This is a genomic window from [Clostridium] citroniae WAL-17108 (genome assembly GCF_000233455.1).
GTDB classification, from domain to species: Bacteria; Bacillota; Clostridia; order Lachnospirales; family Lachnospiraceae; genus Enterocloster; species Enterocloster citroniae.
The window spans coordinates 452,867-510,537 of record NZ_JH376421.1 but is presented as its reverse complement, the minus strand read 5'-3'; the positions used below and the strand labels follow the sequence as shown (position 1 = coordinate 510,537).

Annotated in this window: 50 protein-coding genes, 1 tRNA gene and 1 riboswitch (2 of these 52 running past the window's edge); of the genes, 30 read left to right on the top strand and 21 right to left on the bottom strand. The window is 51.5% G+C overall.

Annotated features, from left to right (window positions below):
* Positions 1 to 836: the 3' portion of a tyrosine-type recombinase/integrase gene (locus HMPREF9469_RS12290; protein WP_007862346.1), read on the top strand. Its footprint begins 556 nt before the window's first position; 836 of the gene's 1,392 nt are visible here — the last part of the coding sequence; its start codon lies off the left edge, out of view; the stop codon is at positions 834 to 836.
* A 348-nt stretch (positions 837 to 1,184) separates the two neighbouring features.
* Here the strand turns inward: HMPREF9469_RS12290 and HMPREF9469_RS12285 are convergent.
* A tRNA-Arg gene (locus tag HMPREF9469_RS12285) sits at positions 1,185 to 1,261 on the bottom strand.
* A 180-nt stretch (positions 1,262 to 1,441) separates the two neighbouring features.
* The gene (locus HMPREF9469_RS12280; protein WP_007862344.1) at positions 1,442 to 2,320 is read right to left on the bottom strand and encodes a DUF3881 family protein; all 879 of its coding nucleotides are present in this window, start codon (positions 2,318 to 2,320) and stop codon (positions 1,442 to 1,444) included.
* Positions 2,321 to 2,727: 407 nt separating this feature from the next.
* Positions 2,728 to 2,840, top strand: a riboswitch (glycine riboswitch).
* A gap of 170 nt (positions 2,841 to 3,010) precedes the next feature.
* Between HMPREF9469_RS12280 and gcvT the strand changes: the two genes are divergently transcribed.
* The 8 genes from gcvT to HMPREF9469_RS12240 all read left to right on the top strand — a co-directional run bounded on the left by gcvT (position 3,011) and on the right by HMPREF9469_RS12240 (position 11,941).
* Positions 3,011 to 4,117 (top strand): glycine cleavage system aminomethyltransferase GcvT, encoded by a 1,107-nt coding sequence (gcvT, locus tag HMPREF9469_RS12275; protein ID WP_007862341.1) that lies wholly within the window; start codon positions 3,011 to 3,013, stop codon positions 4,115 to 4,117.
* Positions 4,118 to 4,144: 27 nt separating this feature from the next.
* Entirely contained in the window at positions 4,145 to 4,525 is a 381-nt protein-coding gene (gene gcvH / locus HMPREF9469_RS12270; RefSeq protein WP_007862338.1) for a glycine cleavage system protein GcvH, read from the top strand.
* A gap of 37 nt (positions 4,526 to 4,562) precedes the next feature.
* A complete protein-coding gene (gcvPA, locus tag HMPREF9469_RS12265) occupies positions 4,563 to 5,924 on the top strand; it encodes an aminomethyl-transferring glycine dehydrogenase subunit GcvPA (RefSeq protein ID WP_040416055.1) in 1,362 nt (453 codons plus the stop codon).
* Positions 5,921 to 7,372: an aminomethyl-transferring glycine dehydrogenase subunit GcvPB gene (gcvPB, locus tag HMPREF9469_RS12260; RefSeq protein WP_007862336.1), complete on the top strand. Its 1,452-nt coding sequence runs from the start codon at positions 5,921 to 5,923 to the stop codon at positions 7,370 to 7,372. The genes gcvPA and gcvPB overlap by 4 nt, the downstream gene beginning before the upstream one ends.
* A gap of 111 nt (positions 7,373 to 7,483) precedes the next feature.
* Entirely contained in the window at positions 7,484 to 8,476 is a 993-nt protein-coding gene (locus HMPREF9469_RS12255) for a lipoate--protein ligase (RefSeq protein WP_050814459.1), read from the top strand.
* Between the two features lie 62 nt (positions 8,477 to 8,538).
* On the top strand, positions 8,539 to 9,939 hold the full coding sequence (gene lpdA, locus HMPREF9469_RS12250) for a dihydrolipoyl dehydrogenase (RefSeq protein WP_007862333.1): 1,401 nt from the start codon (positions 8,539 to 8,541) through the stop codon (positions 9,937 to 9,939).
* Between the two features lie 47 nt (positions 9,940 to 9,986).
* On the top strand, positions 9,987 to 10,643 hold the full coding sequence (locus tag HMPREF9469_RS12245) for an SOS response-associated peptidase (protein ID WP_007862332.1): 657 nt from the start codon (positions 9,987 to 9,989) through the stop codon (positions 10,641 to 10,643).
* 119 nt (positions 10,644 to 10,762) lie between these two features.
* Positions 10,763 to 11,941 (top strand): acyltransferase family protein, encoded by a 1,179-nt coding sequence (locus tag HMPREF9469_RS12240; protein ID WP_007862331.1) that lies wholly within the window; start codon positions 10,763 to 10,765, stop codon positions 11,939 to 11,941.
* On the opposite strand, the gene HMPREF9469_RS12235 is transcribed toward HMPREF9469_RS12240, so the two are convergent.
* Positions 11,886 to 12,284 carry a hypothetical protein gene (locus HMPREF9469_RS12235; protein WP_007862330.1) on the bottom strand — a complete coding sequence of 133 codons (399 nt, stop codon included), beginning with the start codon at positions 12,282 to 12,284 and terminating at the stop codon, positions 11,886 to 11,888. The genes HMPREF9469_RS12240 and HMPREF9469_RS12235 overlap by 56 nt on opposite strands.
* 223 nt (positions 12,285 to 12,507) lie before the next feature.
* On the opposite strand from HMPREF9469_RS12235, the gene HMPREF9469_RS30665 reads away from it, so the two are divergent.
* On the top strand, positions 12,508 to 13,212 hold the full coding sequence (locus tag HMPREF9469_RS30665; RefSeq protein WP_050814458.1) for an ATP-binding protein: 705 nt from the start codon (positions 12,508 to 12,510) through the stop codon (positions 13,210 to 13,212).
* On the opposite strand, the gene HMPREF9469_RS12225 is transcribed toward HMPREF9469_RS30665, so the two are convergent.
* Genes HMPREF9469_RS12225 through HMPREF9469_RS12210 form a run of 4 tightly spaced genes read right to left on the bottom strand, consistent with a single transcriptional unit; the run spans position 13,184 to position 15,367 of the window.
* Positions 13,184 to 13,375 (bottom strand): PspC domain-containing protein, encoded by a 192-nt coding sequence (locus tag HMPREF9469_RS12225; protein ID WP_007862327.1) that lies wholly within the window; start codon positions 13,373 to 13,375, stop codon positions 13,184 to 13,186. The genes HMPREF9469_RS30665 and HMPREF9469_RS12225 overlap by 29 nt on opposite strands.
* Positions 13,376 to 13,395: 20 nt before the next feature.
* Entirely contained in the window at positions 13,396 to 14,238 is an 843-nt protein-coding gene (locus HMPREF9469_RS12220; RefSeq protein WP_007862326.1) for a DUF4097 family beta strand repeat-containing protein, read from the bottom strand.
* A complete protein-coding gene (locus HMPREF9469_RS12215) occupies positions 14,235 to 15,050 on the bottom strand; it encodes a DUF1700 domain-containing protein (RefSeq protein ID WP_007862325.1) in 816 nt (271 codons plus the stop codon). The genes HMPREF9469_RS12220 and HMPREF9469_RS12215 overlap by 4 nt, the downstream gene beginning before the upstream one ends.
* On the bottom strand, positions 15,047 to 15,367 hold the full coding sequence (locus HMPREF9469_RS12210; protein ID WP_007862324.1) for a PadR family transcriptional regulator: 321 nt from the start codon (positions 15,365 to 15,367) through the stop codon (positions 15,047 to 15,049). The genes HMPREF9469_RS12215 and HMPREF9469_RS12210 overlap by 4 nt, the downstream gene beginning before the upstream one ends.
* A 370-nt stretch (positions 15,368 to 15,737) precedes the next feature.
* On the opposite strand from HMPREF9469_RS12210, the gene HMPREF9469_RS12205 reads away from it, so the two are divergent.
* Entirely contained in the window at positions 15,738 to 16,664 is a 927-nt protein-coding gene (locus HMPREF9469_RS12205) for an AEC family transporter (protein WP_007862323.1), read from the top strand.
* Between the two features lie 65 nt (positions 16,665 to 16,729).
* Here the strand turns inward: HMPREF9469_RS12205 and xrtK are convergent, their stop codons facing one another.
* A complete protein-coding gene (xrtK, locus tag HMPREF9469_RS12200; protein ID WP_157140290.1) occupies positions 16,730 to 17,569 on the bottom strand; it encodes an exosortase K in 840 nt (279 codons plus the stop codon).
* A gap of 7 nt (positions 17,570 to 17,576) precedes the next feature.
* Positions 17,577 to 19,610, bottom strand: a complete 2,034-nt coding sequence (locus HMPREF9469_RS12195) for a VIT and vWA domain-containing protein (protein WP_007862320.1) — start codon at positions 19,608 to 19,610, stop codon at positions 17,577 to 17,579.
* A 214-nt stretch (positions 19,611 to 19,824) separates the two neighbouring features.
* On the opposite strand from HMPREF9469_RS12195, the gene HMPREF9469_RS12190 reads away from it, so the two are divergent.
* Positions 19,825 to 21,177, top strand: coding sequence for a sodium-dependent transporter (locus HMPREF9469_RS12190; protein WP_007862319.1), 1,353 nt, complete (start codon positions 19,825 to 19,827; stop codon positions 21,175 to 21,177).
* A gap of 258 nt (positions 21,178 to 21,435) precedes the next feature.
* Here the strand turns inward: HMPREF9469_RS12190 and HMPREF9469_RS12185 are convergent, their stop codons facing one another.
* The 5 genes from HMPREF9469_RS12185 to modA all read right to left on the bottom strand — a co-directional run bounded on the left by HMPREF9469_RS12185 (position 21,436) and on the right by modA (position 27,816).
* Positions 21,436 to 24,414, bottom strand: a complete 2,979-nt coding sequence (locus HMPREF9469_RS12185) for an insulinase family protein (RefSeq protein WP_007862318.1) — start codon at positions 24,412 to 24,414, stop codon at positions 21,436 to 21,438.
* A 199-nt stretch (positions 24,415 to 24,613) separates the two neighbouring features.
* Positions 24,614 to 25,402, bottom strand: coding sequence for a Rossmann-like domain-containing protein (locus HMPREF9469_RS12180; RefSeq protein ID WP_007862316.1), 789 nt, complete (start codon positions 25,400 to 25,402; stop codon positions 24,614 to 24,616).
* A 2-nt stretch (positions 25,403 to 25,404) separates the two neighbouring features.
* On the bottom strand, positions 25,405 to 26,115 hold the full coding sequence (locus HMPREF9469_RS12175; RefSeq protein ID WP_007862315.1) for an ABC transporter ATP-binding protein: 711 nt from the start codon (positions 26,113 to 26,115) through the stop codon (positions 25,405 to 25,407).
* Entirely contained in the window at positions 26,112 to 26,984 is an 873-nt protein-coding gene (locus HMPREF9469_RS12170) for an ABC transporter permease (protein WP_007862314.1), read from the bottom strand. The genes HMPREF9469_RS12175 and HMPREF9469_RS12170 overlap by 4 nt, the downstream gene beginning before the upstream one ends.
* Positions 26,968 to 27,816, bottom strand: a complete 849-nt coding sequence (modA, locus tag HMPREF9469_RS12165; protein ID WP_007862313.1) for a molybdate ABC transporter substrate-binding protein — start codon at positions 27,814 to 27,816, stop codon at positions 26,968 to 26,970. The genes HMPREF9469_RS12170 and modA overlap by 17 nt, the downstream gene beginning before the upstream one ends.
* Before the next feature lie 295 nt (positions 27,817 to 28,111).
* On the opposite strand from modA, the gene HMPREF9469_RS12160 reads away from it, so the two are divergent.
* From HMPREF9469_RS12160 to HMPREF9469_RS12145, 4 genes are all read left to right on the top strand, one after another.
* A complete protein-coding gene (locus tag HMPREF9469_RS12160) occupies positions 28,112 to 29,092 on the top strand; it encodes an NAD(P)H-dependent flavin oxidoreductase (RefSeq protein ID WP_007862312.1) in 981 nt (326 codons plus the stop codon).
* A gap of 36 nt (positions 29,093 to 29,128) precedes the next feature.
* A complete protein-coding gene (locus HMPREF9469_RS12155; protein ID WP_007862311.1) occupies positions 29,129 to 30,364 on the top strand; it encodes a CaiB/BaiF CoA transferase family protein in 1,236 nt (411 codons plus the stop codon).
* A gap of 6 nt (positions 30,365 to 30,370) precedes the next feature.
* The gene (locus HMPREF9469_RS12150; RefSeq protein WP_007862310.1) at positions 30,371 to 31,510 is read left to right on the top strand and encodes an acyl-CoA dehydrogenase family protein; all 1,140 of its coding nucleotides are present in this window, start codon (positions 30,371 to 30,373) and stop codon (positions 31,508 to 31,510) included.
* 140 nt (positions 31,511 to 31,650) lie between these two features.
* A complete protein-coding gene (locus HMPREF9469_RS12145) occupies positions 31,651 to 32,967 on the top strand; it encodes a GntP family permease (RefSeq protein ID WP_007862308.1) in 1,317 nt (438 codons plus the stop codon).
* A 152-nt stretch (positions 32,968 to 33,119) separates the two neighbouring features.
* On the opposite strand, the gene HMPREF9469_RS12140 is transcribed toward HMPREF9469_RS12145, so the two are convergent.
* A complete protein-coding gene (locus tag HMPREF9469_RS12140; protein WP_007862307.1) occupies positions 33,120 to 33,923 on the bottom strand; it encodes an enoyl-CoA hydratase/isomerase family protein in 804 nt (267 codons plus the stop codon).
* 220 nt (positions 33,924 to 34,143) lie between these two features.
* Between HMPREF9469_RS12140 and HMPREF9469_RS12135 the strand changes: the two genes are divergently transcribed.
* The 3 genes from HMPREF9469_RS12135 to HMPREF9469_RS12125 are packed head-to-tail and all read left to right on the top strand — an operon-like array spanning position 34,144 to position 38,056.
* Positions 34,144 to 35,124, top strand: coding sequence for an NAD(P)H-dependent flavin oxidoreductase (locus HMPREF9469_RS12135; protein ID WP_007862306.1), 981 nt, complete (start codon positions 34,144 to 34,146; stop codon positions 35,122 to 35,124).
* A gap of 31 nt (positions 35,125 to 35,155) precedes the next feature.
* Positions 35,156 to 36,475 (top strand): CaiB/BaiF CoA transferase family protein, encoded by a 1,320-nt coding sequence (locus tag HMPREF9469_RS12130; protein WP_007862305.1) that lies wholly within the window; start codon positions 35,156 to 35,158, stop codon positions 36,473 to 36,475.
* A gap of 54 nt (positions 36,476 to 36,529) precedes the next feature.
* A complete protein-coding gene (locus HMPREF9469_RS12125) occupies positions 36,530 to 38,056 on the top strand; it encodes a class I adenylate-forming enzyme family protein (protein ID WP_007862304.1) in 1,527 nt (508 codons plus the stop codon).
* Between the two features lie 133 nt (positions 38,057 to 38,189).
* On the opposite strand, the gene HMPREF9469_RS12120 is transcribed toward HMPREF9469_RS12125, so the two are convergent.
* Complete coding sequence (locus HMPREF9469_RS12120; protein ID WP_007862303.1) at positions 38,190 to 38,975, bottom strand: enoyl-CoA hydratase/isomerase family protein; 786 nt, start codon at positions 38,973 to 38,975, stop codon at positions 38,190 to 38,192.
* A gap of 16 nt (positions 38,976 to 38,991) precedes the next feature.
* Positions 38,992 to 40,161: a CaiB/BaiF CoA transferase family protein gene (locus HMPREF9469_RS12115; protein ID WP_007862301.1), complete on the bottom strand. Its 1,170-nt coding sequence runs from the start codon at positions 40,159 to 40,161 to the stop codon at positions 38,992 to 38,994.
* Between the two features lie 304 nt (positions 40,162 to 40,465).
* On the opposite strand from HMPREF9469_RS12115, the gene HMPREF9469_RS12110 reads away from it, so the two are divergent.
* Genes HMPREF9469_RS12110 through HMPREF9469_RS12100 form a run of 3 tightly spaced genes read left to right on the top strand, consistent with a single transcriptional unit; the run spans position 40,466 to position 43,091 of the window.
* Positions 40,466 to 41,245: an enoyl-CoA hydratase/isomerase family protein gene (locus tag HMPREF9469_RS12110; protein ID WP_007862300.1), complete on the top strand. Its 780-nt coding sequence runs from the start codon at positions 40,466 to 40,468 to the stop codon at positions 41,243 to 41,245.
* Positions 41,246 to 41,265: 20 nt separating this feature from the next.
* The gene (locus tag HMPREF9469_RS12105) at positions 41,266 to 42,072 is read left to right on the top strand and encodes an electron transfer flavoprotein subunit beta/FixA family protein (RefSeq protein ID WP_007862299.1); all 807 of its coding nucleotides are present in this window, start codon (positions 41,266 to 41,268) and stop codon (positions 42,070 to 42,072) included.
* 14 nt (positions 42,073 to 42,086) lie between these two features.
* Positions 42,087 to 43,091 carry an electron transfer flavoprotein subunit alpha/FixB family protein gene (locus tag HMPREF9469_RS12100; protein WP_007862298.1) on the top strand — a complete coding sequence of 335 codons (1,005 nt, stop codon included), beginning with the start codon at positions 42,087 to 42,089 and terminating at the stop codon, positions 43,089 to 43,091.
* 3 nt (positions 43,092 to 43,094) lie between these two features.
* Here the strand turns inward: HMPREF9469_RS12100 and HMPREF9469_RS12095 are convergent, their stop codons facing one another.
* Positions 43,095 to 44,714, bottom strand: coding sequence for a PucR family transcriptional regulator (locus HMPREF9469_RS12095; RefSeq protein WP_007862297.1), 1,620 nt, complete (start codon positions 44,712 to 44,714; stop codon positions 43,095 to 43,097).
* A gap of 248 nt (positions 44,715 to 44,962) precedes the next feature.
* Between HMPREF9469_RS12095 and HMPREF9469_RS12090 the strand changes: the two genes are divergently transcribed.
* Positions 44,963 to 46,189, top strand: coding sequence for an acyl-CoA dehydrogenase family protein (locus HMPREF9469_RS12090; RefSeq protein WP_007862296.1), 1,227 nt, complete (start codon positions 44,963 to 44,965; stop codon positions 46,187 to 46,189).
* A gap of 54 nt (positions 46,190 to 46,243) precedes the next feature.
* Positions 46,244 to 47,104 carry a MaoC/PaaZ C-terminal domain-containing protein gene (locus HMPREF9469_RS12085; protein ID WP_007862295.1) on the top strand — a complete coding sequence of 287 codons (861 nt, stop codon included), beginning with the start codon at positions 46,244 to 46,246 and terminating at the stop codon, positions 47,102 to 47,104.
* Between the two features lie 90 nt (positions 47,105 to 47,194).
* Here HMPREF9469_RS12085 and HMPREF9469_RS12080 read toward each other — a convergent pair whose 3' ends face one another.
* Positions 47,195 to 48,430, bottom strand: a complete 1,236-nt coding sequence (locus HMPREF9469_RS12080; protein ID WP_007862294.1) for a CaiB/BaiF CoA transferase family protein — start codon at positions 48,428 to 48,430, stop codon at positions 47,195 to 47,197.
* Positions 48,431 to 48,605: 175 nt separating this feature from the next.
* Here HMPREF9469_RS12080 and HMPREF9469_RS12075 point away from each other — a divergent pair, with 175 nt between their 5' ends.
* The 3 genes from HMPREF9469_RS12075 (at position 48,606) to HMPREF9469_RS12065 (ending at position 51,600) form a co-directional block, all read left to right on the top strand.
* Positions 48,606 to 49,295: a flavin reductase family protein gene (locus HMPREF9469_RS12075; protein ID WP_007862293.1), complete on the top strand. Its 690-nt coding sequence runs from the start codon at positions 48,606 to 48,608 to the stop codon at positions 49,293 to 49,295.
* Between the two features lie 245 nt (positions 49,296 to 49,540).
* Complete coding sequence (locus HMPREF9469_RS12070; protein ID WP_007862287.1) at positions 49,541 to 50,920, top strand: PhoH family protein; 1,380 nt, start codon at positions 49,541 to 49,543, stop codon at positions 50,918 to 50,920.
* Between the two features lie 263 nt (positions 50,921 to 51,183).
* Positions 51,184 to 51,600, top strand: coding sequence for a hypothetical protein (locus tag HMPREF9469_RS12065; protein ID WP_007862286.1), 417 nt, complete (start codon positions 51,184 to 51,186; stop codon positions 51,598 to 51,600).
* A 15-nt stretch (positions 51,601 to 51,615) separates the two neighbouring features.
* Here HMPREF9469_RS12065 and HMPREF9469_RS12060 read toward each other — a convergent pair whose 3' ends face one another.
* Positions 51,616 to 52,518, bottom strand: a complete 903-nt coding sequence (locus HMPREF9469_RS12060) for a helix-turn-helix domain-containing protein (protein WP_007862285.1) — start codon at positions 52,516 to 52,518, stop codon at positions 51,616 to 51,618.
* A gap of 202 nt (positions 52,519 to 52,720) precedes the next feature.
* Here HMPREF9469_RS12060 and gnpA point away from each other — a divergent pair, with 202 nt between their 5' ends.
* Positions 52,721 to 54,967: a 1,3-beta-galactosyl-N-acetylhexosamine phosphorylase gene (gene gnpA, locus HMPREF9469_RS12055; RefSeq protein WP_007862284.1), complete on the top strand. Its 2,247-nt coding sequence runs from the start codon at positions 52,721 to 52,723 to the stop codon at positions 54,965 to 54,967.
* 179 nt (positions 54,968 to 55,146) lie between these two features.
* On the opposite strand, the gene HMPREF9469_RS12050 is transcribed toward gnpA, so the two are convergent.
* Positions 55,147 to 56,043 carry a LysR family transcriptional regulator gene (locus HMPREF9469_RS12050; RefSeq protein ID WP_007862283.1) on the bottom strand — a complete coding sequence of 299 codons (897 nt, stop codon included), beginning with the start codon at positions 56,041 to 56,043 and terminating at the stop codon, positions 55,147 to 55,149.
* A gap of 242 nt (positions 56,044 to 56,285) precedes the next feature.
* Between HMPREF9469_RS12050 and HMPREF9469_RS12045 the strand changes: the two genes are divergently transcribed.
* Both HMPREF9469_RS12045 and HMPREF9469_RS12040 read left to right on the top strand, forming a co-directional pair.
* Positions 56,286 to 57,233, top strand: coding sequence for an ABC transporter permease (locus tag HMPREF9469_RS12045; RefSeq protein WP_007862282.1), 948 nt, complete (start codon positions 56,286 to 56,288; stop codon positions 57,231 to 57,233).
* On the top strand, positions 57,233 to 57,671 hold the beginning of the coding sequence (locus tag HMPREF9469_RS12040) for an ABC transporter permease (protein ID WP_007862281.1). The gene runs 593 nt beyond the window's last position; the window shows 439 of its 1,032 coding nt (coding positions 1–439); the start codon lies at positions 57,233 to 57,235; its stop codon lies beyond the right edge, outside the window. Before HMPREF9469_RS12045 ends, HMPREF9469_RS12040 begins: the two co-directional genes overlap by 1 nt.

Below are 57,671 nucleotides of genomic sequence, written 5' to 3'. Positions count from 1 at the left end.
TGAGCAAGGCTATGGAAGTCTGTGATGATCCTATCCTCTCCCTTGCCTTAAATCTGGCGTTCTCCTGCTCTTTACGCATTGGTGAAATGCTGGGCCTTACCTGGGACTGCATTGATATTGCACCACAGAGCATAGAAAATGGTTCAGCTTATATATTCGTCAACAAAGAGCTGCAACGGGTTACACGAGGTGCATTGGACGATTTGAGCGACAAAGGTGTTATTAAGAAGTTTCCACCTTGCATAGCCAGTACCCATACTGCTCTGGTCCTGAAAGAGCCTAAAACCAAAACCAGTATTCGCCGCGTGTACCTGCCGAAAACAGTTGCCTATATGCTGGTAGAGAGAAAAAAAGAAATTGATGAGCTGATGGATCTGTTTGGAGATGAATACATCGACAATAACCTGGTCTTTTGCTCCAGCAATGGCCGTCCGATGGAAAGCCAGGTGATTAACCGTGCTTTCAATAAACTTATCAAAGAAAACGGACTGCCTCATGTTGTATTCCATTCTCTCCGTCACTCCAGTATCACCTACAAGCTGAAACTCAATGGTGGCGATATGAAATCCGTCCAGGGCGACTCTGGTCATGCTCAGGTAAAAATGGTTGCAGATGTCTACTCTCACATCATCGACGAGGATCGCTGCATAAACGCTCAGCGATTGGAGGAAGCATTTTACTCATCCAAGACTCCTGACCCTGTTGAAGATACAGAGCCTAAAACTGCGGATACTGCCGTCACTGAAAGTGATGAAAGTGATGCAGCGAAGATACTGGAACTGCTTAAAAATCCCGAAACTGCCGCACTGCTCAAGCAGCTGGCAAAAGCTTTATAAAGTCCCTCCCTCAGAAGAACGCCTCTCACTTTGTGAGAGGTTTTCTTCGTTTGAACCACTTTGCACAGTGACCAAACACTTTTTTTGTTAGCAAGGTTCTGAAAGCATTTTTGAGCGATGTTAGCAAATTCGCGATTTTGTTTGCAACTTCCTCTAATTTCTGCTAACAAATGTTTGCAAGTTCCTTTGGTAAAAATCGAACCTCTGACTTACCGCCTTTCTTAGCAAAAGGCCAAATCTCGTTAGCAAATGTTAGCAAACCAAGGTTTTTTGCAAAAAAGCCACAAAAGCCGCAGAAATAAGAAAAGCCGAAAACCCTGATAAATCAAAGGTTTTCGGCGTGTTTGCTGGCGTCCCTGGCGGGATTCGAACCCACGGCCTTTCGCTTAGGAGGCGAACGCTCTATCCTGCTGAGCTACAGAGACTTATATTAAATTGAGACTGGCAACGATCACTTTTCCCCGTAAGGCAGCTGGTAGAGCACAACCTTAGGAGGCGGACGCTCTATCCTGCTGAGCTACAGAAACACATCAATTTGTATCATTGATATCTGCGAACCGTATCACACGGTCCGCATTATATAATAACCTATCTTGGGAAAAAAATCAAGCCTCAAATTGCACAGTTCCCTGCATCCATACCTGACCTTTGAATCGGCGGCCTACTTTTGGCTCTCCCAGGAGGTCCTGGCGGTTGATGACAACATGGAAGATCATGTCATTGCAGTCCAGGGTCAGGTCATAAACCTCTTCCTTGGTAATCCGGTTGGCACTCAGCTCAATTCCGGTGATCTCCCCTATTACGGAGTATTGGTCGCATTCAATGCCGCAGGGCATAAAGCAGGTCTCAATAATGGAATACACATCCTCATGGGCGATCCGCCTGGAAACCATGGAGTAAAGGTCAATGTCCTCAATGGTCAGTGTTTCAATAGCATCCTCGTCCCCGCGTTTGGCTGCTTCCAGCAGATTGCTCCTCTTTCTGGCAGCCATTCTGGAATCCTCGGCCTGTTTTTCTGTCTTTTGTATGGGAAGGAGGATCCTGCCCTGCACGCACAGGCCCGAAAGGGCGGCGCCTAAGGGTTTTACAGGCTTATGGCCGGCTTTGCGGAGCCGGTATTCCATGGAGTTTTCTATATAAAAGATAAGAGAGATGCCCACTCTGTATTCATCCAGCAGTCCGGCAAATGTTTCCCGCTCCGTGTGACGCTGGATGGAGCATTCCGCATCCGAACTTATATCCGTGCTTTTCACATAGGGGAAATAATATTCGCGGTTAAATGTTCCCTTTGGACTCATCTCACCAGCCATGGCAACACCCATGCCGGGAGCGGTCTCTACCCGCAGTTCGCAGAACGTACTGCCTTCCCGTTCGGACAACTGTCCGTTCTCCCTGGCTTCTTTTGCAAGACGCCGCAGCAGTTTTTCCATATCCTGTTTCTTCTGGTACATGCTAAACCCAATGGTCCGCATAAACTTATGCATGTGGTCACCTTCTTTCCTAATCTATTATCATAAGCCGTATTTTTTATCAGACAACAATGAGGCAAAAGGAACACCTTCGCCTCATCATCTTTGCCCATTATATACTACTTTATATCAGATTACCAGTATTTTTTCTTTGGACAGGCTAATTTATTCGTTAATTGTATAGATTACTTCAGAGAACGTTCATATAAGACGATCCGGTTCCCGGCGCCGGAGCAGGAAAAGACCTGTTCCCTGTCCAGTATAGCTTCATACTTCCAAGTATTCCCAATCTTATCAGGCTGAATTATCGTTAAATTATAAACAACCTTTATCTATTGACTGAAAACATCACCTGTGTTAGTATGAACTTAGCAAGGGCGGGGCGGTGAGCCATACGTTTGCGGACAACTGCATATCATCGGATGATGGATTCGGGAGAGACTGTCCGGGGGCTGGAGTGATGATCCGGCAGTGACTTAGGGCAGCGCCGAAGGGGAAGCGGAGAACTCTCAGGCAAAAGGACCGGATACCGGACGATACTCTGGAAAGCGATGAGCACCGACGAAGCCAAATCTTTCAGGTCCAAAGACAGAGCGCATGAACATGTTTATTTGTTCATGCGCTTTTTTAACAGTCTTTCAGCGCGGATTTAAATGTCTGCGCATTTTGGGACACTGGACAGCATATGAAGGAGGGTAATGATTTATGGGCACAGAAGTAACTGGCGGCACTGAATTAAGGACACCGCTCTATGACACACATGTAAAGTACAAGGGGAAGATTGTGCCGTTTGCAGGCTATCTGCTGCCGGTGCAGTATGACACAGGTGTGATAGCGGAGCACATGGCAGTGCGCACCAAGTGCGGCCTGTTTGATGTTTCACACATGGGGGAGATCATCTGCAGAGGCAGTGATGCACAAAAGAACCTGAACATGATCCTGACCAATGACTATACGGTCATGGCCGATGGCCAGGCCCGCTACAGCCCCATGTGCAATGAAGATGGCGGTGTGGTGGATGACCTGATCGTGTACAAGGTAAGGGACAACTGCTATTTTATAGTGGTAAATGCAGCAAATAAGGATAAGGATTTCCAGTGGATGAAGGCCCACCAGTTTGGGGACGCGGAATTTGAGGACATTTCAGACAGAGTGGCGCAGCTGGCGCTGCAGGGACCGAAGGCCATGGAGATCCTCAGGAAACTGGCAAAGGAGGAGGATATACCGGAGAAATATTATACTTGTCTCTTTGACCGTATGATCGGGAATATCAAATGCATTATCTCCAAGACCGGTTACACGGGTGAGGACGGGGTGGAGATCTATCTGGCCCCGGAGGACGCGCCGGCCATGTGGGAGATGCTCATGGAGGCAGGACAGGAGGAGGGGCTGATCCCATGCGGGTTAGGGGCCAGGGACACCCTGCGACTGGAGGCATCCATGCCTTTGTACGGACACGAGATGGACGATACCATTTCACCCAAGGAGGCTGGGCTGGGAATATTTGTAAAAATGGATAAAGAGGATTTTATCGGAAAGCAGGCGCTGGTGGATAAAGGCCCCCTGACCAGGAGACGGATCGGCTTAAAGGTGACGGGACGGGGAATCATCAGGGAACATCAGGCGGTTTATGCGGACGGCAGGCGGATTGGGATCACCACCTCCGGCACTCATTGTCCTTATCTGGGATATCCGGTGGCAATGGCTTTAGTGGATGTTGGATATAAGGAACCGGGCACTGTGCTGGAGGTTGAGGTAAGAGGACGGCGGGTGGCCGCAGAAGTGGTGAAGCTGCCTTTCTATAAACGTTGAGAGAATCATATAACAGGAGGTATTGAGATGAATGTTCTGGAGGAATTAAAGTATTCAAAGTCACATGAGTGGGTCAAGATGGTGGATGAGAACACCGCTTTGGTAGGATTATCGGATTATGCCCAGGATGCCCTGGGAGACCTGGTGTTTGTAAACCTGCCGGAAGCAGGGGACGAGGTGACGGCAGGGGAGGCATTTGCAGATGTGGAATCCGTGAAGGCTGTTTCTGATGTGTATTCACCGGTGACAGGCACGGTGGAAGAGGTGAATGAGGCGCTTTTGGACGCGCCGGAGTCCATCAATGAGTCTCCCTATGATGCGTGGCTGGTGAAGATTGGAAGTGTCACGGATACGGAAGAGCTGATGAGCGCTGCTGAGTATGAAGCATATGTAAAGACTCTGGAATAAAAGCATCTTTATTCCATTAGAAATGGGGTGTAATATCATGGGTACTTATGTGCCGAATACGAAGCAGGAACAGCAGGAAATGCTTCATGAGATAGGATTTAACAGTTTTGAGGAAATGTTTTCCCATATACCCGGTGAGGTGATGTTAAAGGACGGCGTTCAGATCCCCTCCGGCCTCAATGAGCAGGCGGTAATGTCCAGGATGGAGGAGATGGCGGAAAAGAATGTGGTGTTCCGGCATATTTTCAGGGGAGCGGGGGCCTACAACCATTACATACCCGCCATTGTCTCCAGCGTGATCTCCAAGGAGGAGTTTGTAACAGCATACACGCCTTACCAGGCGGAGATCAGCCAGGGGATCCTGCAATCCATATTTGAATATCAGACCATGATCTGTGAGCTGACAGGAATGGATGCTTCCAATGCATCGGTGTATGATGGCGCCACCGCGGCGGGGGAGGCTGTGGCCATGTGCAGGGACAGGAAGAGGAGCACTGCGTATGTTTCCGCCGCAGCCAGTCCGGGAACGATCGAAGTGATCAAGACATATTGTTTTGGCAGCAATACCAGAGTGGTCATTGTACCGGAAAAGGACGGGGTCACGGACACACAGGCCCTGGAGGATATGATAAAGGCAGATCCCCAGGCAGCCTGCTTCTACGTGCAGCAGCCAAACTATTACGGCAACCTGGAGGACGGGGAAGGTCTGGGGCGTATTGCCCATGAAGCCGGAGCCAAATATATCATGTCCTGTAATCCCATGGCTTTGGCAGTGATGAAGACGCCGGCTGAATATGGCGCTGACATTGCAGTGGGGGACGGACAGCCCCTTGGAATGCCCCTTGCGTTCGGCGGTCCCTATCTTGGATTCATGGCGGCCACAGCCGCCATGACAAGGAAGCTGCCCGGACGCATTGTGGGGGAGACAACGGACAGCCGGGGTGAGAGGGCGTTTGTCCTTACGCTCCAGGCCAGGGAACAGCATATCCGCAGGGAAAAGGCCAGTTCCAATGTGTGCTCCAACCAGGCGTGGTGTGCCCTGACCGCATCGGTGTATATGACGGCCATGGGGGCAGACGGCATGGAAAAGGCTGCCATGCAGTGTATGTCCAAAGCGCATTATTTCAGGGATGTGCTGAAGCTTGCAGGATTAGAGCCCAGGTATGACCGTGAGTTTTTCCATGAGTTTGTAACAGTAAGCCCGGAGGGCGCATGCAGTGACAGCGCCCATATCCTGGGCGCCCTTGAGAAACAGGGAATCCTGGGCGGCCTGCCCCTGTCCGACAGGGAGATACTCTGGTGTGCCACGGAGATGAACACAAAAGAGGAGATGGATGAAGCTGCATCCATTGTCCGGAATGTGCTGGAATGCGGACATAAGGAGGTGTGCGGCTCATGAAACTTGTATTTGAAAAAGGATCCCAGGGACGAAGGCTGGACCTGATCGGTGAATGGGATGTGCCCATGGTATCATTTGACCGGGACCATTTAAGAAAGTCAAAACCGCGCCTGCCCCATATGTCGGAAAATGAGATCAGCCGCCATTACACGGAGCTGGCAAAGCGCTCCCACGGTGTCAATGACGGGTTCTACCCCCTTGGCTCCTGTACTATGAAGTACAATCCCAAGGTAAATGAACAGGCCGCTGCATTAAAAGGCTTTCAGCGCGTCCACCCCCTGCAGCCCCAGGATACGGTCCAGGGCTCCATGGAGGTGCTGTATCTGGCTGAGAAATACCTCTGTGAGATCACCGGCATGGATGCCATGACCTTCCAGCCCGCGGCCGGCGCTCACGGGGAGTTTACCGGACTGCTTCTGATCAAGGCTTACCATGTGCACAGGAATGATACAAAGCGGACAAAGATCATTGTGCCGGATTCCGCTCACGGAACTAATCCTGCCAGCGCTTCCATGTGCGGCTATGACGTGGTCAGCATTCCGTCCAGGGAGGATGGATGCGTGGACCTGGAGCAGCTGAGGGCAGCCGTAGGTGAAGATACGGCAGGCCTTATGCTTACCAATCCCAATACAGTGGGGCTGTTTGACAAGAATATACTGGATATAACAAGAATCGTCCATGAGGCGGGGGGACTCTGCTATTATGACGGAGCAAACCTGAATGCGGTCATGGGGATCGTGCGTCCCGGCGACATGGGATTTGATGTGGTGCACCTGAACCTGCACAAGACATTTTCCACACCCCATGGCGGCGGCGGTCCGGGCAGCGGGCCTGTGGGCTGCAAATCATTCCTGGAGCCGTATCTGCCCGGTGTGAGAGCAGTGAGATGTGAGGATAAGGGACAGGGCAGGTACGTGTTCCAACGGGGCGGGGAATCCATCGGGGATGTTAAAATGTTCTACGGCAATTTCCTGGTGGTGGTTAAGGCCCTGGCATATATCATAACCCTTGGCAGGGAAGGAATCCCTGAGGCGTCCTCCAACGCGGTCCTGAATGCCAATTACATGAAGGTAAAGCTTTCCGATGTGTATGACATGGCATATGATGAGACATGTATGCATGAGTTTGTAATGAGCCTGGAGAACATGAAACATGAGAATGGCGTTACGGCCATGGATATTGCCAAGGCATTGCTGGATTACGGCATCCATCCGCCCACCATGTACTTCCCTCTGATCGTCCATGAGGCCCTGATGGTGGAGCCAACGGAGACAGAGTCAAGGGAGACATTGGATGAGGCCATTGAGGTATTCCACAGGATCTACCAGGATGCCCTGAGCGCGCCGGAGGAACTTCACGGCGCGCCTCACACCACGCCCATTGGAAGACCGGATGAAGTGACGGCTGCCCGCAAGCCGGTGCTGCGCTACACCTGGGAAAGTGAATGAACATAGGGTGAACTGTCTGCCCGGACAGCGGGATACGTTGTCCGGGCAGGTTTTTCATTCCATAGGAACGTGCTCCTATAACAGGATTCTTTTTATATGAAAGGTGACGGTATGATTGACAGGATCATGTGGATCGACACAGAGAATACATATCCCTACAGGAATCTGGCCATGGAGGAATATATGACTATCCATGTGCCGGAGGGGACCTGCATCCTTTTCCTGTGGCAGAACCGCCATACGGTGGTAATCGGCAGGAACCAGAATTGCTGGAGTGAATGCAAGGTGAATTTCCTGGAGGAGGAAGGGGGATATCTGGTCCGGCGCCTGTCCGGCGGCGGAGCGGTGTTCCACGATCTGGGGAACTTGAACTTTACATTTATTGTAAAGAAAAAAGACTATGACGTATCAAAGCAGCTGGATGTGATCCTGGAGGCGGTCAGAAGCCTGGGGCTGAAGGCGGAGAAAACAGGGCGCAACGACATTACCGTGGACGGGCGCAAATTCTCAGGCAATGCATTCTATCATTCCGGTGACTGCTGTTACCATCACGGAACCGTGCTTCTGAATGCGGACAAAGAGTATATGTCCCGGTATCTGAACGTGCCCAAGGAAAAGCTGGCATCCAAAGGGGTTTCCTCCGTGAAGGCGAGAGTGGCAAACCTGTGCGAATTCTGCCCGGACTTGACTGTGGGCAGGATGAAGGAAGCCCTGGTAGGGGCATTTTCCCGGGTTTATGGGCTGGAGGCTGAAAGAATGTACGAAAGCAGCCTTCCGGAAGATGAGATTGGGACCATGACAGGAAAGTTTGAATCCTGGGAGTGGAAGTATGGAAGAAAGATCCCCTTTGAATATGAGATGGGACGCAGGTTTTCCTGGGGCGGTATCCAGATGCAGTTTCATGTGGATGAGGGAAAGATACGGGAAGTGAATGTGTTTTCCGATGCAATGGAGCAGGAGATGATCGGAGATCTGGCAGTCTGCCTTAAGGGCTGCCCCTATGATGAAGCCGCTGTGTGCGGTGGGATGGAGAAGGTGGGCCGGACTCATGGGGAGGGCGCCAAAATAAGTGACATCATAACACTTGTTAAAGAGTGTATGTAAGGAAAAATGTGAGTAATTCTGTACATATAGGGTAAGCTTAAAGGGAAGAGAGGTTTGGATATATGGCGGACAGACTGAATCTGGTGGTGATCGGGGCCGGACCGGGAGGGTATGAGGCTGCGATCGAGGGTGCAAAAAAGGGAATGAAGGTCGCATTGGTGGAGAACAGGGAGTTGGGAGGTACCTGCCTGAACAGGGGGTGTATCCCTACAAAGACCATCCTGCACACGGCTGATCTGTACCATGAACTCCAGGCAGGGCCTTCCATAGGGCTTGCGGTATCCGGTGCGGAGGTTGATATGAATGCGGTCCAGATACGCAAAGGCGAGGTACTGGAACAGCTGCGAAAGGGCATTGCCTCGTTGATGAGAATGAATAAAATATCCGTGTATTACGGCACGGGCACCATTATAGACAGAAATATGGTAAAGGTAACCATGACAAAAGGGGAAGCTGCAGAGGGCCCTGTGATGCTGGAGACGGATCACATTTTAATCGCAACCGGCTCCGTGCCCGCCTGCCCGCCTATCCCGGGTTCTGATCTGCCCGGGGTGGTGACCAGTGATGGACTGTTGGAAAAAACAGACATGTTTGAACATCTGGTCATCATAGGCGGCGGTGTCATTGGGATGGAGTTCGCCTCTGTTTACACCGCCCTTGGACGTAAGGTTACTGTGATCGAGGCACTGGACCGGATCCTTCCGGGAATGGATAAAGAGATTGCCCAGAACCTGAAAATGATCCTTAAGAAGCGCGGGGCAGAGATCCATGCCGGTGCAAAGGTGGAGTCCATCCAGGCAGCAGGGGATGGATCCGGCCTCATATGCCGGTATGTGGAAAAAGAAAAGCCCTGTGAAGCCAGGGCGGATGGAATCCTCATAGCCACGGGCAGGAAGGCATATACAGAGGGGCTTATTACACAGGAGAGCAGCCCTCAGATACAGGCCATGGCCATGGAACGGGGCAGGATCGTTATCAATGAATACTATGAAACCAGTGTTCCCGGTATATATGGGGTGGGTGATGTCACGGGCGGCATTCAGCTGGCCCATGCTGCCACTGCCCAGGGCCGAAACGCCGTATCCCATATGGCGGGAGAGATCATGGAGATCCGCACGGAGGTGGTGCCCTCCTGCGTTTACACCAGCCCTGAGATCGGATGCGTGGGCATCAGCGCGGATGAAGCAAAGGAGCAGGGGCGTCCGGTCATTACAAAGAAATACCTGATGTCTGCCAATGGGAAGTCCGTTCTGTCCCAGCAGGAACGGGGATTGATCAAGGTGGTGGCTGACAGCGAAAGCCACAGGATCCTGGGCGCCCAGATGATGTGTGCCAGGGCAACGGACATGATCAGCCAGTTTGGGGTGGCTATTGTAAACGGCCTGACGCTGGAAGATGTGGCCAGGGCCATTTTCCCCCACCCCACGTTCAGCGAGGGGATCCTGGAGGCTGTGCGGGATTAAGAGTATATGACTGAGTAAATCTATGAATGATGACAGGAGGTGCCGGGATGTGCGGAAGATATCACTTCAGCTTTGATCTGATGGATGAGGTGGCAGGGCTGGTGGAAGGGACGGATTGGAAGCTGGAGCTGGGCCTGATGGATAAGGATATCCATCCAGGGGAAATCGCTCCTGTGATCACGGCCCGGACAGAGGCGGCTTATGGCGGGGAATATCAGAAAGGCGCCCCCGAAATCCAGAACCACAGGCAGGGAACCGGCGGTCCCGGACTTCAGATCCGCAGGCAGAGATGGGGATTTCCCGGACCGGGAGGCAAGGGGCTGGTCTTTAACGCCAGGTCGGAGTCGGTAACGGAAAAGCCCATGTTCCGGGAGGGCGTGGCCAGGAGACGCGTGGCTGTCCCGGTGTCCTGGTTTTATGAGTGGAATAAGAGCAAGGAAAAGTATACTTTTACCAGGGAGGGCAGCAGGGTGCTGTTCCTGGCGGGTTTTTATAATAGGTACCAGGACGGGGAGCATTTTGTGATTCTCACAACAGAGGCCAACAGCTCCATGGCTCCGGTCCACAGCCGTATGCCTCTGATCCTTGATAAGGACCAGGTCAGGGACTGGATCCTTGACAGTGACAGGACAAGGGAACTGCTGGGGCAGGTGTCCCCTGAGCTATTAAAGTCATGTGAGTATGAGCAGCAAACCCTTTTTTAGGGAAAAAATCAGTTAGTTGGAAAACTCTGTCATTGCCTTCCCGCCTTATTTCAATTATACTATTTGAAACGGCCGGGTTTTGGCCCGGGTATTAAGTGCCGGTGATCGCGGAGGATACTATGACAGAAGAGAAATCCAAGTTCCATGACCGGGAACAAAGGGCGGAAGGAAAGGCGGTCAATATGCAGTTTGCGCTCCTTTCCGCCCTGGGAATGTTCTTTGTGGTGGACGGACATCTGAATAACAGTTATCTGGATATTGGGGGTCTGTTTCCCTATTATTCATTCCATATGCCCTTGTTTGCTTTTATATCAGGGTATTTTTACAGGCCGGGCAGCGAGGAACGGATAGGGGAGTATGCCAGGAAAAAGATACTGCGCCTGCTGGGCCCGTATATGGCGTACAACCTGATCTACGGGATCGCGGCACAGTTCCTCCACGGGGCGGGCTTTTCTTTTGGGGGCAGCCTCAGCTTCAGGAGCCTGTTCCTGGAGCCGTTTATGACAGGGCATCAGTTTGAATATAACCTGGCGGCCTGGTTTGTTCCCGCCCTGTTCCTGGTGGAGATGGCAAATGTGCTGCTGCGCCGGGGAGTGAAAGGACTTAGAACGTCCGGGACCGCGTGGAATGAGTATGGTATCACGGTTCTGTACCTCCTCATCGGTGCAGGGGGGATCTCCATTGCCATGAGCGGACGGTTCCGGCAGGGATGGCTGACCCTGGTGCGCATGATGTTCCTGCTTCCCTGCTACCAGTGGGGAACTCTGTACAGGCAAAAACTGGAGGAAAAGGACCGGGCTGGAAGTCTCCTGTATATGGGAGTACTGATCGCCATCCAGTTCATTCTCGTGCTGTCGGGCCGTCCCCTGATCTACTCCGTGGCGTTCTGCAACGGCTTTACCGGGCTGCTGCTGCCTTATGTGACGGCTGCCACAGGGATCGCCTTCTGGCTGAGGGTGTCCCGCATAGGCGCCGGGGTGGTGAAGAACAGCGCCGCCCTGCGGTATTTCGGCGGACATACATATGCGGTGATGATGCACCATGTCATGGCACTGATGGTGTTAAAGACCCTGTTTGCCGCATTTGCGAAATATACGTCCCTGTTTATGGGATTTAGTTTTGAACAGTATAAGACAGACCTTTGGTACTGTTATTTTCCCAAGGACCTGCCTCAGTTCCGTGTGCTATATTTAATCTGGGCCATTGCCCTGCCGCTTGTGTTCCAGTATCTGTTAGACCGGGTCAAAGGTGTGTGCCGGAAAGGGAGGATGCCCTCTTCCTGGGCTCCGCCGGCTTGAGAGGATAGCTGTGGTGGAGTACCAGATTATTCACCGTGTCCCGGCGTGTCTCATAATAGATCTTGATGACACGCCGGGCTATTTTTTCCGTATCTTCCCCGGATACGCCGGGTATGATATCGTTTTCTTCTATTTCCCCGGCGATCAGGTCCATATCCTTCGCGGATATGAGACGGGGCATGAAGATAACAAACTCATCGATCCTGCATTCCATGGCGCCCCTGTTGTACAGGCCGGTAAGCCAATCGCGGTCCGCAATATACTGAAGCCGGCTGTTTTCTGCCTCCAGCTGTTTTTTGTCATCCTGCCGGGATCTGTGTATTTGGACTGTCTCATATCTCATTCCTCCTCTTTATATTCCCCCTTATGTCTTATTCCCCTTCATGCGGGACTGTTGGTTGCTGCCCGAAGGACTCCATACAGCGGTCCATAGCACGCTCCACGTTTGAAAAGGATATAGGTTTCATACAAAAATAGGTGATGCCCATGAAATCTCATCTGTAAACAGTGCTGCATTTCCTCAATAACACGGTGACCGCTGCCCTGAGGATCAGGGATGACGGCATGTGGAGATATATGTGGAAAATACCGCTTTTTTCCACCCTGTTCGGACTTTTGTACTGTACTGTTACGGATGTCTATGCCTTTGCATCCTGGCAGTTTCTTGTTTCACGGTACCTGGTGCTGTTTGGCACCTGGCCGTGGTGCAGTCCTATATCAGCCGGGATGACAGGGATGGCTTAAGGGAATATATTGAGATCTATAAGACGGAACTTCCTCCGGATATCACAGAGGTTTACTGCCGTAACCAGGTGATCAACGCTCTGGTCTGTTATTACGCGGCACTGGCCAGAAAGGACCGGATCCAGTTTGACGCCCAGGTGAGTTATCCGGATAACTGTCCGGTATCAGATACTGAGGCCACGGTGATCCTGGGTAATATGCTGGAAAATGCAGTGGATGCGTGCCAACGGGAGAGTGGGACAAGGAAAATCATCCGTCTGCGCATCCGCCAGAGAAAGGAGAGCAGTCTGCTCTTTATTACTGATAATACTTGTACCGTGCCGGTCCGTTTTACCGAGGATATGAAAGTACCCCTTTCCTCCAAACGGAAAGGGGCGGGAATCGGTATTATGTCGATCCGGGAAATTGCAGATCGATATGACGGGGACGTTCGGTTTGAGCAGAAGGAGGGTATGTTCTATGCTTCCGTATCCCTGCAGTTTCCCTATGAGGATTCCTCTATATCTGGCTGTCATTCATGGGAATGATCAGCGCCGCGATGAAATAGGCGATGATTCCGGGACCGGAGCATATAAAGATGGCCCAGATCAGTCGGACGATGGTGGGGTCAATATTAAGGTATTCCCCCAGACCGCCGCATACGCCGCACAGCATTTTGTTGTTATTGGAACGGTATAATTTTCTATCCATAGTATTCACTCCTACTCGTATTATAAATGTTCATCAAAATTGACCAGTATGGACCCTACGCCGCATTCAAGTTCCATGGTGTAGGGGGCGTCATTGTTCACATGGGTCTCATGGGACAGCATGGTGTAGTGTGAGCTACCCACCTGAATGGTTCCCACTCCGCATTCGATCTTGTAATTGTAGTCACTTTGGCGGCCGGACAGGTTGAGGACCACGTCCCCCACACCGGTCTCCAGTTCCACATCCCCGGTAACGGTTCCGGTAAAGGTAACGGCACCCACTCCGGTGTCAATATCCAGCTTGGATGTGTGGATCTGGCTGATCTGGCATGCGGCGGCGCCCATGTCCACGGATACCTTGTCAAACTGGTAACCGGAGGGAACCAGGACTTCTATCCGGGGGTCGTCCACCCTGTGCCGCAGCTCATCCCGTTTGATTTTTAAGGTTTCTTTGTCCATATAGCACTGGGTTGCATTGAATCGGTCCGTGACATTGATCTCAATCTGGGAAATGCCCTCCGCTTCACGGATCCGGAGAGAACCGCGGTCCACATCCACATCCATCTTCCTGGCATTCCTGAAGTCATCGTTTGCCCAAGTCTGCTGTGTTCCATTGATTCCGGAGACATCCGTAAAATCATCATCCGTGTAGTCATCATCCGTGTAATCATCATCTGTATAATCCCAGTCATCCCACTGGGCCCAGTGGTGACCGCCTCCGTAATACCAGATCCTGTTCCATATACGCCGGGGAATACGGTTGGAAAAGCGGCCCCCAAGAGCAGCGGACACAGAGGTGATTCCAATGCCTGCCAGCAGTAGGATCAATCCGGTGAGTGCGCAGAATTTAGTAAACTTTTTCATGATTTGCACCTCCCTCTGTGGAGTAAGCGGTTAAAGGTGTTGATAATGCTGCGGATCAGGAAGGGAAGGAACCTTCCGTAAAACAGGACCGCAAGCGCCAGCAGCAGGACTCCGATCCCCAGGAGGATCAGCCCTGTGCCGGAAATAAAGAATCCGTCCAGGGGCTGGGTAAACATATGGATGATCCCAAAGGGGATCATGGCCACCCCGCTGATGAGCATGGCGGCAGTGAGGACGCCTATGAGTACCAGGGCACCCACCAGAAGCCCCAGAAGTCCTCCTGCAATACCCAGGACTCCGCCGCCCAGACCTATGAGCATGGGAGATATGATTATAATAAGGATGACCCAGAGTATGATCTTTAGGGTATTGCTTGTTTGGGGCCGGCTGTGTTTTGGATCATGGGACTGCTGCCCGCTCTGCCAGTCCCGGCCGTGTCCTGTTTCGTCCTGCCAGTCCTGGCTGGGCTCTGTTTTGCTGTAGTCCGTTTTGCTGTTATCCCGCCCTTCCTGCTCCTGCCTCTCAGGCAGGTCAAAGCGCCTGGCTACCTGATAGTTGGGATCCCTGAAACGTTCGTCCTGATAGCCGCTCTCTGTAAATTCGCCGCCGTTTTCCAGGTGGCCGGCTATATCGGAACGGATGATAGCAGCGATCCGTTCCGGGCTTCCCAATTCCCGGATCACTTCATCTTCCCGCTCAGGTCCGGCTTCATCAAAATAATCCATATAATATTGAAGAGCATCTTCTTTGTCTTCATCCTGTATATCCTGTAAGAGATATGCAAGCTCTTTCATAAACCCATCCCTGGTCATAGACTAGCCTCCTTAAATATCTGGGATATCTTCTGTGAATAAGTTGCCCATTCACCCCGGTACAGATTCAGCTGCACCCGGCCTTTTTCCGTAATTTTATAATATCTGCGGTTTCTGCCGTCAATGGCCATGTCATATACCTCAAGGCAGTCTTCCTTCTGAAGCCGCCGAAGCACCGGATATAAGGTGGATTCGGATATATCGATGGCACACCGTACATCCTGGGTGATCTTGTAACCATAAGTCCCGTCCGCATCCCTGGACACCACTGCAAGCACCACAGCGTCCAAAAGTGCAGAGCCTGTGTTGAATATCATAAGCACCCCTCTGTTCTGTTGTTATTCATATTATTGGCTGCGTCATATTATATATCGTATAATATAACTATACTATACAGCATATAATATTATATGTCAATAAAAGAAAATCAAAAGATAATGTTATAATTTCTTAAATCTCTTTAGAAACTATTTAGCAACAGGTCAAATTTTTGTCACAAATTCCAGGTATACTTTAACCATAAACAAGCAGTCAGAGCTTTTAATATAGATTCATATATAAGCCGGTGGGATTGGCAGAGGGCCTTTCTTACCGGCTCAACCTATTTTATAGGGATTAGGATGTTGAAAATAAACGGGGAATCAGTTACAATGGATAGATCAATGTTTGATCAAAGAAGGTAAAAGAATGAATGCAGGAATTATTGCAAAGCAAATGCTGGTTCTGTTTCTCATAATGATGGCGGGATACGCCGCATTTAAGAAGGGTATTGTTTCTAAGGAAGGTGCAGGAAGTATTTCTTCAGCCATCATCAATATTTTTAATCCATGTCTGATCATTTCCGGAGTCCTGAACAAGACAATTACATACAGTACGGCGATGGTTACAGAGAACCTGGTTCTGGTGGCTCTGTTTTTTGTTGTGCTGATCATACTCAGCCGTTTATTTACACGGTTTATGAAGCTGGAACCGGGTGAGGTAAATTGTTACCGTCTAATGATGATCTTCCCTAATCTGGGATTTATGGGGATTCCGCTGGTGCGCAGCCTTTACGGCGAGGAGGCTGTTATATTTGTGGCATTTTATATTGTGGGCTATAACCTGCTGGTTTATTCCTATGGTATCATGCTTGCCATGGGCGCGGGGGCGGGTGACAAGAAGGCTCTGCCCTGGAAAAAGGTATTTAATATCGGTACAGCGGCCTGTACAGTGGCTATCCTCATCTTTGCGTTCCATATACAGGTGCCTGAGGTGGTGGGAACATTTGTGGACACGGTGGGCAATGCGGCCGTGCCCTTGTCCATGATGACCGTGGGTATCATGGTGGCGCAGTCCGATCTGAAGGAACTGGTCACGGACAGGAAACAGCTTATGCTTTCCTTTATCTCCATGCTTGTGATACCGGCCCTGTGCATTCCCCTTATGAAGCTCCTGCCCATTGATCCTGTATCCTACGGCATATTCATCCTTTTGATCGCCATGCCCGTGGGCAGTGTGGTGATGATGGTGGAGAAGGAGTATGGCTCCACGGACGGGAGCATATCGGCCAAGAGCATTGCGCTCACCTCTGTGCTGTCAGTCATCACCATTCCGGTGATCACATTTCTGGCATAGGCCACAGAGGCGCAGCCAGCCTTTACAAATGGAATAGATAAGGACGGAAAAACGGGGGCCTGATGTTACGGCCTCCGTTTATGCCGTATTTTCCATAGGACTGACGGGATGCACAGCAGGCACAGGATTGCCGTACAGATGACGGTCAAAAGCATTGCGTATTCCACAAAGGTTTCCGTGTCATGCTCATAGGCCCTGTTTAAGATGGGGATGATAAGCATGGCCAGGTAGTACCAGAATACAGGCGGGACGCACCTGAAGATCAGATCCCGGAGCCAGGCACCGGATCTTTTTTGAAGATCCGTATCCATGGGGCTGTCCGGGGAGGACTGATCGGCCGTAGGGGCAATGCGCCCGGAGGCATGGTCGGCCATTCGGTACAGGGCGAACAGGGAACTGAAATATATGGCAATGCCTATGGCGGTATGAAGTCTGCCCGGTGTGAGCCATCCATCGTACAGCCCGTATTGGCGGGCATAGCCGGGGATATAAATAGATGCAGTAATACGGATACCGTTGATAAAAACAGTGGCCGCATAGGAAAAAGCCAGACTGAATGCCGTCCAGGCCGCCCCCTGCCAGGATGTCCTCATTCTGTGCACAAAGGAGAAGAGGAGGGCGGCTGTGGACAGGATCATAAAACGGACACCGGAGCAGGAGGATGCTATGATGAACCGATAGTCATAATTGATATATCCTGCATCCGGATCATATTCAAAGGGGATGCCGCTTAAGGTTCTGACCCACCAGGCAGTGGGGGCCAGAATCCATTGAAGCTGTCTGCAGCCTGCCTGGCTGTAAAAATATTTAATTCCGATCACAAGGATGAATCCGGCCAGATAGGATATCCAGTGTGTTCTAATGCAGCTGTTCCTGAAAAATTCCGCGATTTTTTTCAATGCCATATTCCTCTTATGAGTGGTTCTGTTTTTTGGCGCCGCCCTTTTTTCTGGACCGGATCAGGATGTTTCCGGCAATTATGGCTGTGGCTGCAGGAACCAGTATCATGGTTCCCGGCTCTGAGCCAATGGTATAACCGCCCCCCACGCTGAGGTCGGATACGCCCTGGGGCAGAGGCAGCGGCTGGTCCACGTCCCTGCAGGCCCCATCCGGATTTCGGACTTCCTCCATCACTGCGACAAAGGAGGTGTACGGGGTCATCATACTGTATTTTAGCCCCAATTGTGTAACCTCTTTCTTTATGGAATCGTCCTCCTCCAGGCCGGTATTGTAATCCGTAAGGTTTTCCACCATGGTGCGGGCCCACAGGTAACTGATCCCAGGATTGGATCCAATGGACGCCTGGGACACCTGGATGTCCTGGACATAATCCCGGTTTCCGGACCTGCCTGTGACCTGTATGCTTCCTCCTGGTTCGCCCCGCCATTTTCCAAACAGGACAATGGGCCGCTGGGCAAACAGGGTTGGAAGGGCGGCGGGCTCCACATCATAGACCTCAAATCCATTATAAGAAACCTGGATATCGGTTAACAGAGGCGCCTGTATGTAGGTACAGAAACGTTTGGCCGTATCCAAGGCATCCTTGTCATCTGTCACCACAAAAGACTCCCCAAGTCCCACTTTGGCGATTCCGTCAATGAGATAGCGGTTTACGGAATCTCCAATTCCAAAGGAGAAGAAATCAGTGTCGGCCAGATTCTGGCTGATGATGCCGAATATCTCCTTTTCACCGGAAATATAACCGTCTGTGATGGTGATGATACTCCGGGACGTGCCTTCGGTTTTAGGAATGGCAAGGGCATCCCGGAGCGCGGGAGCGATCTCTGTCCCGCCGCCGCCCTCCTGGCGGTCGATGAGTTCAACCGCCCGCTGGATATTCTCAGCAGTGGCCGGCACCGACACAGGCGACATCCGGCTGGATGCGCCGGAGAACAGAATCAGGTTAAAGGTATCCGTATCACGAAGGCTGGTCACCAGATCCTTGATCAATCCCTTGGCAGTGTCCAGGGGAAAACCGTACATAGAACCGGAAACATCCATAAGGAATATATACTCACGGGGAGGGATATCTTCAGGATCATACCGTTTGGGAGGCTGTATCATCAGCATAAAGAAGTTCTCCTCCTCCCCCTGGTCCAACAAAAGTCCGCAGTTTACGTCCTGCCCGGTCAGCTTATAATCAAGGATGAAATCCCGGTCTCCTGCAAAATCCTCGGGATCTTCCAGGGTGATCCGGGCAGCCGAGGCGCTGCTTTTGTCAATTTTAATGGAATGGGACCTGCATGTGATGTCAGTGACAGGCACACCGGTGGAAAGGCTGACGGCTATATCGTACCGGCCCGAAGGTGTCTTTCCCTCTTTCAGGTAAGGTGTGCTTACCCACTGGTTGTCATCTTTTCCCGGATCCTCCGGGGAGCTTGTATAACGGGGACCTGTCACGGTGGGAAACACAAACTGGTATGATCCCTCCGTGGAAACGACCATTTCCGTGTAATGCAGTTGTATGACCACCGTATCGTTGGGCATTACATTGGCCACGTCCATGGAAAACACGTTGGGCCGCTGCTGTTCCAGAAGGGAAGCGCTCTTTCCCTGGCTCTTGGCCTCCTCAAACTCCTCCCTGGCCTCCTCCTTCTCCTTGATCCTGGCAGTGATCAGCCTGTTCCCGACCTGCATGGTCATGCCGTGTACGCTGGCTTTGGTGGATGCGGGAAAGATATATTTGGCATTGATGGGAGTCTTTCCCTCATTGGTATAGGTCTGGGTTACATAGGTATCTGCAATGACCCCGTTGATTTGGGAGGATACCTTTGTTTCCTTCAAGGGAAAACTGTCCGGATCAGGATCCGCCCCTTCCACGAAAAAGTAGGGAGCCAGGGTTTTGTCCGGGTCATCCTCCTCTTCCATGCCATAAACCGCCCAGGCCTGGGACAGGACAAGGAGCAACGTAAAAAATACACACAGCCATTTCTTTTTCATCTTCATCTTGATACCTCTTTTGTTTTATGATGGATTGTTTATATCATATAAGTTACAATACACCGGCATCAAAATAGCATCAAAGATGCATCAAATTTGCATCATCATTCTCTTTTTCGCTTTAAAGCTTTGACTAATTGGCGTAAATGGGTTAGTATAATAAGGCCGGCTTATTAATATAATAAACATGCCGTCAAAATGTACATCTAAAGGAGAAGTCATGAGTAAGCATAAAGGTATGGAATCCTCGTCAGCCCCAGTGCATCAGAACGGCGGCTTTGGCAGCAGTTTTGGGTTTGTTCTGGCCTGCGTGGGTTCCGCGGTTGGAATGGGAAATATCTGGATGTTCCCATATAGGGTCGGGCAGTATGGAGGAGGAGCATTCCTGGTGCCCTATATCCTGTTTATAGTTTTATTCGGCCTGGTGGGCCTGTCGGCGGAGTTTGCCATAGGAAGGCGTGCAAAGACAGGGACCCTGGGGGCCTATGAATATTGCTGGAATGCAATAGGAAAGGGAAAGCTTGGATATATACTGGGATGGATCCCCCTTCTGGGCTCCCTGGGAATTGCGATCGGCTATGCCATCATTGTGGGCTGGGTGGTCCGCGCCCTGGCAGGCTCCCTTACAGGGGCGATCCTGACCCAGGATGCAGCGGCGTACTTCACCCAGGCAACCGGGAATTTCGGCAGCGTGCCGTGGCATGTGCTGGTGATCGTCACAGCAGCTGTGATCCTGATGTTCGGCGCCACCAAGGGAATCGAAAAGATCAATAAGGTACTGATGCCTTCCTTCTTTGTTTTATTTGCCATACTGGCTGTGCGCGTGGCATTTCTTCCAGGCGCTGTGGAGGGATATAAGTTCCTCTTTATGCCGGACTGGAAGGACCTTTTGAAAGTGGACACCTGGGTCATGGCCATGGGGCAGGCATTTTTCTCACTGTCCATAACCGGGTCGGGCATGATCGTGTACGGAACGTATCTGTCTAAGACAGAGGATATACCCAAGGCATCGATCCGCACTGCATTCTTTGACACCATTGCCGCCATGATGGCCGCGCTGGCGATCATGCCTGCCGTATTTGCCTTTGGCATTGAGCCTAACGCAGGCCCGCCCCTTATGTTCATCACACTGCCCAATATATTCAGGCAGATGCCCATGGGACGGCTGTTTGCAACACTGTTCTTCCTGTCCGTGGCCTTTGCGGGAATCACAAGCCTGATCAACATGTTTGAGGCCGTAAGCGAATCCTGGCAGACCAGGTTTAAGCTGTCCAGAAAAGGGGCGGTTGCCCTGTGTGGCTCCATTGCGCTGCTGGTGGGGATCTTTTTGGAAGCCGAGCCAAGCGTGGGCTCCTGGATGGACTTTATAACCATCATGGTAGTGCCCTTTGGCGCGGTTCTGGGCGCTGTGTCCATCTACTATATCCTGGGATATAAGGAGATAAAAAAGGAACTGGAGGAGGGACGGGAAAAACCATTGAAAAGCTGTTTTGGTCCCCTGGCCAAGTTTGTGTATGTACCTCTTGCGGTTGTGGTATTTATTTTGGGGATCATATATGGCGGGATCGGATGATCATTCTTGTCATTGACAAATACTGGGGACAAGCCGTATGATTTTCATGGTAAACGTATTATGAAAAGGGGAAATCGTATGGCAAGACCGAGAAGAAGCGCGGCCGCGGCAAGAGTTAAGGAAGATGCCAGGGATCCGAAGGTTTTGTGATTCAGCTGTAATATAAATGAATAATCAACCGCGAAAACGCCGTCTGTGGGATATGTTCCCCCAGGCGGCGTTTCTGCAGTACGCCAGGAGGCGCACGTTTCTTAAGGATTATGGGCGGTAGGTTATAATTTCATCAAAACATCCGGCATCCCGCTGTATGGTCCGGTGGTTTCCCACCGTGACAACGGGACCCTGTTCCAACAGGGCATGGATGATCTGCGATGCCCCGGCCTGGTGCTCCAGCCGGGCATTCTTGATGTCTGCGATCATTAGGTTGATCTGATCCGTATGGATTCCCGCCATGGCCCTGCGCATGTACCTCATCCGGTTGTTTAAGTTTCCGGAGGGCGGAAGGGCTTGGGCATAGGCGCTGAGGATATAACCGTCCAGGTCCTGCTGGGTCAGGGAAATGTCCATAAGCGCCCTTCCCGCATTGGAAAACAGGTCCAGGGTGGACCTGACATCGGGGTCCGCGGTGCTCCACAGGGTGAAGTAACCGGCCGGGATGTAAAAGTCGATTCCGCTGTCATATGCGCCTCCCTGATAACGGATGGCAGGTTTCAGGTATTTGTCCGCACATGCCATGAGGAAGGGCAGATGCCTGCCCTGAAAGGCTGTATTGTCACGGAAATCCCCCATCATGCGGGTTTCCTGGGTGGGAGCATCCACACATACGGCCAGCTTCCGCTTTCCGGGCAAAAGGATATAGGGTGAAACATGGGCCGGTGTCCCGTGACAGGATCCTTCTGATTCGGTTTGGCCAAGAAGGCCCAGCTGGCGAATGGCTTCCCTCTCCACTTCTTCCAGGGCATCCGCGGCAGCGGCTGCCATAAACACAAGGCGCTTTCCCTGTAATAGGGCGGAAGAGATATGCCTCAGTGCACCGGACACCTGAGCGGCAAATTCCGGCTCCGCCTTCAGCCTTTTACTTACATCCTTTAAAAAATAATAGACTTCCTGGCTGTTAAGAAGGTTCCTGAACCTGCACTCCTGCCTGATATAACCTTCCGCCAGGCTGAAGGAAAGGGAGGAGGCCAGGTCTGCCCTGGACAGGTCATAGTCGGGAAGATATTTTTCCAGCACACGCTGGATGGTGGGGATATCACTGTAGTCCCCTCCGCCCATAAGGTCCAGAAGAAAATCCAGGCTTTTGGCAAAATCCTCTGTCAGTCCATACCAGAACACGGTCATCATAGGATAGCTGCAGGCCCCTGCCCGGCTGTCCGGGAACACTTCGTCAAAGGTACAGTCGTGAAGATACTCCTGCTCCATGGTTTTTTGCTGCTCTACGGTATAGCGGGAGGTATCCAGCTCCGTGAGAAGCATCTGATACAGAGACATGTAGTTAAGCTCATCCTGAGGGATCAGGCTTAAGTCAAAGTAGATCTGATAGCTTCCCACAGCGTCCGCAAAAGCGGGAGCCGTATAGCTGGTAATGGGGCCGAACTGTTTTTGCAAAAAAGGAGCGCCCGGCGTGGGGGCCGGAAGGTCCATGGGGCGTATGAGGAAATCCATGTTTCCCCAGTCCTTGGAATTCCACTGGCGGAAAGCGGCCGTGCACTGGCACAGACAAAGGCGCTCAGGACGCGTCATGGATTCCAGGGTGGCCTTCAGGTACTGTTCCTTATCAAGTTCCAGCGCCTCCGCCATTCCGGGACAGGGAACCGTTACCACCGTTGCAGTGGTTTTGGGGGTCAGGGCCCGGGCAGCCAGGGATTTCAGAATAGACTGGCTGCTGTCGGAGGCGAATTTACGGGCGGATACCTCATAGAGCTGAAAGTAGTCGGTCTTTCCAGTCTGGCTCCAGTACCTGCCGATCTCCTCGGAAATGTTAAATCCCAGATGGGAGCCCTCCCTGGTAAGGGCATCGGAAAGTTTGTTTTCCTTCATGGCGGCCTGGTATAGTTCCTGTGCAACACCAAGGGAGCTGACCTCCCTGAGAGCGGACTGAATGGTATGGCAGAATTCGTCCTTCTGGTGTTCATCCCCGTTGCGCAGACGGAATCGCAGGGATGGATTGGGCAGCAGAAGATCCAGGTACACCTCCATTATGTTGTTGATGCCCGACTCCCTTGCCAGCCGGTGCCAGGGGGAGGTGTCGCTGTCTAGTATATCCGCAAACAGATCCCAATAGATCAACTCTTCCTGGCTGCTTCCCGTAAGGTCGATGGCATAGTCAATGATGGAAGCCTGTTCCCCGGGGCTGTCCTCGTAGGCAGGGCTTTTGGCAACCAGGCAGCGGTGGCCCGGCTCAGGGATCTGGTTCATGGCAGAAAGGGAACGGTGATCTTCCTTTTGGGGCAAGGGGGGATTTTTGCGGGATGAATGCTTTTGGGCGTCCAGGTGTTCCCTGTGAAGGAAATCCAGCACGGGCCGGTAATCCATGTCGCCGTAAAGGACCATCAGGCAGTTGGAGTAGTCATAGTATTGCTCAAAGGCCTTTTGCACGCGTTCATAGGTAAGTTCCCTGTAGTGGAAGTGAAGCCGTCCCAACAGGTTGGAGGCGGGAAGATCCGGGTACAGGGTTTTGGCAGTAAAGCTGTCGGCATTTTCCTGGATATCCGTGAGATGTCCCCAGTCCTCACTGAGAACCGTGCCCTGCATGGCCAGCGGGCCGTTAGGCTGATCCAGCTCCAGGCGCAGCGCTTCCCTCAGATAGAAATTGCGTTCCTTCAGCGCATCCGGCGCCTCCATGCAGCACAGGTATACGTCCATAAGCTTAACCAGCTGTTCCTGGCTTTGGGTACAAATGGGATAGCAGGTATATGTATTGTCCGTAAGCCCGTTCATAAAGGTGGAATAGCTTTTGCTGTCCATATCAAAGAATATGTCCCGGCTGGGGTATTTCCCGCAGGAGGACAGAAGAAGGTGTTCCAGAATGTGGTTGGTGTCAGTCTCATCTGTCTGCGGTGTCCGGTAGATCAGGTTAAATCCCAGTTCGGGGTCATCGTTCTGTATGTATAAAAGCCGGGCGCCGCTGGCATGGTGGTAAAACTCAGCGGTCTTTGCGCCCAGCATGTGTATGAATCCAAGTTCCGTTACGGTAAAACCCGATATGGTTTCACCGTGCCCTGGCAAAGATACCATGGTGAATCTCCTTTCAAATGCAAAACCTTTCTATACTATAGCATTGAGGGCGGCTGCTTTGCAAGGAGAATTGAGAATGTGGTTATTGGCGGCTCCCGCTGCAAGCTGGTTAGCTCTTAAAGCCGGAAAAATCAAAAAATAGGTACAGAAAAGCCGCCCTTGTAAAACACCGGCGTGTTAGATAGGGCGGCCAGGCACCTTACTGATACCGGTCCGCAAAACATATCCTGGGCAGCCCCATAAGCGCCGCGGCCCCTGCCAGCGTAGTGCCGTAAAACAGTATTTTGTCCTTCAGGTGCAGAAAATTTACAATACTTCCGTTACAGACCGTGCTGCCCGTGCACAGCACCAGGTCGGCCCAATCACAGACAGCAGTGCTGACGCCGTCCACACGGCCGTCTTCCACCAATACTCCATAGCGCTGCTGGCCGATATTTACAGGGCTTAAGTCCACAACACGAACTGGGAACTGGCCGGACAGGCGTTCCAGGAGGGAAGGCTGGTATCCGATCAGCCCGATCCTGGGATGGCCGTAGCTGGCTTCAATCAATCCGGCCGCGTCAACCGCGCATTGCTCCGGCCCATTGTTTCGGCAGTGGACCGTACATTCCACCTTGCCCAGGTGCTTCATGACAGCGTTGAGGGATGCGATAAAGAGTCCGCGGTCATGGGAACTGCCCTGTATGTCCAGTGCACATATTTCAGCCAGGGTCCCGCGAAACGCGGAGGGTGCATCTGTAAACGCCTGCCCCAAAGCGCCCATACATTCTGCCTGGACCATGACATCCTTCCCTGTAATGATGGGAAAGTCCCTGCGTTTTGTAATACCGATGGCTTCCTCGGGCGTGAGGGAGCGGGTATTGATAATAACCTGTTCTTCCAATATCCCTTCTGTTTTCAGAAGGTCAAAAAAGCGTTTTCTTAATTCACCGAAAAACTGTTCCGGACCCATACTGCCCGTTACGGCTGGTGTTGTTCCATTGTTCATGTTCATTCCCTCCCAAGAAATTGTTCCACTTCTTCACAATAATGTTCATCCATCAGCCTGTCTGACGAAACAACGGCTTTCAGCTCACCGTTTAGCAGGATCCCCACCCTGTGGGCCAACAGCCTTGCCTCCACGAAATCGTGGGTGACAAAAATGATCGTACACCTGAAATGTTCGTGGATCCTTGTTAACTCCAGGTAGAGCTGCTTTCTGGTTGCCGGGTCCAGTGCGGAGAACGGCTCGTCTAACAAAAGAACTTCCGGCTCCAGTGCCAGCGCCCTGGCCAGCGCGGTCCTTTGGCTTTCCCCTCCGCTGAGGGTGCCGGGGTACTGGTTCTTAATATGGGTGATGGACAGCATCTCCATAAGGTCTGATGTGCGTTTTCTCTGTTCCTCTTTGGAGAAACCGTGCATTTTCAGGCCGTAGGAAATATTATCACAGACCTTCATGTGGGGAAAGAGGCCGTGATCCTGATATACAAAGCCCAGCCTGCGGCTGCGGGGCGGAATATCCATCACGTCAACGCCGTCATACTGTATGGAACCGCCGGTGCCGGGGAACATACCCCCGATGGCTTCCAGAAGCACGGTCTTCCCGGACCCTGTACGTCCAAGTATAGCAAAGATTTCCCCTTTTTCAATGGTAAGGGACAGGGGTTTTAGTGTAAAACTTCCCCTTTTTACGGAAAAATTGTGGATAAGGATTTTTTTCATCGTTCCCTCCCATTGAGATTTCTGCACTTGGTGTAATTAATCTGTCCGCCTACCTGCCGTTCGTGCTGATACCAGGATTTTCCCATAAACTGGGCCAGAAACAGGGTGCATCCGGATATTAAAAGCATCAGCATCGCGGTAGCCATGGCCGTGGGATTATTCCCTGTTGATATACTCAGGTAAATGCTGCCCGGCAGGGTCTCGGTTTTAAAACGGGTGACTCCCACCAGCATAAGTGTGGCCCCGAACTCTCCCAATGCCCTGGACCAGGTGAGAATAAAGGCGCTGATCAGGCTGCCCCGGCACAGGGGAAGCAGGATGGTGAGAAAGCATTTCCAGGGAGAGGCACCCAGGGTCTGGGCAATGAATTCCAGCCGCTGGTCAGAGGTCTCAAAGGCAGTGCGGATCAGCCGGATCGCGTAGGGGAGGTTGACCAGGATATGGGCCATGACAATGCCAACAGGGGAAAAGACCACTTTGAAGCCGTGTCCTTTCAGCCATTTGCCGGCAGGGGAGGAGAAGATGATAAGAAGGCTGAGGCCTAGCAGTATGTAGGGCAGTGAGAGGGTGAGCTCGATCATCAGCCCGGATAATCGTTTAAATGGCATATCTGTCCGGGTAAGGGCATAGGCGGTGGGAAGAGCCAGAGCCATGACAATGATTGTGGATATGCTGGCAGTGGTAAAACTGAGCCGGAATGCAAACAGTACCTCCGGTGACCGGATGGTTTCGGCAAAGCAGGGGATTCCGCTAACAATCACAGCACTGATAGCACTGCCGATGAAGAATATCACCAGCAGTGCTGTCATAATAGTTATGGCTGAGAATAAATCGAACCGTTTATGGCGGTTTTTATTCCACGATTTCATATCCGTATTTCACCCATATTTCTTTGGCTGTGTCCATGTCCAGGTACTGGTTAAAGGCCTCCAGGGCATCCTTGTCCGCGGCGCAGCTTAAGGAAGCGGCCGGAATGGTCTTAATATATGGATCCAGGTCCGTTGTGTTTACGATTTCCACGTCCTGGGCATCGCAGTTCTCCTTCCACACAATAGCCGCATCCGCCTCCTTGGCGGCCAGGGCAGTGGACATCTGGGGAGCAGTGGCGGTGGTTGCCTCAATCTGTACCTGGTCAAAGATACCTGCATCGGTCATTGCCTTTTTGGCGATCTTTCCAATGGGCGTGGAGTCCACATCTCCCATGATAAGCGTTACCCCATCCCCGGTCAAATCCACCAGCCCCGTAATGTTTTTTGGATTGCCGCTTTGGACCGCCAGCACGGGTATATGTTTTACCAGTTCTTTTTTTCCTTCCACATAGGACTCTACCGGTTTTAACTCATCCCCGGATCCTGCGATAAACAGATCGCCCTCCTCGGAAGTGGTGATCTGTGACTGTATCTGCCCTGCGTTGGCATAGGTCACGTTCATCTCACATCCGGTATGGCTTTTAAAGGCATCGGCAATTTCCTGGAATGGTTTTGTCATTCCCGCACCGCAGTAAATCATCAGGGTGCGGCCGGTCAGGTCGGGAAGCTGAATGCCGCTCTCAGTACCGGACGCAGTACTGGAATCAGTGCTCTCCGCTGTTGTGGAAGCCGGGGTGGCAGATGCCCCTGCATCATTTCCCTTACCGCATCCCCATAGCATGGATGCACCCAGTGCTGCGGCCAGTAAAACTGCCAGTGTCTTTTTTTTCATTGTAATACCCTCCAATTAGTAGATTTAGTAACATTTACCATATTATACTGGAAAAGCGTTATTGTCAAGAAAAAATAACGGTGAGGATGTGAAAGCTTAAAGGTCCTGTAAAGCGGGTGTGGATTTTAAAGAGTTGGTCCTGTCGGGGACAGGACTGGTCAAAGTGTCCAATCACTTACTAAAAGCACTGTGATAAAAATTGTAGAAACAAACGTATTCATAAAAAGGGTAAAGTGATATTTTATTAACAGATAGTTAAGTGATACAGTTCTCATGGAAAGTGAAGGTATGGATTATGAAAACAAGAATGACAGAAATATTGGGGATCAAATATCCGATCATGCAGGGAGGTATGCAGCATCTGGGTGTGCCGGAACTGGCTGGTGCCGTATCGGAGGCAGGAGGCCTGGGCACAATTAATGTGACTATTTATCCGGATCCAAAGGATCTGCGCAGAGCGATCCGGAAGGTGAAGGAGATGACGGGCCGCCCCTTTGCAGTCAACATTTCCCTGATCCCCAGCCTGCGCCCCGGAAAGGAGCTTTTTGACCAGGTAAATGTGATCCTGGAGGAGGGGGTGCCCGCAGTTGAGACAGCCGGAGCCAGTCCGCAGGAACTGGCAGATATCCTCAACGCCCATAAGGATCAGGTAAAATGGATCCATAAGGCAGCATGTGTAAAACATGCAAAAAAGGCTGAGAGCATGGGAGCGGACCTTATAACCATGGCAGGATTTGAGGTGGCGGGCCATCCCCATACGGACGGGGTGGGAACCATGGTCCTGGCTAACCGCACTGCCCGCGAGGTCAAGGTTCCGGTGCTGGCAGCCGGAGGGATCGCTGATGGGCGAGGTCTTTTGGCAGCGCTGAGTCTGGGCTGCGAAGGCATTGTTATGGGAACCCGCTTTGTGGCCAGCAAAGAATGCCTGATCCATCAAAACCAGAAGGAGTGGATCGTAAATTCCGATGAGAACAGAACGGTACTGTGCCAGAAAAGCATCCGGAACATGGTGCGTGTGGCGGATAATGAGGCTGCCAGAAAATGCCTTGAGCTGGAATCCAGGGGAGCTTCCCTGGAAGAACTGATGCCTGTGATCTCAGGAAAGCGCGGCAAGGCAGCCTATGAGAGCGGCGATGTGGATGAAGGCATGTTTGCGGTGGGGCCGTCCTGCGGGCTGATCCATGAGGTAAAGACCTGCGGGGAGATCCTGGACAGTATCATGGAGGAAGCCGGGCAATGTCTGGATCGGCTTAACGCAATCCGGGGAAATAGATGACAAACACCAAAAGATACCATTAAGGAGGAAGGCATAATGAGTAAAAAAGCACTGGAGGGTATCAGGGTCCTGGATTTTACCACCATGGCGGCCGGTCCAACGGCAGGAGCCATGATGGCGGATTATGGAGCGGAAGTGATCAAAATTGAGCGTCCGGTCAGGGGAGAGGACGGCAGGAAGTTCCCGCCCATGGTGGATGGAGAGAGCTTATCCCACTGTTGGTTCAACCGGGGCAAGAAGTCTTTGGCAGTGGACCTTACGGATCCTGAGGGGTTGGAGGTTGTAAAAAAACTGCTCCCCACAGCCAATGTGATTTTGGAAAATTTCCGTCCCGGGACCATGAAAAAGTATGGGCTGGATTATGAGAGCGTACGGGCCGTAAAAAAGGATATTGTATACGCATCCCTGACAACCTTTGGACAGACAGGAAAATACGTATCAAAGCCGGGCTATGATATTATCGCCCAGGCAATGTCCGGTATTATGAGTGTTACCGGGGAGGCGGACGGAGCACCGCAGAAAAGCGGATTCCCTCTGGGGGATCTTCTTGGAGGACTCAATATGTTTACCGGCGTCATGACGGCGCTGTATCACTGGCGTGATACCGGGGAGGGGCAATATGTGGATATTTCCCTGCTGCGCACCCTGATCTATATTAATACGCCGCTGATCCACTGTAACCTTGGGCCGGAACGGATGAGCAAAAGGCAGGGCAACCATCATCCCACCATGTGCCCCTACGGGGTGTTTCACTGCAAGGACGGGGATATCGTTATGGCAGCGGCAGGCAAGAGGATATGGGAGAGCCTGTGCGACCTGATGGGGCGTCCGGAATGGAAGGAGGATCCGGAGTATGCGGAGGTATCTGACCGGGCAAGGAATCAGATGACATTGATACCTCTTATCAATAAGTGGCTTACGGATGCTTATGGAGGCCAGGATGAGGCACTGAAAGCCCTGGACGCCGCAGGGGTGCCGTGCTGCCGGGTCTACAACGAATATCAGGTGTGGAGTGATGAGGAATTCCGTCTCAACGGCTGGCTGCAGGAGCAGCCCACCATGCCGGGTATGGACTCCAAGCCGTCCTTTATCACCAGGACCGGGAACTGCGGCATGTCCGAGACGCCGGCTGAGTTCAGACGCGCCCCCCTCCTGGGAGAGCAGAATGAGGAGATCCTGAGGGAACTTGGATACAGCAGCGAGAAGATTGCCCAGCTGGAACAACGGTGGCCGCACCAGAGCCTGGACAGACACGGGAAAGGAGGTTTATAAGCCTGAATGGATGGATTATATGATATGACTGAGGACCAGCAGAGTCTGGTGGAGTTGATACGGGATTTTATGACCAGGGAGGTCAAGCCCCATGTCCTGGAATGGGAAAAAGAAGGGCATTATCCCAAGGAGATCATACAGATGGGGATCGATATGGGACTGCATATGATGCAGGTGCCCGAGGAATACGGAGGCATGGGGCTGGATACCACCACCACGGCCATGATGATCGAGGAGGGGGCCAAGGTGGAGAGCACCTATATGGGGATGTTTAATGTGACCAGTATGGGCGGCAAGATTGTTATGGCGGCGGGAAACGAGGAGCAGAAGCAATATTACGCGGGCCTTTTAAATAAAGGATCCATAAGCGCGTTCTGCCTGACGGAGCCCGGGGCAGGGTCTGACAGCGCCGCGGTCCGCACAACGGCTGTGCGCAGAGGCGGTTCCTATGTTATTAACGGGACCAAGATGTTTATCACCAATGCCTCCCTGGCGGACATGTTCCTGGTGGTTGCATCCGTGGATCCCTCCAAGGGATCCAGAGGCCTGGCCACGTTTATCGTGGAGCGGGACCGCAAAGGGGTCAATGTCAGCAAAAAGATCGATAAATTCGGAATGCGCCTGTCCAACACGGCAGAGGTGATCTTTGAAGATGTGGAGATCCCTGCATGCAATCTGGTGGGAACGGAGGAGAGCGGATTTGCAAATGCCATGAAGGTACTGACCGCCTCCAGGCCCATGATCGCGGCTTCCAGCCTGGGCGCCTGCCAGCTTGCCAGGGATCTGGCCGTCCAGTACTCCAAGGAACGGGTGGCCTTTGGAAAGCCCATCTGCGCAAAACAGATGATACAGGAAAAACTGGCTGATATGGAGATGCTGATCCAGGCCAGCCGCGGCCTTGTCTATCACGCCACCATGCTTCTTGACCAGGGGAAACCATGTAATACGGAGGCCTCCGTTGCCAAATGCTTTGTGACGGAAGCTTTTGGAAGGATTACCGATCAGGCGCTGCAGATTTTTGGAGGCTATGGGCTGTGCGATGAATATCTGATCTCCAAGCTGTACCGGGATGCCCGGGTGAACCGGATCGTGGAGGGGACCAATGAGATCCAGCGTGTGGTGATCTCAAAAGCAATGCTCCGTTAAAACTGACCAGGCCCACTGGTTGTTTTAACCAGAAAGCAGGGGTTATAAAAATGTTATTTTTGTGACAAGTGCAGTGGGTGTTTGAGGCCGGCTTTGTTATTATTATAACATCATAAGATACAGTACGAAAGGGGAAGAAAATGCTTAGTTTATTTGGTATTGTGGTTGGTCTGGCTCTGTTTATCCTGTTGGCCTACATAGGTTACAACACGATCATTGTGGCCATTGCCGCCGGTATGGTTGTAGCTGTCTTTGGGGGCATGAATCCATTCTCACTGCTGTCGGAAGCATTTATGCCAAAGGCCGTAGGTTTCATGCAGGGCTATTTCCTGATTTTTCTGTTCAGTGCGTTGTTTGCGCGCTTTATGGGGGATTCGGGCGCTGCTCCCTCCATTGCCATCAAGGTGGCCCGCATTGCAAAAAGGGCAAAAAACCGGAATGTACAGCGGTGGCTGGCAGTTATGGTACTGCCCATCATCCAGCTGATCCTGACTTACGGAGGCGTAAACGTATTTGTTGTTGTGTTTATTCTGGTTGCCATTGCACGATCCCTGTTTAAGGAACTGGATATACCATGGTGGATGTACTCCTGTTCCTGTCTGGGTTCCTCAACAGTGACCATCGGTATGCTGCCCGGATCCCCACAGATCCAGAATATCATACCCATTGAATATTTTGGCTCCACCACAATGGCTGCTCCGGTCCTTGGGATCCTGTGTTCACTGCTCACATTCGCCCTGGGTTCAGGATATATCTGGTGGCAGTGCAAGCGGACCAACCGGAAGGGGGAGAGCTTTCTTCCCACAGGAGAACTGATTGACAAAGAGCAGCTGGTGGAAGTTAAGGTAGATGATGAAAAGCCTTTATGGCAGTGCCTTCTTCCCATGATCGTTGTGATCCTTGTGCTCAATGTGTTAAAGATGTCCGCGGTTATCTCCCTGTTCAGCGGATGTGTGGTCGCATGGCTGTTATATGATCCCCGCAAGCAGGACCTGAAAAAGATATTTTCCGGCGCCATGCCTCAGGCCATCATGCCTCTGATCACGGTGTGCTGTGCATCGGGATTTGGCGGTATCGTATCAGCTGTTCCTGGTTTTCAGGCCATTGTAGGCAGCCTGGACGCCCTGGGCACCAATCCCCTGACCATTGTTCTGGTAGTGAATGTATGCGCCGGCATCTGCGGCTCCGCATCCTCCGGTGAGAATATTGCCCTTCAGAACTTTGCCGACCGTTTTATCGCCACCGGGATCCCGGCAGATCAGCTGCACAGGCTGGTTGCCATGTCCTCCATTGGCCTGGATACCCTTCCCCACAGCGCGGGTGTCATCACCATGCTGTCCACCACAAAGCTGACCCATAAGCAGGCATATATCAACAACTTTATCCTGTCCCTGGTGCTCCCTATTGTGATGGCATGCTTTGCCGCACTGCTGATCTCCATGGGTTTCTACCTGTAAACACAGTTACATATAAACACAGCTGCATTTCCATAACGGGGATGACATTCCCGGCAGGAATAAAAAATGGAACGCATGGCTCCCTTGCAGAGGGGCTGGTGCGTTCCATTTTTAAGCGTTTCATTGTTATACTGCCTGTAAAAGCCGGGCGGTCATGTTCCGGAAAAACGGGGAGCCCTTTTTTCCAGGAAGGCATAGACGGCCTCCGCATGGTCAGCCGTGTGGGTCAGCCGGTCCACATAATCCGATTCCATAGCCATGCACTGGTATAGGTCCGGATAGAGGATGCGGTTGACGGCCCCTTTGATCTCGCGGTAGGAGACTGCCGGCCCTGCGGCCAGTTTGGCTGCCAGAGCGTTTACTGTCTGCTCCAGATCGCCTGCAGGCACGGCCTGTGTGATAATATCCAGCCTGGCCGCCTCCCCGCCGGTAAAACGGCGTCCGGTCATAAAAAGATCCGTTGCCCTTGCCGGGCCCACGCGCCGCATAAGCATGAGAGAACTTCCCATGTCCGGGGCCAGTCCTATATTGACAAAGGCAAATGTCATCTTGCAGCTTTCATCGGCAATGGAAAAGTCGGATGCCATGGCAATACTCAGGCCGCCGCCCGCGCAGGCTCCTTCGATCCAGCTTACAACCGGTTTTTCTATCTGGCGGATGGCCAGGATCAGACGGTTAAAACCAGCCATGTTTTCCTTTGTCTGGGTTTCGGGCCTCAGACCCCGGGCGTAACAATCCACACGTTTTTTCATGGAAGTGATATCACCGCCTGCACTGAAATACCCGCCTGCACCGCGGAGCACGACCACCCGGACATCCGGGTTGAACCGATAGGATTCCAGTGCCTGGCAGAGTTCGGACGCCATGGCCTTGCTTAGGGCATTCCTCTTTTCCGGGTCATTCAGGATAATGGTCCCCACCTTATCCTTCAGGGAAGTAACAATATAGTGGCACATAGGAAGACCTCCTTTTCTTTAAAGTGTACTCTCGGAGACTTCGAGAGTACACTTTAAGGGAATCTTAGCGTAAAACAAGGGGAAAGCATATGGAGGAACATACGAAAATCGGGTGGGGAACAGAGGGTGTTCTTTGTGCAAAATCGCATAGATAATTTTTTGACAAATTGATAGAGTTATACCATAACCACAGACTCTGTGAACGTATAAGGAGGGGACTATGATAAAAACAAAATTTACAGAAATGTTCGGGATTGAAAAGCCCATTGTCCAGGGAGGAATGCAGCATCTGGGAATTGCTGATTTTGCATCGCTGGTGAGCAACGCAGGCGGCATGGGGACCATGAACATTACCTGTTATCCTGGTATTGATGAGTTCCGCGAAGATATCATCAAGATGAAGGAACTGACAGACAAACCATTTATTGTGAATATTTCCCTGGTGCCGGACCTGACCAAGGGCGAGGAGATTTTTCAATATATTGATGTGTGTGCCCGGGAACAGGTGGCTGCCATTGAGTTTGCAGGCGCGTCTCCGGTAGAGTTCATGCCCGCGTGTAAGGAAGCGGGGATCCGGATCATCCACAAAAGCCCAAATGCAAAGGTGGCGGCCAGCATGGCGAGAAAGGGCGCGGATGTGATAACCATTGCGGGATATGAGGTTGCAGGCCATCCAAGCCTGGATGGGATCGGGACATTTGTGATCGCCAATAAGGCGGCTGCGGTGTGCGGGGAGTACGGCGTACCGGTGCTGGCAGCAGGCGGAGTGGCGGACGGAAAAGGGCTGGCGGCGGCTTTGGCCCTTGGAGCCCAGGGCGTGGTAATGGGTACCCGGTTTGTGGCAACAAAAGAATGCCCTATATCGGATAATCACAAGCAGTGGCTGCTGGAACATACGGAAAAGGATACGGTCCTGGTACAGAAATCCATCCACAATGCGGCCCGTGTTGCCAATAATCTGGCAGCTAAACTGACACTGGAAATGGAAGCCAGGGGCACCACGCTGCAGGAACTGATGACGGTGATCTCCGGCAAGCTCAGCAGACAGTGCTATAAAAACGGAAATATTGACGGCGGTATCTACGCACTGGGACCGGCAATGGGACTGATCCGGGACATCAAAACGGTTCAGGAACTGATGGATGGAATGGTGGACGAAGCAGAAGCAGTGATCAACGGCTTGCGATCAGGCATCTGCTAGTCTATGAAATGGGATAAGGAGACGATCAAGCATGGGAGAGAGTACAGATTACAGACCATTGGAGGGTATTAAGGTGGTGGAGCTTTCCACCATGGTGGCGGCCGGTTCCTGCGGCAGGATGCTGGCGGACTGGGGAGCAGAGGTGATCAAGGTGGAAAGCGCGGGCGGGGATATGTTCCGGAGTTTTCCAAAGACATTTTTTGTACCGTGCACCATGGATGAAAACCCGCTGTTTGACAACCTGAACGCGGGAAAAAGAGGCATTGTGCTGAACTTGAAGACACAGGGGGGAATGGATGCCATGCACAGGCTGCTGGCAGATGCGGACATTTTCCTGACCAATACAAGGCCCAAGGCCCTGGAACGCCTTGGACTGGACTATGCGTCCCTGAAGGAGGCATATCCAAAGCTGATCATGGCTAATGTAAATGGCTTTGGGGAAAAGGGACCCAAAAAGGATAATCCGGGATTTGATACGGTTGCATTTTGGGCAAGTTCCGGCTTTAACGCTGATATGATGGTGGACGGACCGGACAGCTACCCGGTGTACAGCTCCGCCGGGCCGGGGGACATTGTAACGGCCATGGGCCTGTGTTATGCGATCACCGCAGCCCTTTATAAGAGGAGCCAGACCGGGCTGGGGGATCATGTGTCCAGTTCCCTGTACGGCACAGCCCTGTGGTGTTTCCATATAATGGCAGTTGCCACGGAGAAGCAATATGGTTACACTTATCCCAAGACGCGTGAAAACAGCGCGCCTACAGGGGCGCCCTTTCGCACCAAGGACAATGAGTGGGTGATGACCACCATCCTGCAGATAGAGAAGCAGTGGCCGATTCTTTGCAACGCCCTGGGAGTTCCGGAACTGGGAACAGACCCCAGGTATAACACGGCCATAAAGCAAAGGGATCCGGAAGTGAGAAAGTATCTGATGAAACGCTTTGAGGAGATTTACAAGACCAAAACAGCGGACGAATGGTGCAGGATCCTGACCGATGCGGATATTGTAAATGACAGGCTTGCACACTATAAGGATATGGAGACCAGTGAACAGGCATGGGCCAATGAGTATATCCATGAGGTGACCTGTCCCAACGGCAAAAAGTCAATTCTTGTCCGCCCTGCCATGCGCAGTGAAAAAATGGGGATCCCCCAGTGGAAAAGAGGGCCCATGCTGGGTGAGCATACAGAGGAAGTTTTGAGGGAATACGGCTATACGGATGAACAGATCGAAGAGATGAAAAAAGAAGAAGCGGCCGTCCAGCTGGATGTATCCGGCTATCCCCACCTGGATCAGTCATCCATCCTTCCGGATGGGATGACCGGCTTTTCAGATGGCGGGCAATCATAAAATTGTCTTGGCGGGATATGGCAGCGGTGTTCTGCAAAGATACAGGAGTTTGACATGGAGAAAAAGTTCGAGTCATTCATAGGTATTTTCAAAAAAGCAATGGAGGAGCATCCGGACAAGACAGCGGTGATCGTGGATGACAGGAGGCGCACCTATGGGGAAATTTTTGAACATGCAGCAAAGATAGCAGGCCATCTCAGCCGCTGCAATATCAGGAAAGGGGATCCGGTTGCAATCATCTCCGTCAACCATGCTGACTATGTGGAGACAGTGCTTGGATGTATTATGGCAGGGGCCGTGGCTGTAAAGCTTAACTGGCGTCTGGCTGCCCCGGAACTCCATTACCTGCTGTCCTTTAACCATGTAAAGTATATGTTCTTCCGTTCCGGGGATGCGAAGATCCGCGGGGAGATGAAGGAACTTACATTCTCGCTGTGCCCTGCCATGGACATGGACCTGATGGACAAAATCCTGGAACAATGGGAACCTCTGGAGGAGTTCGTAAAACGGGATGACGACCATATACTGATGCATCTGCACACCAGCGGCACCACCGGTTTTCCAAAGGTGGTGCGCTATACCAACGGGGAGTTTTTAAGGCAGATGGAATCCTGCATCGGTTCCCTGCTCTTTGAGAGCAGCACAATTTTCCAGATGATGAGCCAGATGTTCCACTCCGCCAGCATGGGGACCTATGCATGTCTTGCATGCGGCGGTACTGTTGTGGGGTTTAGCAGATTTGATCCCGTCCGGTATATGGCCAGTGTTGAAGTCAACCGGGTGACCAGGTTAAGCGCGATTCCCACAGTGCTCACAGCCCTTCTGAATCATCCGGATCTCGGCAGATATGACATGAGCAGCATACGTATGATCAGCTACTCCACCTGTCCCATGCCCCCGGAACTGATACGGCGCGCCATTGACCGGTTCCACTGTGATTTCCAGCAGTCATACGGGATGACGGAAATGTGTTCCATTGTGACGATCCTGTCCCCGGAGGATCATCTGCGCTGCAACATGCGGTATCTGAACTCAGTGGGCAAACCCATTGCCGGACATGAGGTGAAGATCGTCCATGAGAACGGCGGGGAGTGCAGCGCGGGAGAGGTCGGGGAAATCTGCGTAAAAGGTCCCGGCATGATGAAGGACTATTATCAGATGGAGGAGGAGACCATGGCGTCCATCAGGTGCGGATGGTATCATACCAGGGATATGGGAAGCCTGGACAAGGAGGGATACCTGTATGTGCGTGGCAGGAAAAATGATATGATTATATCCGGGGGAGAGAATATATTTCCACTGGAGATCGAGAATGTGCTGAGCACCCACCCTGACATTGCGGAGGCTTCCGTGATGGGTGTCAGGGATGACTACTGGGGGGAGGCGGTCCACGCCTGTGTGATCCTGAAGCATCAGGGAACGCTGAACGGACAGGACATCCGCGACTACTGCCGCGGAAAGATCGCCGGATATAAAATTCCCAAAAAGGTACATATCTATGAAGAATTTCCCCGGACAGCCACCGGAAAGGTGATGAAGGCAGGGCTGGTTGAACGGATCGAGAAGGAGACGGGGAGTTGAGGGAGAGATAGGAAGGGGGCAGATGGCGCTATTTTAGTTTGGCCTTTTGCCGGAAATGATCCCGGCGGTTTCTGTCTATTATTATAACAGTTCAGGACGGCTCATCTTCTTGGCCGTCCTGAACTGTTGCCTATTATTTATTGTATTCAGGCGTTCTTTTTTCCAGGAACGCATTGACTGCTTCTGTAAAATCAGACAGGCGGGAAGCTGCTGCAATTTCTTTTCCCTCATCTACGGCAAAATCAGCCAGTCCCCCATAAAAATATTTTTTAATAAGACGCTTTTGGCCTGCATGGGCGGCGCTGGACTTTCCGGCAAGCTTTGACGCCAGATTGTAGGTGGTTTCCTGCAGCCTGCCCTCCTCGGCCAGAAGAGTGGCAAGCCCCATACGGACACAGTCCTCCCCGCGGCAGGCGTCCCCGGTCATCATCAAAAGCTCTGCCTTGTCAGGACCGATAAGGCGGATCAGGTTATAAATGCTTCCCGTATCCCCGCAAAGGCCCATGTTTACAAAGGCCATGATCATTTTGCTGGAGGGCGCCACCACCCGGAAATCACAGGCAAGGGCGCAGCTTAAGCCTGCACCGGTGGCCACGCCGTTGATCATGGCAATAACCGGTTTAGGGCATTCGCGGATAGCGATGGACATGTTACCCGCATCAGCTACACTGTCCCCGTCCAGATACTCTTTGCTGTCTATGAGTGCCTTAAAACGTTTGATATCCCCTCCTGCGGAGAAGTGCCTTCCCGCCCCGGTGACGACAATGGAACCCACATCCCTGCGGGAACCCAGGTCCTTCATGGCGTTTGCTATTTCCACATAGGATTCCCTGGCAAATGCGTTGCTGTATTCCGGACGGTTCAATGTCACGGTGGCGATCCTGTTTTTTACAGTTACAAGAATGGTCTGATAATCCATGGCTTCCTCCTATTAATTAAACATCTATTCCAAATTCTTTAAAGATAGCTTCGTTGTCAGCGCCTATGGGGCGCGCCTGCTGGGCTGCGGGCATGTCCATGCATCCCATTTTAACCGGGGGTACGGCCAGTGTGACGGCATCCCCGTTGGGGTAGGTGATGGGACTCATGTAGCCATTGACCAGGGCCTGTTCACTGCTGTGGTTATCCTTAAAATGTCCCAGCTCGCTGGCAATGATATCTGCGTCCACCAGCTTGGGAAGGATTTCGTCAGCATTTTTCCCGGCAAAGCATGTTTCAAAATAGCGGATACAGTCCTCCCGGTTTTTAGGGTCAAAGGTGGCCTGTTTGGTGCAGAACCGGGGATCTTCCATGATCTCCTCAGCCCCCACGGCCAGGCAGAAATCCTTCCAGTACCGTTCGTATTCATTGACCACCGGAAGGATCCAGCGGTTATCTTTGGTTTTGTATGGAACCCCCATGGGTCCGCCCTGGTACCGGCCCCGGGGCCACTGGTAGCCAAACTGGGTCCCTGTGGACATAACGCTGAAAAGCCACATGGCAGCCCCGTACAGGGAGAGGGATACATAATCACCCTTGCCGCTCTTTTCCCTTGCGTACAGGGCGGTTCCGATGGCGCCGGAAAGGATGGTCCCGCAGATCAGATCCCCGAAACCCATGGGAAGGTAAACAGGGTAAGCCTGGTCGGAATCCACCATCATGTCCTGGATAAAACCGCCTGTGGCAAACATGGCAATGGCGTCAAAACCCGGATAATTGGTCTTTGGCCCCTTTTCCCCGTAGCCCAGCAGCACTGCATAGATGAGCCCGGGGTAACGTGACTCTAAACTGTCATAGTCCAGGCCCATTTTCTTCAATGCCTGAGGACGGTTATTGCTGAGAAATACATCAGCTTTTGCCAGGATTTCATGAAATATTTCCATGTCCCTGGGTTTCTTTAAATCCAGCATTAAAGCTTCCTTGCCTCCGTTTAAGGTGTCATAGATTGGGTTTTCCTCGTCTGTGGCAGGTGCAAAGAGAGTGGGGCCGAACGTCCGCTCCACATCTCCTCTGGGGGATTCCACTTTAATTACACGGGCGCCCTGAGTGGCCAGGATACGTCCGCAGGAAGGGGCCGCAATGTAGGTTGACAGTTCTACAACGGTAATGCCTTCTAAAGGTTTCATAGGTTTAGGTCCTCCTTATTTTAGGGGTATAAAATGATGCATACCAACATGTTTCTACCATTGTATCAAAACAGGAAAAAGGAACAAACTGTAATTGCTCCAAAACCGGGTTTGTGAAACAGAGCGCAGATTGTGCACTACAACCACAGAAAAGGAGAAAAGAAAACTTAAGGTTAAAAAGCACAAAGAGAACGGACGGCGGAGACGCATTTTTTGGAATTTATGAAGGTGAAACATGAAGGGGTGATGATATAAAATGTTAGCATACTTAAAGTATATTCTGATAGGGAAAGGAGGATTTGTTGTGGAATATGAAAATTTTAAGCTGGAGATAGATGAGCAGGGGATTGCTCTTTTTACAGCGGACCGGCCGGAAAAAATGAACGCGCTTAATGATAAGTCATGGGCGGAGATAAATGATTTCTTTTTTTGGGCGGATCAATCGGACGAAGTAAAGGTTGTGATTATCACAGGGGCGGGCAGCAAGGCATTTATTGCAGGTGCGGATCTAAATTCCCTGAAAGTGAAAAAGCCCACGGATTGCCTGGGCGGAGCGGGGCAGAAGGCGTTAAACAGGATCCAGAAATGCTCCAAGCCGGTCATTGCGGCGGTAAATGGATATGCCTTTGGAGGGGGATGCGAAACAGCTATAGCCTGTGATTTCCGGGTGGTCTCGGAGAACGCGTTGTTTGCCTTGCCGGAAACCGGACTGGGCATCCTTCCCGGCGCCGGCGGCACCCAGAGACTGTCACGGCTGATCGGACTGGGAAGGGCCATGGATGTGATCCTTATGGGCCGGAAGATCGGGGCCGAGGAGGCCGTTGAGATCGGGTTGGCCACCAAATGTGTGCCGCAGCAGGAGCTGCTTTTGGAGGCAAAAAAAATGGCGGGCAAGCTGATCGCAAAGGGGCCGGTGGCGCTCCGGATTGCAAAACAGGTGGTGATTGCTTCCCTTTCCAGCAGCCAGGAAACAGGGGAACTGCTGGAGATGCTGGCGCTGAGCACGCTCTGCGGCACGGAGGACAAGATGGAGGGCGTATCTTCCTTTTTGGAAAAACGGACGCCTGATTATAGAGGAAAATAAAACAGTAGAGGTGAAATTATATGAATATTCTGGTTTGCATTAAGCAGGTGCCGGACACGACTGAGATCAAGATCGATCCGGTAAAGCATACTTTGATCCGTGAGGGCGTGCCAAGTATAGTCAATCCTTTTGACGCATGTGCCCTTGAGATGGCGGTCCGCTTAAAGGAAAAAGAAGGCGGGAAGGTCATGGTTGTCAGCATGGGGCCGGCCCAGGCCAAAAATGCGCTTAAGGAATGCCTTTCAGTGGGGGCGGATCAGGCCTTTCTGGTAACGGACCGGGCCTTTGGCGGCTCAGATACGCTGGCTACCAGCTATATACTGAGCAGGGCGGTCAGGGCAGTGGAACAAAAGACAGGGGAATCTGTGGATGTGATCTTTTGCGGCAAGCAGGCCATTGACGGGGATACCGCACAGGTGGGGCCTGAGATGGCAGAGCATATGGACCTTCCCCATGTGACACTGGCAACCGGCGTGGAAATGGCAGATGGAAAGCTCCGGGTGCAGAGGGACACGGATGAGGGCCATGATATCATTGAGGTGGACCTTCCCGCCCTGGTCACTGTCACCAAAACCTCATACGATCCCCGTTATCCCTCCATTAAAAGCAAGATGGCTGCAAACAGGGCGGTTATCACTGAGATCACAAACAGCGATCCTGATATGATCTGTGACCAGGAACGGCTGGGGCTCAATGGTTCCCCCACAAAGGTAAAGAAGACCTTTACCCCGGACCAGACTAAGAACGGTGTTATCATCAGCAATGAGACAGGCCCGGATGCTGCTGCCAAACTGGCCGCCATGCTTAGCGATGCCAAGATTATTTGAGAGGTGTAGGGATTATGAGTGAGTTTAAAAACAGGGATATATGGGTGTTTATCGAGACAGATGAAGGAAAGGTAAAAAGCGTGGGACTGGAGCTTTTAAACCCCGGCCGCATGCTGGCGGATAAGTCCGGTGAGGAACTGGTGGCAGTGATATTGGGCCGGGATAATGAGGAAGCGGTTGCCCAGGTCCGCCAATACGGAGCGGACAGGATCATCAGCGTGGAAGGGCCTGAGTATGGGAAATACAGTTTTGACGCATATACATACGCCATGGCCGAGCTGGTCCAAACCTATGGGCCGTCCGCCGTCCTGATCGGCGCCACCAACAATGGCAGGGATTTTGGACCGCGCCTGTCCTGCAGGCTGCGCACCGGGCTGACCGCGGATTGTACCAGCCTGGACTATGATGCGGAGAGCGGCAATGTGGCCTGGACAAGACCTGCCTTTGGAGGCAATCTCATGGCAGTTATCATGTGTCCCAATACGCGTCCGCAGATCGGTACAGTACGCCCCGGCGTATTTAAGAAGCTGCCGGTGGATCAAAAAGAAGTGCAGGTCATCAGGGAGAACATTTCCGTGCCGGCAGAAAAAATCCGTACAAGACTGGTGGATTCCGTGCGGGAAGCTGCATCAGGCATTGTCAATCTGGAGGATGCCGAAATCATAATATCCGGCGGGCGCGGCATGGGCGGACCGGAGAATTTTAAGCTGCTGGAGGAACTGGCAGGTGTTCTGGGAGCTGCCGTAGGCGCATCCCGCGCTGCGGTAGATGCAGGGTGGATCGGCCATGCCCGTCAGGTGGGACAGACCGGAAAGACCGTGGGACCCAAGCTGTACATTGCATGCGGTATCTCCGGCGCCATTCAGCACCTGGCGGGCATGTCGGGATCCGATTGTATAGTGGCTGTTAATAAAGATCCGGAAGCCCCCATTTTTAAAGCGGCTGACTATGGCATTGTAGGCAACCTGTTTGAGGTGCTTCCGGTCCTCACAGAAGAAATCAGAAAATTAAAGGCGTGATCCTTATTCATAAAAGCTGATGGCTCCGTTTGACGGTGCCTCGATCGCGGGAGCCGGCTGGATGTGCCCTGACTGCAGTTCCAGGATCTTAAAGGAGATCAGAAGTCTTAGGCGCACATCCGGGTCGTTCAGATCCAGGCCCAGGATCTCCTGGATCTTGTTCAGCCGGTAAATCACGCTGTTGCGGTGCATATGCATGATCTTGGCAGTGCTGGATATGCTCCTCTCGGTCAGCAGATAGTTGCGCAGGAGTGCCAGGTTATCATACCGATCTTCCGCCGGATCACTGAGAAGGGCCAGCTTCTGTACGGACATATCCTCCAGAGCGTACCGTTTTTTATAATCATCCAGCATCTCATAGATATAATAGTGGGAATAGAAGTAAATACCTGTCTCGGGGTTTAGCATCATGCCGTATCTTGCGGCTGTAACAGCCTGGCGGTAGGCGATATTCATCTTGAGGAGAGGAAAATTGGCAGTGGAGAATCCTGCATGTCCCTGGCATATTTTTAAAAGCTCCCCGAATTCATCAAAGGATTCATTGATCTCCTCAATCAGTCTCAGGCTGGAAATATCCCCCTTCAGAAGGAGGAGAACGGACTGATGATACAGAAGGACCCGGAAAAAGGGAAACTTCAGACAGGATCTCAGCCTGTTCATGATGTAGTCGGCCTGGGGAAGCACGAATTTATCCCACTGTATGACACAGAGCCGGTAGGAAGCGTCCAGGGGAAGGCGCAAGGAGCGGGCGCGGTCTTTCAGGAAGGTTTCATCTTCGCGGGTATGGTCAATGAGATCTGCCATAAAAACCTCCAACGGGGTGGGGGTGGATGCGTTTTCGCCGCTGTTTTCCAGATAATATTTGCGCACCTTGCGTGCAAAGTAGGAAAACAGCTGGAACTGAGCCTCAGTGGGCTCATCCTCAATAAAATAAATGGTGATAAAGCCGAGGAATATGCCGTTGTCCGCATGGGTGGAAAGCACCATGAGAGGACAGTCCATATAGTTGGGCGGATAGAGGACGGTCGGGGTGGTATATTTGATCCCATTGGCCTGATAGCCCATGCGTGCCAGACCGTCCGTCATGTCCTTGGAGTAATAACCGTTCTTCAGGATCGCATTAATACGCTCATGGGAAGGCGAGGAAGGCATGCTTCCTGCGATAAGGTTATAGGATGAATTTACCATTATGATCGGATTCTTACCAAAGAACCGGGTGCCAATGGAGATGATGGTCTGATAGTCCTTTTTGGCAAGGATCGCCATTTCCAGATCGCTGCTCCATTTCCGGATCTCGTCAAAGCCCGTATACAGCCGGTTTGCCACAGAGGCCAGGGAATAGAAATCTGGTATGATGATCAGGTTGGAATCGTGCCGCTCCGCCAGGGGGAGGATTTCATCCCTGGAACCCATGCAGACAATACAGGTCATCTCCCAAAAAGAGGGGTCCAGTGTCTGCACCTGCTTCCATGTGCCCACATAGAGAACGGATTCGTCCGGTGAGATCGGGATATCATCCAGCAGGTGGATCTGCCGGAAGGAAAAAGAAGCGCTCTCCGGGATCAATGATTCTGGTTCAAATGGTTTTAACAGATCAAGAATAATGCTTTGTGCTATTTGCATAATGCCCCCCCTTCGGCTGCTGAAAAAAACAGGACGTTTGTGATTAATAATATCAGAAAAAGATAGAAAATTCCATATAAATTTGTATTTAAGACAGGCACCTTCAGTGTATGGTTATTTTAACCACAAAGGGCGTAGGAAGAAAATGGCTTTTTTGTAGCCCGCACCGTAGGTCACATGCAGTTGTTCTGTTATGATAAGGACAAAGCGGCAGGCTTTATTTCACTTTAGGAAAGGATGGTAACAGTATGGTAGATGTAGCAGCAGCGGGATTGGTATTAACTGGTGAAGACAAGGAGATCGTGGATATGGTCCATGATTTTGTGATGAAGGAGGTCCGCCCAAAGGCCGCTGAGCACGATATCAGCGGAGAGCTGGACTGGGATGCATACAACAAAGCGTTTGAGATGGGACTGATCTGTGCGGACCTGCCTGCGGAGTATGGCGGACAGGGGCTGAGCAATGTGACCGCTGCATGGATACGTGAGGAATTAATGTATGGGGATGCAGGATTCGGACTGACCTGCGGAACAAATAATCTGGGCATCAAACCCGTTCTTCTGGCCGGAACCGAGGAGCAGAAGAAGTGGTGTGTGGACATACTTACAAGTGACAGGCCGGGCAGAGATCCGCGCTGGCCCCAAAAGCGCAGTGGTTTTGCCGCATTTGCCCTGACAGAGCCTGATGCGGGATCTGATGCGGGGGCTTGCAAAACCTTGGCGCAAAAAGTCCTGGACGGGGACGGCAGTGTAAAGGAATATATTTTAAACGGCCGCAAGTGCTTTATCACCAATGCCTGTTACGCGGATTTCATGTGTGTGGTCGCCTCCGTGGACCGTTCCCTGGGATACAAGGGACTGACCATGTTCCTGGTTGACGCCCATCTTCCCGGCGTAAGCATTGGCAAACATGAGGATAAGATGGGAATCCGCCAGTCCGCCACCTGTGATGTGATATTTGAGGATGTACATATCCCGGCATCGGCTCTGATCGGCAAGGAGGGGGAGGGATTTAAGATAGCTATGAAGACCCTGGAGCAGGGCCGCGCCGGTGTGGGCAGCGGCTGCGTGGGTATTATGAAGGCGGCCAAGGACGTCTGCGTTAAATATGTCCAGGAACGGGTGAGCATGGGCAAACCGATCTATAAGAACCAGGCGATCGGATTCAAGATTGCGGATATGGAGATTGCAATTGAGACCAGCCGGGCCATCGGCATGAAGGTTGCGGCCCTTTTGGACGCAGGGGACCCGTCTGCAGCCACGCTGGGCCCCATTGCCAAGTGCTACTGCTCAGATGCCCTGAACCATGTGGTGACAGAGGCGGTCCAGATCCTTGGCGGTTACGGCTATATGAGGGATTACCCGGTGGAAAAGCTGATGCGTGACGCCAAGATCTTCCAGATATTTGAGGGGACAAACGAGATACAAAGGGTAGTGATCAGCGGCAATGTGATCCGCGCTAACAGAATAAAATAAAACTTGCCTGGTACTGCGTTGCATGAAAAAATACGCTTAAGGGGAGGAAAGAGAATGCTGAATGAATCTGCCGTAGGATTATCCCTGAAACAGAAGTTTACATACTCCTGGAGGGACCTGATCTTATATAATCTGAGTGTGGGAGCCGGGCAGGATGAACTGGACTATGTCTATGAGAAGGGGCTGAAAGCAATCCCCACATTTGGTGTAATCCCCTGTGCCGGGACATTTGGGATGGATCCCTATGATCCCCAGCCACAGATGCCAACCAGGATGATCCCGGGACTGCGCACGGACGGAACCCTGCACATGGACCACAAGCTGGTACTGCACAAGCCCATAGCTGTTAAGGGGGCACTTATGATCGAGAAGGTGATCAGCGCTGTCTATGACCGGGGGGAAGGCAAGGGCGCCAAGATCCAGGTGGATGTGATCGGAAGGGATGAGAATGGTGAGCCTGTATTTACCAACACCATGGGCTATTTAAACCGCTGGGCCGGAGGATTTGGCGGGCCGAAGGCAGCCTGCAGCACGGTGGAGATTCCGGATCGGAAACCGGATCATGTGTGCAGGAATGGATATCCACTCAATGCACCGCTGCTGTACCGCCTGACCGGGGACACATACCCTCTTCACGCGGACCCGGAATTTGCCGCAAAATGTGGGTTTGAGAGGCCGATCATCCATGGGCTCTGCAGCCTGGGATATGCCTGCCGTATGATGGTGGGAGCTTTATTTCCCGGGGAGCCGGAGCGCATGGTTTCCATTGAGAACCAGTTCAGGAGCGTTGCCATGCCGGGAGAATGTTTTTCCCTCCACATCTGGGAGACCGGATCCGGGAAGGCGGTATTCCGTATGGTAAAGGATACGGATGGGAAGGCGATCCTGGATTTCGGGCAGATGACCTGGGTCTGACAGATGGATAATATAAAACGGAAAGGCTGGATACGCAGTGAAGACTGCAGTCCGGCCTTTCCTGGAAACAGACGGCTCATCAAGATTTATTCAGTCATGCTGTTTGACCGAATGTTCCGCCAGGAGAGCCTGGATCTCATCATTCGTATAACCCAGCTCCCCTAATATGCCCACCGTGTGTTCACCCAGCATGGGGCCGCGCTTAAATGGGGGAAGTCCCATGCGTTTGCTGTTCAGGCAGCTGCGTACCAGGGCGGCCTCCTGCCCGTTGGGATATTTCATCTGATAGATAAAATCATTGGCCAGCGCCTGGGGATCGGTCAGTATGTCATCATAGCGGTACAGGATCTCGCAGCAGAGACCGGCCTCGCCAAACAGGCGCTTCCATTCCTCGGCAGTCTTGGCCGCAAAAATCCCCTCAAACCGTCTGATCACAGGGCCGCAGACCTCCACACGATTAAAGCTGGCACGTGACGCGTACAGCGGATCATCCGCCATGTCATCGGCCCCCAGCAGTTTGTAGAAGACCGGCGCGTCCCGGCTGAAGTTGACGATCTGGGGCATGAACCACCGCCCATCGCTGCACTTGAAAGGCGCTCCAAATGGACTGGAGTCTTCACGGCGTTTGGGAAGGCGGAAGCCGTACTGGGAACCGGAAACCAGAATATTGGCAAGCCATACCGCGGTTCCGTACAGGCTTAAGGATACGCGGTCCCCTTTTCCGGTCTGGCGGGCGGCCAGTACCGCAGACACGGTGGCGGCCATCATTCCCATTGCGCAGGTCACATCCCCAAACCCCATAGGCATGTACACGGGATATGCCTGTTCATTGTCCCCATAGATACTCTGGCTGAACAGGAATCCGCCCCTTGCCCAGAATGCCGTGTTGTCGTATCCGGGGCGGGAAGCTTCATCGCCCTTTTCCCCATATCCGTCCAGCTGGCTCATTACCAGTTTTGGAAAACGGTCCTTCAGACTGTCGTAATCCAGACCGGATTTCTGCAGGGTACTTGTGCGCAGGTTTGTCAGAAATACGTCCGCTTGTTCCAAAAGCCGGAACATGACTTCGCGGCCGGATTTGGTTCCGGTATCCAGGCTGATGGCCCGCTTGTTGGCATTCAGGTTGTCAAACAGGGGATCAAAATCATCATCAGCCGGAGCTCCGATCCCCAGAGGCCATTTCCGGAACGTGTCCCCTCCTTTGGTATTTTCCACCTTGATGACATCCGCTCCCCAGTCTGCCATCATACGCCCGCAGGATGCAGATGCCACCATCAGGGATAACTCCACAACCTTCACACCTTTTAATGGTTTATATTGCTCCATACAACTCCTCCTTTATGTACGTTCAGATAGGTTAATCTTATACAAATACAGGAGGAAAAACAATTGCCATGGAATACAAAAGATTTTACCGGTTTTGCTGAAGATTGTGGTTGTTTTAACTACAAGATACAGAATTGCACCAAATAAAGATGTTAAAGAGAAAAGGAGAATGAATATGCATTACTCACCTGTAAATGAAACATGCCCTTTATCGTTAAATCCGTTTAAGGCCTGTGTGGCGCCCCGGCCGATTGGGTGGATTTCCACGGTGAGCAGGGAGGGTGTGGATAACCTTGCGCCCTTCAGCCAGTTCCAGAACCTGTCCTATGATCCTCCCATGGTAATGATCGCCGTAAACCAGGGCGGGGATGAAGATGCAGTGCGCCGAAAGGATACGGTAAATAACATTGAGTCCATGGGCTGCTTTGTATACAATGCAGTACCCTGCGAATTGAAGGATGCGATGAACATTACAGCCTCAGGGTTTGGGCCGCAGGAGGATGAGTTTGAAAAGGCCGGCCTACACAAGGCTGACAGCGTGCGTGTGGCTGCAAAGCGTGTGGCGGAATCTCCCATCCAGTTTGAATGTGAGTATATGCAGACCATACGGATTCCGGGGAGGACTGCAGGGGGAAAGGGGACCGTGGATATGATTATCGGGAGAGTGGTGGAGATCCATGTATCAGATGAGATCATTCTCCCGGACGGAAAGCTGGACTATAAAAAGCTGCGATTGCTTGGAAGGGCTGGATACTGGGACTACTCGGTGATGGAGGACACATTTTCCATGCGGGTCCCGGGTGTCAGTGCAGCGCGCATGGCCGCGATGGAGGGAAGGCGTCCTAATGAGAATGGCAGGGATTAGAAACGGAGACAGGGTATGCTGAGTTTTGCTGGCATTGTTGTGGGACTGGCGCTGCTTGTGGTATTACGCGCCTTGTCCGGAAGGGATTTATATATTCCCTTTACATTACTTTTACAGTACTCTGGTAACATAGATCCGATATTTAGGATATGATGGTCCCATAAGCAAAAATCCTGGCAGAAGCGCTTCTGGGTGAGGTGTTTCAGGGGGAAACGCTTAAAAATAATTGTAAAGGAGTCCTGTGAATGATAAAAACCTATGTGCTGGATACCAATATTCTGATACAGGCGCCCTACGCCGTCCATTGTTTTGAGGACAACCAGATCGTCCTGCCCGTGGCCGTACTGGAGGAACTGGACAATCTGAAAAAATCAGAAGGCGAGAAAGGTGCCAATGCCAGAACGGCCATCCGGCTTTTGGAAGGGCTGCGCCAAAAAGGGGACCTGCTGTCGGGCGTCATGCTGGAACGTGGGGGAAGCCTGCGGGTGGAGAAAAATTTCGTGGATATTGTACTGCCTCCCGATCTTCCTGATGATAAGATGGATAACCGCATCCTCAAGGTATGCAGGGGGCTGGCAGGCCAGCAACAGGACGGAAGGGTGATCCTTGTGACCAAGGATATCCTTTTGCGGATCAAGGCCCAGATAATTGGGATCCAGGCAGAGGATTTTCTAACTGAGCAGGTTTCCGACAAGGAGGAACAGTATACGGGCCGAATTGAGGTATATGCGCCTGAGGATTGTTTTAAGGATTTTAAGAAAAAGGGAATTCCTGTAAATATTGTTTACACTTCCAGCCAGGAAGGCGTGCATACCACTCCAAAACTCTGGGAAAACCAGTTTGTGATACTGAAAGCAGACCAGTCTGCTAAAAAAACAGTACTGGGGCGGGTGGAGGGAGAGCGGATCGTGGGGCTGGACTACAAAAAAGCCAGACCCTACGGAATCGCACCAAAGAATTCCGGCCAATATTTTCTCCAGGAAGCCCTGATGCAGTCCGCCGACCGGGCCCCTCTTGTGATTGTAAAGGGAATGGCGGGCACTGCAAAGACCTTTTACTCCCTGGCGGTAGGGCTTGAGAAGCTGCTGAACGACCCTTCCGGCGAATACCGGAAGATCCTTATCAGCCGTCCCAATGCTCAGTTTGACTCAGACATCGGTTTCCTTCCCGGGGATGAACAGGAAAAGATCTCGCCCCTGATGCGCCCCATCATAGACAACCTGGAGCAGCTCATTGATTCCTGCGAGGAAAAACGCTATGAGAATGAATCTGAGCTGAAAGGGAAGATCGATGAGATATTTGACCGGGGACTGGTTCAGGCAGAGGCGCTGAACTTTATAAGAGGAAGGTCCATTGTAAGGACCTACTTGATCATTGATGAGGCCCAGAACATGACACCTGCCCAGGTCAAGGGGATCATTACAAGAGCAGGAAAAGGCACTAAGATCATCCTTTTAGGCGACCCCAACCAGATAGACCGCAGTTTCCTGGACGAGCGGACCAATGGATTGAGCTATGCGGCAGAGCACATGAAGGGGAGTTCCCTGTGCTGGCAGATTACCCTATGCGCGGAGGAATGCCAGCGCTCCCAGCTGGCCATGGATGCAGTGAAGAGAATGCAGTGAGGAGAATGCAGTGGGGAGAATGCAGTGGGGAGTACGCATGCCTCCCGGCCACAGTTTCTAAAAATACCATTAAGAATCCCGCGGCCGCATTGATTTTAAGCGGAAATTAGGTTATAGTTACTGTCATGCGAAGGGCTGATCCTAGTGGCGCCGTCCGGTACCGGAACAGGCAGAGCTCCGGTATCAGGGCTGCCGGTTGACCGGCATCAAAACCGGCAGAGAGCCGGCACCAGGACAGCCGGCGGGAAAGGAAATGGATAGGGATGAACCGGTTAAGAGAGAAATTTCAGCGTTTTATGATAGGCAGGTACGGGATGGACCAGCTGGGCCAGTTTATGGTATGGGCAGTTCTGGTATTGATCGTGATTAATTTGTTTGTGCGGGCTTCGCTCCCGTCCACGATCCTTGACACATTGGAACTGGTGGGGCTTATCACCATGTATTTCCGTATGTTCTCAAAGAACGTGGGAAAGCGTTATCAGGAAAACCAGGTGTTTCTCAGGATGCGTTTTTATGTGACTGAGTACTGGCGCAAAGTGAAATTCAGTTTTACACAAGGGCGCAAATACCGGATTTTTAAGTGCCCAAACTGCGGTCAGAAGATCCGCATTCCCAGAGGGCATGGGAAAGTCAGCATCCACTGCCCCAAATGTAAGACGGATTTTATTAAAAAGACGTGAACCTGCCTTACAGTATCACGGCTTTTCCGACAGCAGCTGTATGGATGTGGCGTATTCCGATGGCGTCATGGTCGTCAGTTTTTTGAACTGCCTGGAAAAGTAGTGAATGGACGTGTATCCAAGTTTATCTGAAATCTGCGTAAAATTCAGCTGGTGGTCACGGATCATCTGTTTGGCCGTGTCCACCTTCATCATGGAGAAGAATTCAATCACCCCGCAGCCCTGGGCATCCCGGAACAGCTTTTGCAGTTGGGAACGCCCCACCAGGTTATCCTTACAGATCTTATCAATGGTGAGCTGCTCATTGATATGCTCCTCCATATACCGTACGATCCGGTTATAGGTATCGCTGCCTGTTCCTGACTTTGCGGTCAGAAAGTCCGTGGAGTGCACGGGCAGTGGATAGGAAAAATACCTTCGGTACAAATGGATCATAAGCTGCTCCAGGTAGTGGCTGATCAGCTGTGCGGACCCAAAAGAAACAGGATGGTTCAGAAACACCAGTTTCTCCTGGTAGGGATCATCCAGACGGCCGTCAAAGGTGTTGCGGGCCTCCACGATGATCTGGGCCAGCAGCTCTTTTTCCGTATCCTGTATGGTCATGAGCTGGTTTTCAAATGCCTTCATGCAGGGGGAATGGCAGTCAAATCCAATTACCACCAGACTGGGCGATACCAGGCCGTTGGTAAGTACGTTGTGGAATTCATTGGGCTTGTGGAACAAAATGCTGCCCTTTTTCAGCGTCAGCCGCCGGTCATCGGCAATTGCGTCTATTTCTCCACGGTCCACACAGACCAGCTCCCAGAAATCATGGCTTTCCCCTGGAAAGGAAAAGTCGCTCATATACTGGAAATAGTGGATGGATATGATATTTTCTATGGTGATGCTGTCCTCCAGGTGCACACTTTCATATGCCATAAATCCTTCCCCCTTCTTATTGGGTTTACTCTTGTCCCATTGATTCTATTGTATCATACAAATATTCCATGTAAAGAAAGATAATGCAAATAAAAGAATAGAATGTGCAAATATAATTAGCCGATCCATCTTGTGCCAATTTCCCGATTTGTATATACTGAGGTTATTGAACAATTACCATCTGTGTACAAGGAGGAACTATATGTCCAAGACAAAAGGCAGGGTGACACTGCCCAGCGAATCACATTTTCTTGAGGAGACAAAGGAATTAATGGAGCGTTGGGGGGCGGATGCCATCCGTGACAGTGACGGCACAAAACTGGACCAGGAGATCAAATCCCTGGATGCGAAGATATATACCACATATTTTGTGGCCAGAGGGCACAATGAGTTTGCCGGGGAGCACATGGAGGAATGCCAGCAGCTCTATCTTATGTCCAGACGGCATACCGCGGCGGGGGCAGGGTTAAGGATCCGGTTTATGGAGGGATATTTTGACCAGCAGGTGGTTCCTGACCTGGATCACGATCCGAAGAAATGGTGGGAGGTTATGGACAGGACCACAGGAGAGCCGGTTCCGGCAGAGGGCTGGGAACTGTCCGCAGAGGATGGGGACATGGCGGCGGTCATCCTCCGGGCGGAGCCTTTTCATGAGTATACGGTATCCTTTCTTGTGTATGCCATATGGGATCCCACGCAGATGTACAACCACATCACCAACCATTGGGGAGATAAACCACATGAGATACCCTTTGACGTGCGCCAGGTAGCTTCCGGAGCATTTGCAAAGAAGTATCTGATCCAGTGGCTAAAGGACAATCCTGACACGGACGTGGTGCGCTTTACCACGTTTTTTTATCATTTCACCCTGGTGTTTGGCAGTGATGCAAAGGAAAAGTTCGTGGATTGGTTTGGATACGGGGCCACTGTGTCCGTGAAGGCCCTGGAAGAGTTTGAGCAGGAATATGGCTACAGACTGCGTCCCGAGGATATTGTGGACAACGGTTACTACAATTCCACATTCCGGGTGCCCACAAAACATTACAGGGACTATATGGATTTTATCCAGCGCTTTGTGGCCGGAAAGGCTAAGGAACTGGTCAGCCTGGTCCATGAGGCAGGCCGGGAGGCCATGATGTTCCTGGGGGACAACTGGATCGGCACGGAACCTTACGGTAAATATTTTCCTGGAATAGGGCTGGACGCGGTGGTGGGAAGTGTGGGCGGAGGAGCCACCCTGCGCCTGATCTCCGATATTCCAGGCGTGAAGTATACAGAAGGACGGTTCCTCCCCTACTTTTTCCCCGACACCTTTTATGAGGGAAATGATCCTGTCCCGGAAGCGGTTGAGAACTGGCTGTGCGCCCGCCGTGCCCTGATGCGCAAGCCGGTGGACCGCATTGGATACGGAGGATATCTAAGCCTGGCTTATAAATTCCCCGCCTTTGTGGATTATATTGAAAAGGTAACGGATGAATTCCGGGAGATATATGGGAATATCGGGGGAAGCAAACCCTACTGCGGGCTGAAGGCGGCCGTACTTAACAGCTGGGGACGGCTGCGGTCCTGGCAGTCCTACATGGTAGCCCATGCGCTGTGGTATAAGCAGACCTATACGTATTTCGGCATACTGGAGGCATTAAGCGGCGCCGGTGTGGATGTGGTCTTTATCAGCTTTGACGACATCAGGGAGCAGGGCATCCCGGAGGATGTGGATGTGATCATCAATGCAGGCGATGCGGGAACGGCCTGGTCCGGCGGGGATGAGTGGCTGGATGGGAAGCTGGTGGCCGCGATCCGCAGATGGGTCCATGAGGGCGGCGGTTTTGTGGGTGTGGGCGAACCCAGCGCGGTTCATCACGCAGGCCGTTTCTTCCAGTTGGCCGATGTGCTGGGAGTTGACAAAGAACTGGGATATTCCCTTTCCACGGATAAGTACTATGTGAAACAGGCGGAGAGACATTTTATCACAGAGGACCTGATCCGGCAGCCAGGGCAGTGGGTTCCCACAGGCGGGCAGGCGGTTTCGCAGGACGGCAAACCAGGCCCGGCGGACAGGATATTACCCATTGATTTCGGCGAAGGTATGAAGAACGTCTACGCCCTTGGCCCGGACACGGAAATTGTGGAATATTCCAACCATGAAGTGCATCTGAGTGCCCACTCTTACGGAAAAGGCCGCAGTGTGTATCTGGCAGGGCTTCCTTACAGCCGGGAGAATACAAGGATCCTGCTGCGAAGCATGTTCTATGCAGCGTCCAGGGAGAAGGACATGAAGAAATGGTACGGGGATAACGTGTACTGTGAGGTACACGCTTACCCGCAGACCGGACGGTATGCGGTGGTGAATAATTCCAGTACACTTCAGGATACCGTGGTGTACGATGGACAGGGGAATGCACGGGAAATAAAGCTAAATGCCTGTGAAATACGCTGGTTTACGATCTGATATGGATGTATTCTTTTGATTGGGCAGCAGGATGGCGTCCCTTAACGCAGCCAGTTTAAGGGTGTGACCGTGGATCACGCAACCGTGTGCACTTCCTTCCCGGCGCCTGTTCCCTACCTTGTGATTGCCGGAACTCAATGCAAGGGATACCGCGTTTTTAACGGAGGCGGTATCCTTTTTTAATTGGTTAGATCAGGCCTTTGACGAATAATGGTCTGGGTTAATTCCAAAAAAGTAGAGACAATGGGGGAAAGCACTTCATCAGTACGGGTTGCAATGGAGATGGAACGGGTAGGATAACCCTCCAGATATTTGATTGCTGCTCTACGAGAGTAATTGTTTAGAATCAGTTTGGGAAGGACGGTACAGCCAAGGCCGTTTTCAACCATGGCTAACAAAGCAAGATCATCGTGCATGGTAAAGGCCACAGAAGGATTGAAATTGTGTTTATGACACAGATAAAGGATATCTGTATTGCTTCCGTCCGTAGGCATTAAAAATGGTACCCCATTCAACTGTTGGAACGTTATGGGGGAATCAGAAGATGACAGCGGATGGTCAGGCGGAAGTACCAGGCACAGGGAATCATCAAATAAATGGATTTGATTCAGCCCTTGAGCGTTAGAGCCGCTGACAAAGCTGCAGTCAGCAATTCCATCTATAAGAAACTGTTCCATTTCAGGATAGCTTCCCTCGCCGGTCAGCATTTCAATCTGCACATTGGGATAAAGCTGATGAAACTGACCTATGATAATAGGCAGAAGCACAAGGGATACGCTGGTAAAAGCACCGACCTTAAGGGAACCAATCTGCATTCCGATAATGGAGTTGGCGGTAGCCAGGATTTTATCTTCACATGAAATAGCTTCGCGGATATAAGGCAGAAGCAATTTTCCTTCGGTGGTCAGTTTGGTACCGGAACGGTCACGCTGTAAGATTTTAATCCCAAGTTCTTCTTCCACCGACTTAATCTGGTGACTGGCTCCGGATTGGGTGTATCCCAGCTCGGATGCTGCTTTTGTCAGATTTCCTAATTCAATCGCTTTGACCAGTAACCGGTATTTAATGATATTCATAGAAGCTTCTCCTTATTTTTATATGATAATGATGTCTCTATTATTCTTTCATGGATTATGCTGAGTGTCAATAGAATAACCTAAATTACATGAAAAAAATTAATGGAATATAAGAAATATATGAATTTTACATATTGTAAAAAGTGATATATAATAACAAAAGAAAAGAACGGAAAATGTATTTATTGCATAAAAATGTGTTTTACCGTCAAACAAAATGAAATGGAGCAAGGAGGCTGAATATGGGCAAAGATATGGGGAGATATATTGTCAAGCGTGTACTGATCGCAGCAGTAACGCTCCTGGCGATCACTTTTTTGCTTTTCTTATTAATGGATCTGTTGCCGGGATCGCCATTTAATAATGAAAAGCTGAATGAAGCGCAGAAGGCGCTTCTGGAACATAAATATGGTCTGGACAAACCATTTTTTGTCCGGTATTGGATTTATTTGAAGAATCTGTTCCACGGGGATTTTGGAATATCTTATGTGATTGCCGTTGACCAGCCGGTATCAAATATGATGGCCACACGATTACCGATCACAATACGTATGGGTGTTCAGGCCATGCTGATCGGTGTTGTCATCGGACTGGTTCTAGGAATTATTGCAGCACTGAAGAAAAATACCTGGATCGATACGGTCGCAACCGTATGTTCTGTGATTGGATTCAGCGTACCTGCTTATGTGTTCGCACTATTTCTGGTATTTTTTGCTGCATTTAAAATGGGGTGGTTTCCCATTCGGTTCGCGATCGATCAGCCGGTCTTTTCCAGTATCCTTCCAACCTTATCGTTATCTGCTTATATCATAGCAACCATGGCACGGTATGCAAGGTCGGAGATGATTGAATGTCTGAGCAGTGATTACATTATTCTTGCAAAAGCCAAGGGAATTAATGAACGTAAAGTGATTGTACGGCATGCGTTACGAAATACCCTGGTTCCTATTATTACTGTATTATCTCCTCTGATGATTGGGCTGATTACTGGAAGTGTTGTTGTAGAACAGATTTTTGGAGTTCCCGGACTTGGACAGATGCTGCTTTCCGGTGTACAAAATAATGATTACAATGTGATCATGGCGGTGGCACTTGTTTACAGCTTTTTGTATATTGTAATCATGCTGGTGGTTGATGTATTATACGGATTTATAGATCCGAGGATTCGCGTGTCTGGAGGTAAAGCATAATGCAGGAAATCAATATGAATATACCGGATATTCCAGCGGAGAAACTGAAACTGGTACATAAAGATCCTTCTGATTTTCATGAGGTTTCTGAAGTATATGAGAATACCTCATATGGAAAAGATGTGGCTTTAAAAATGCTTCATAACAGAGGTGCCATGGTGGGACTTGCCATGATTGTGGTAATTATTTTGTTTGCAATGTTTGCACCGGTCGTATCTGCCAGGGCATATGATCAGGTAATATTGGAACATAATTCTCTCTCGCCCAGAATACCGGTACTTGAGAATTTTGGTATTTTCAATGGTGTAAAGGACGGGGTTGATGTTTACGCACAGCGGGGAATACCGGATGATGTTTATTATTATTTTGGTACAGATTCCCTGGGAAGGGATTTGTGGACAAGACTCTGGAGCGGAACCCGCCTCTCCCTTTTGATTG

Coding starts and splice junctions, on each gene's coding strand:
- HMPREF9469_RS12225 (WP_007862327.1), bottom strand. CDS start 13,375: ATGGATAGAAAATTATACCGTTCCAATAACAACAAAATGCTGTGCGGC.
- HMPREF9469_RS12075 (WP_007862293.1), top strand. CDS start 48,606: ATGCATTACTCACCTGTAAATGAAACATGCCCTTTATCGTTAAATCCG.
- HMPREF9469_RS12115 (WP_007862301.1), bottom strand. CDS start 40,161: ATGAAACCTTTAGAAGGCATTACCGTTGTAGAACTGTCAACCTACATT.
- HMPREF9469_RS12050 (WP_007862283.1), bottom strand. CDS start 56,043: ATGAATATCATTAAATACCGGTTACTGGTCAAAGCGATTGAATTAGGA.
- HMPREF9469_RS12190 (WP_007862319.1), top strand. CDS start 19,825: ATGAGTAAGCATAAAGGTATGGAATCCTCGTCAGCCCCAGTGCATCAG.
- HMPREF9469_RS12140 (WP_007862307.1), bottom strand. CDS start 33,923: ATGTGCCACTATATTGTTACTTCCCTGAAGGATAAGGTGGGGACCATT.
- HMPREF9469_RS12145 (WP_007862308.1), top strand. CDS start 31,651: ATGCTTAGTTTATTTGGTATTGTGGTTGGTCTGGCTCTGTTTATCCTG.
- xrtK (WP_157140290.1), bottom strand. CDS start 17,569: ATGGCATTGAAAAAAATCGCGGAATTTTTCAGGAACAGCTGCATTAGA.
- HMPREF9469_RS12135 (WP_007862306.1), top strand. CDS start 34,144: ATGATAAAAACAAAATTTACAGAAATGTTCGGGATTGAAAAGCCCATT.
- HMPREF9469_RS12100 (WP_007862298.1), top strand. CDS start 42,087: ATGAGTGAGTTTAAAAACAGGGATATATGGGTGTTTATCGAGACAGAT.
- gcvH (WP_007862338.1), top strand. CDS start 4,145: ATGAATGTTCTGGAGGAATTAAAGTATTCAAAGTCACATGAGTGGGTC.
- HMPREF9469_RS12195 (WP_007862320.1), bottom strand. CDS start 19,610: ATGAAGATGAAAAAGAAATGGCTGTGTGTATTTTTTACGTTGCTCCTT.
- HMPREF9469_RS12255 (WP_050814459.1), top strand. CDS start 7,484: ATGATTGACAGGATCATGTGGATCGACACAGAGAATACATATCCCTAC.
- HMPREF9469_RS12160 (WP_007862312.1), top strand. CDS start 28,112: ATGAAAACAAGAATGACAGAAATATTGGGGATCAAATATCCGATCATG.
- HMPREF9469_RS12175 (WP_007862315.1), bottom strand. CDS start 26,115: ATGAAAAAAATCCTTATCCACAATTTTTCCGTAAAAAGGGGAAGTTTT.
- HMPREF9469_RS12220 (WP_007862326.1), bottom strand. CDS start 14,238: ATGAAAAAGTTTACTAAATTCTGCGCACTCACCGGATTGATCCTACTG.
- HMPREF9469_RS12095 (WP_007862297.1), bottom strand. CDS start 44,714: ATGCAAATAGCACAAAGCATTATTCTTGATCTGTTAAAACCATTTGAA.
- HMPREF9469_RS12240 (WP_007862331.1), top strand. CDS start 10,763: ATGACAGAAGAGAAATCCAAGTTCCATGACCGGGAACAAAGGGCGGAA.
- gcvPB (WP_007862336.1), top strand. CDS start 5,921: ATGAAACTTGTATTTGAAAAAGGATCCCAGGGACGAAGGCTGGACCTG.
- HMPREF9469_RS12180 (WP_007862316.1), bottom strand. CDS start 25,402: ATGAACAATGGAACAACACCAGCCGTAACGGGCAGTATGGGTCCGGAA.
- HMPREF9469_RS12215 (WP_007862325.1), bottom strand. CDS start 15,050: ATGACCAGGGATGGGTTTATGAAAGAGCTTGCATATCTCTTACAGGAT.
- HMPREF9469_RS12105 (WP_007862299.1), top strand. CDS start 41,266: ATGAATATTCTGGTTTGCATTAAGCAGGTGCCGGACACGACTGAGATC.
- HMPREF9469_RS12090 (WP_007862296.1), top strand. CDS start 44,963: ATGGTAGATGTAGCAGCAGCGGGATTGGTATTAACTGGTGAAGACAAG.
- HMPREF9469_RS12170 (WP_007862314.1), bottom strand. CDS start 26,984: ATGAAATCGTGGAATAAAAACCGCCATAAACGGTTCGATTTATTCTCA.
- HMPREF9469_RS12150 (WP_007862310.1), top strand. CDS start 30,371: ATGGATGGATTATATGATATGACTGAGGACCAGCAGAGTCTGGTGGAG.
- HMPREF9469_RS12045 (WP_007862282.1), top strand. CDS start 56,286: ATGGGCAAAGATATGGGGAGATATATTGTCAAGCGTGTACTGATCGCA.
- HMPREF9469_RS12210 (WP_007862324.1), bottom strand. CDS start 15,367: ATGATATTCAACACAGGCTCTGCACTTTTGGACGCTGTGGTGCTTGCA.
- HMPREF9469_RS12185 (WP_007862318.1), bottom strand. CDS start 24,414: ATGGTATCTTTGCCAGGGCACGGTGAAACCATATCGGGTTTTACCGTA.
- gnpA (WP_007862284.1), top strand. CDS start 52,721: ATGTCCAAGACAAAAGGCAGGGTGACACTGCCCAGCGAATCACATTTT.
- gcvPA (WP_040416055.1), top strand. CDS start 4,563: ATGGGTACTTATGTGCCGAATACGAAGCAGGAACAGCAGGAAATGCTT.
- HMPREF9469_RS12155 (WP_007862311.1), top strand. CDS start 29,129: ATGAGTAAAAAAGCACTGGAGGGTATCAGGGTCCTGGATTTTACCACC.
- HMPREF9469_RS12065 (WP_007862286.1), top strand. CDS start 51,184: ATGAACCGGTTAAGAGAGAAATTTCAGCGTTTTATGATAGGCAGGTAC.
- lpdA (WP_007862333.1), top strand. CDS start 8,539: ATGGCGGACAGACTGAATCTGGTGGTGATCGGGGCCGGACCGGGAGGG.
- HMPREF9469_RS12120 (WP_007862303.1), bottom strand. CDS start 38,975: ATGGATTATCAGACCATTCTTGTAACTGTAAAAAACAGGATCGCCACC.
- HMPREF9469_RS12085 (WP_007862295.1), top strand. CDS start 46,244: ATGCTGAATGAATCTGCCGTAGGATTATCCCTGAAACAGAAGTTTACA.
- HMPREF9469_RS12125 (WP_007862304.1), top strand. CDS start 36,530: ATGGAGAAAAAGTTCGAGTCATTCATAGGTATTTTCAAAAAAGCAATG.
- HMPREF9469_RS12060 (WP_007862285.1), bottom strand. CDS start 52,518: ATGGCATATGAAAGTGTGCACCTGGAGGACAGCATCACCATAGAAAAT.
- HMPREF9469_RS12280 (WP_007862344.1), bottom strand. CDS start 2,320: ATGCATAAGTTTATGCGGACCATTGGGTTTAGCATGTACCAGAAGAAA.
- HMPREF9469_RS12070 (WP_007862287.1), top strand. CDS start 49,541: ATGATAAAAACCTATGTGCTGGATACCAATATTCTGATACAGGCGCCC.
- gcvT (WP_007862341.1), top strand. CDS start 3,011: ATGGGCACAGAAGTAACTGGCGGCACTGAATTAAGGACACCGCTCTAT.
- HMPREF9469_RS12245 (WP_007862332.1), top strand. CDS start 9,987: ATGTGCGGAAGATATCACTTCAGCTTTGATCTGATGGATGAGGTGGCA.
- modA (WP_007862313.1), bottom strand. CDS start 27,816: ATGAAAAAAAAGACACTGGCAGTTTTACTGGCCGCAGCACTGGGTGCA.
- HMPREF9469_RS12235 (WP_007862330.1), bottom strand. CDS start 12,284: ATGAGATATGAGACAGTCCAAATACACAGATCCCGGCAGGATGACAAA.
- HMPREF9469_RS12080 (WP_007862294.1), bottom strand. CDS start 48,430: ATGGAGCAATATAAACCATTAAAAGGTGTGAAGGTTGTGGAGTTATCC.
- HMPREF9469_RS12205 (WP_007862323.1), top strand. CDS start 15,738: ATGAATGCAGGAATTATTGCAAAGCAAATGCTGGTTCTGTTTCTCATA.
- HMPREF9469_RS12130 (WP_007862305.1), top strand. CDS start 35,156: ATGGGAGAGAGTACAGATTACAGACCATTGGAGGGTATTAAGGTGGTG.